Here is a 57,671-nt window from a genome sequence, read left to right on the forward strand (position 1 = left end):
CACCCCAGAGGAACTGATCAGCGTCGCCCGGCTCGGTGATTTTCACCTTGCGCAGCATCTGACGGATGATGACCTCGATGTGCTTGTCGTTAATTTCCACGCCTTGGACGCGGTAAACCGACTGCACCTCGTTGACCAAGTGCTCTTGAAGTTCCTGAGCACCGCAAGCTTCCAGAAGATCTTCCGGAGAAACAGGGCCCTCGGTGATTTGGTCACCACGCTTCACTTGGTCACCTTCAGTGACGACCACGTGTTTACCCATCGGCACAAGGTGATCGACTTCTTCGCCGGTCGCCTTGTCGGTAACGATGACCTTCTTCTTGCCGCGGACATTGCCACCGAAGGAAATTTCACCATCGATTTTCGCGATGACGCAGGAATCCTTTGGCTTACGAGCTTCGAAAAGCTCGGCAACCCGCGGAAGACCACCGGTGATGTCCTTGGTGCGAGCCACTTTCCGCGGAGTCTTTGCAAGCTGAGTTCCCCCAGTGACGACTTGGCCTTCCTTCACGGAAAGGTGAGCGCCGACCGGAATGGAGTAGCTGGCTTTTACTTCCTTGGTCTTCTCATCGATGATGACGACTTGTGGGTGGAGGTCTTCCTTGTGCTCGGTGACGACCATCCCCTTCTTGCCGGTTTCCTTATCGGTTTCGTTGGCAACGGTGATTCCGGAAATCATGTCGCGGAATTCAACCTTACCGCCTTTTTCCGTAAGAATCGGCACGTTGTAAGGATCCCATGTGACCACGGTATCGCCCTTCTTCACGTCCTCGCCATCCTTGATGGAGATCACGGATCCGATGACGATGTTGTGGCTTTCGAGCTCAAGACCACCTTTATCGCGGATGGAAATGGTGCCGTTCTTGTTCAGCACGACCCAATCGCCTTCTGCCGATTGCACGGTGCGAAGGTCCTTGTAAACCAAGCGACCGGAATTCTTCGCCTTGATGATCGGCTGCTTGAAGGTCGCTGCCGCCACACCACCGACGTGGAACGTCCGCATGGTCAGCTGGGTTCCAGGCTCACCGATCGATTGCGCTGCAATGATACCGACAGCCTCACCGATTTTCACTGGCAAGCCAGTCGCAAGGTTCAAGCCGTAGCAATTCGCACAGCAACCACGTTCTGCCTCACAGGTGAGAACCGAACGGATCTTCAGCTTCAGCACACCGATGCGCTCGATCGCATTCGCTTGGGTTTCCGTGATGACATCATCGACGTCCACCAGCACATCGCCAGTGACCGGGTCTTTGATTTGCTCACAGGAAACGCGGCCGTAAACGCGGGTCGCTAGGGATGCAGCTTCCTCGTCACCGTCATAAATCGCAGCCACGGAAATTCCGTTCACGGTGCCGCAATCCTGTTGGGTGATGATCACGTCTTGCGCGACGTCGACCAACTTACGAGTCATGTATCCGGAGTCCGCCGTCTTCAGCGCGGTATCGGAAAGTCCCTTACGCGCACCGTGGGTGGAAATGAAGTATTCGAGCACCGAAAGTCCTTCACGGAAGTTCGAAATAATCGGGCGTTCGATAATTTCACCGGATGGCTTGGCCATCAGACCGCGCATACCGCCGAGCTGCTTGATCTGCGATTTGTTACCCCGAGCACCGGAATCGACCATCATGAAGAGTGGTGATGCCTTAGCCTTACCATCGTTGTGCTCGATCTTGCGATAAAGCGCGTTCGCGATGGTGTCGGTGGCTTGGGTCCAAACGTCGACAACCTTCTGGTAGCGCTCGCCGTCGGTGATGACACCGTTGCGATACTGTTTGGTGACCTTTTCAACTTCGGCGTAGGCGTTGGCGATGATTTCCTTTTTCTCTTCAGGAATCACCATGTCAACGATACCGATCGAGGTTCCGGAGCGAGTTGCTTCGCGGAAGCCGAGGGCTTTCAGAGCATCCAGCGTTTCCACGGTGCGCTTCTTGCCGGCCACCTGATAGCAGCGCCAGATGATGTCACCGATTTGCTTCTTGCCGACGTTGCGGTTGATGAAGCCCACGCCTTCCGGCCAGATTTCGTTGAAACGAACACGGCCTGGAGTGGTCTCGATGATCTTCAGATCGGAATCACCGTAAACCGTCTTCTTGCCGTAGTCCTGATTGCGGATGCGGATCCAGGAATGGTATTCGATCTTGCGGGAAGCGATGGCGAACTCGACTTCGGAAGAGTTCTCGAACAGCGGGAGATGCTCCTGCTTTTCGCGATCCTTCTGGGTGCGAACACCTGCCCAAGTGAGGTAGTAAGTTCCAAGAATGATGTCCTGGGAAGGAACTGTGATCGGACGGCCGGATGCAGGCGAGAAGATGTTGTTCGGAGCCAACATCAACTGACGTGCTTCCATCTGTGCTTCCACGGAAAGTGGAACGTGCACCGCCATTTGGTCACCGTCGAAGTCCGCGTTGTAAGCGGTACAAACGAGCGGGTGAACGCGGATCGCCTCACCTTCGATCAACTTCGGCTCGAAAGCCTGGATCGACAAACGGTGAAGGGTCGGGGCGCGGTTCAGAAGGATCGGGTGACCTTTGGTGACCTCAGCGAGAATATCCCAAACCTCGGTGGTCTTGCGATCGATCATCTTCTTGGCCGAACGAACGGTGTGGCAGTAGCCAAGTTCTTTCAGGCGGCGGATGATGAAGGGTTCGAACAAGGTAAGCGCCATCTTCTTCGGAAGACCGCACTGGCCGAGCTTGAGATCGGGACCGACGACGATGACGGAACGACCGGAGTAGTCGACCCGCTTGCCGAGAAGGTTTTGACGGAAACGACCACCCTTACCCTTGAGCATGTCGCTGAGGGACTTGAGCGGACGGTTGCCTGCACCGGTAACGGCACGGCCGTGGCGACCGTTGTCGAACAAGGCGTCCACAGCTTCCTGCAGCATCCGCTTTTCGTTGCGGATGATGACTTCCGGAGTCTTGAGAAGAAGCAGGTTCTTCAGACGGTTGTTCCGGTTGATCACACGACGATAGAGGTCGTTCAGGTCGGAGGTCGCAAAGCGTCCACCTTCCAATGGAACCAGCGGACGCAGGTCCGGAGGAATCACGGGAAGCACGGTCTGGATCATCCACTCAGGACGCGACTTCGAAATCGCGAAACCTTGCGTGATTTTCAGTCGCTTCGAGAGCTTCTTCTTGTTTTGCTTCGAGCGCGTCGTTTCGAGTTCCGCTTCGAGTTCCTTGGTCAGCTCAGCGAGGTCAGCCTGGCGGAGCAAATCTTGGATTGCCTCGGCACCCATGGAAGCGCGGAACGATCCGTCGCCGTAGGTGTCTTCCGCTTCACGCAGCTCGGTTTCGGTCAGCAATTGACCACGCTCAAGCGCGGTGTTGCCTGGCTCGGTCACCACGTAGTCTTCGTAGTAAATCACGCGCTCCAGCTGGCGAGCACTCATGTCGAGCATGAGGCCGATGCGGGATGGCATGCACTTGTAGAACCAAATGTGGGAAACCGGCACCGCCAGTTCGATGTGGCCCATGCGCTCACGACGCACACGGCTCAGAGTCACCTCAACACCGCAGCGATCGCAAACGACGCCTTTGTGCTTGATGCGCTTGTATTTACCGCAGGCGCACTCCCAGTCGCGGGTTGGTCCGAAAATGCGCTCGCAGAAGAGACCGCCTTTTTCAGGTTTAAAGGTCCGATAGTTGATGGTTTCGGGGTTTTTCACTTCGCCCTTGGACCAAGAGCGGATGACTTCCGGAGAAGCCACCGTGATCGAGACTTGATCGAAAGCCTCGGGGCGTTCGTCCACGCCAAAAAGTTCGCGAAGGTTGTTGTCGACACTCATGTTAAATCAGGAATTTTGGGTCAGGTATAGGTTCGCGGGCTGTTAGAGGGTGAGGTCATCAAGTGAGAAATCGTCCACACCGCCGGTGACGCCTGGCAGTCCGTCGGCAGAGCGGCGGCCTGGTTTGACGTCGAGTCCGAGGGACTGCATCTCCTTGATAAGCACGTTGAAGGATTCTGGCGTGCCGGCTTCGAGGTTGTTGTCGCCTTTGACAATCGCCTCGTAAATCCGGGTCCGGCCCTGAACATCGTCCGATTTGACGGTGAGCAGTTCCTGAAGGGTGTAGGCGGCGCCGTAAGCTTCGAGCGCCCAGACCTCCATTTCCCCGAAACGCTGACCACCGTATTGCGCCTTACCACCAAGCGGTTGCTGGGTAACAAGCGAGTATGGACCAACCGCACGGGCGTGGATCTTGTCGGCGACCAAGTGACCGAGCTTGAGGATGTAGATGTAGCCGACCACAACCGGGTTGTGGAAAGCTTCACCGGTGCGACCATCATAGAGGGTCGATTTACCACCCGTGGTGCCATCGCGACCGTCACCGATCCAGGTGTAGCCGCGACCTTCTTTTTCATCGGCACGACGCTCACGGAGTTCTCCGCTGTCGCCAACGAATTTGACACCGTCGACTTTCTTCGCCTTGGACATGAAGTCCCAGATGACGTCTTCCTTGATGCCGTCGAAAATCGGAGTCGCAACCTTGAAACCGAGTGCCTTGGCAGCAACGCCGAGGTGAGTTTCAAGAACCTGACCCACGTTCATCCGTGAAGGCACGCCGAGCGGGTTGAGGCAGATGTCAACCGGGGTTCCGTCGGAAAGATACGGCATATCTTCTTCAGGAACGATGTTGGCGACAACACCCTTGTTTCCGTGACGACCGGCCATCTTGTCACCCACGGAAAGTTTCCGTTTGGCGGCAATGAAGACCTTCACTTCCTTGATGACGCCTGGATCGACTTCATCACCGGACTCGAGCGAGTCGAGCTTGCGCTCACGCTCAGTGTCGAGCTCCTGGAAGCGACCTTCGAACGAGCCGATGATCTCCAGGATCTTGTTCCGGATCGGGGAAGGATCGATTTCGATGTGATCGTGAACCGAAGCCAGCTTGCGCAGCAGAGTCTTGGTGATCTTGCGGTTCGCAGGGATGATGATTTCGCCGGTTTGGGCGTTCACCACATCGAGCGGGATTTTCTCACCCAGCAAGATGTCCGAAAGACGCTCGGTGAGGTCGTCGGTCAACTTGTCGGCTTTCTTCTTGTGCTCGTCGTTGATTTTCTTGAGCTGCTCCTTGAGTTCGACCGGATCGATCTTCTCCGCACGCTTCTTGGCGAAGCCGTGGGAAGAAACCCGGACGTCCTGAACGATACCCACGCAACCGGATGGCACGCGCAGGGAAGTATCTTTCACGTCCGCAGCTTTTTCACCGAAGATCGCGCGCAGCAGGCGCTCTTCCGGAGCAAGCTCGGTTTCGGACTTCGGAGTGATCTTACCGACGAGAATGTCGCCAGGCTTCACTTCCGCACCGATGCGGATGATGCCGTCGTGGTCGAGGTTGCGCAGCGCTTCCTCACCGACGTTTGGAATGTCGCGGGTGATTTCTTCAGGTCCAAGCTTGGTGTCGCGAGCAGCAACGTCGAACTCGGAAATGTGGATCGAGGTGTAAACGTCGTCCTTCACCACACGCTCGGAGATGACGATCGCATCCTCGAAGTTGTAGCCGTTCCAAGGCATGAACGCGACCAGCACGTTGCGACCGATGGCGAGTTCGCCATCCTCGGTGTTCGGGCCGTCGGCAAGAACTTGGCCTTTCTTGATCTTGTCGCCTTTGTAAACGATCGGCTTCTGGTTGATGCAGGTGCCGGCGTTCGAGCGCATGAACTTGCGCAGCGGATAAGCGAAGATCCCCTTCTCGACGTTCGTTTTCACCGATTCAGCATCGGAAAGGAACTTTTCGTCGGAAACAGGGAGCTTGCCGTCTGGAGTGGTGACGATGATTTCGGCAGTCGCTGCGGCGATGATGCCGTCAGCTTCAGAAACCACCACCGCGCGGGAATCGCGGGCAGCTTTTCCTTCAAGTCCGGTGCCCACGAATGGAGCTTCGGAAACAAGGAGCGGCACGCCTTGGCGTTGCATGTTCGAACCCATCAGCGCGCGGTTCGCGTCGTCGTGCTCAAGGAATGGAATCAGACCTGCAGCCACCGAAACCAACTGCTTCGGCGAAACGTCCATGTAGTGAACGTCGGTTGGCAGGGACTCGATGAACTCGCCGCCTTTTTCACGGGCAGTGATGCGTTCGGTTTGGAAATTGCCGTCCTTGTCGATCGGGTTGTTCGCCTGGGCGATGAGGAAGTTCTCCTCTTGGTCAGCGGTGAGATACTCGATCTCGTTGGTCACGCGACCGTCGTTGACGCGGCGGTATGGAGTTTCGATGAAACCGAACTCGTTGATGCGTGCGTAGGTACACATCGAGTTGATCAGACCGATGTTCGGACCTTCAGGGGTCTCAATCGGGCAAATCCGACCGTAGTGGGAAGGATGAACGTCGCGGACTTCGAAGCCTGCGCGATCACGGTTCAGACCACCCGGTCCAAGTGCCGAAAGGCGGCGCTTGTGGGTCAACTCGGCAAGCGGGTTGGTTTGGTCCATGAACTGGGAAAGCTGGGAACGACCGAAGAAGTCGCGAACCACGGCCGAGAGGGCTTTCGGGTTGATCAACTTCTGCGGGGTCATGCCTTCGATGTTCACATCGAACAAAGTCATGCGCTCTTTGACCAAACGCTCGGTGCGGGCAAGGCCGACACGGCATTGGTTGGCGAGCAACTCACCCACGGCACGCACGCGGCGTGAACCAAGGTGGTCGATGTCGTCGATCACACCGTCACCTTTTTTCAGGCGCAGGATGTAACGAACGGCAGCGAGGAAGTCTTCAGGAACCATGATCCGCTGATCCGAATCAACGGTGATGCCGAGCTTTTGGTTGATTTTGTAACGACCGACGCGGGTGAGGTCGTATTTTTTCGGGTCGAAGAACAAGCGCTTCAGCAAAGCGCGTGCGTTCGCAGCTGTTGGTGGATCACCAGGGCGAAGCTTGCGGTAGATGTCTTTCAGCGCGGATTCCTCGTCCTTCGCTGGGTCCTTGCGGAGCGATTTGAGCAGGATTTCGTCTTCGCGACCGTCGATGACTTCGAGCGATTTGTGGCCGAGTGCCAGCAATTGGCGCACGATGCCGATGGTAAGTGGCTCGTAGGCCTTGGCGACCACGAGCTCGCCGTCGAGAACGTCTTCGAATGGAACTTTGTGACCCAATTCAGCCTCATCCATCGAATCCGTGAGCGGAAGTGCTTCAGGAGAATAGAAATGGCTTACGATATCGCGGTCACTTGGGTAGCCGAGTACACGCAAGAAAGTCGTCGCCAGGAACTTACGGCGGCGACGGCGACGGTCGAGATAAACGTAAAGCAGGTCGTTGGTGTCGAACTGAACTTCCAACCAAGATCCGCGATCGGGAATGATGCGGAACGAGTGGAGCATCTTGCCATTCAAGTGCTGGGAAGTTTCGAAGCAGATACCTGGAGAACGGTGCAGCTGGGAAACGATGACACGCTCGGCACCGTTGATGATGAACGTACCACGGCGGGTCATCATCGGCAGCTCGCCCATGTAAACGCGTTCCTTCTTGGTCCCGGTTTCGTCCTTCAATTTGAAGGTCACGTAGAGGGCAGCGCTGAAGCTTTCGCTGTTGCGCAGGGAATCAAGTGAAGTGATTTTTGGGTCTTCGATGTCATAGGCGACGAAGTCGAGTTCGATTGCTTCGTCGTAGCTCTTGATCGGGAATACCTCACGAAATACCGCCTGCAGGCCGGTATCGCTCCGCTCGCTTGGCGGCACTTCTTTTTGCAGGAACTCATCGTATGAGCGGCTCTGAACCTCAATGAGGTTTGGCGGCTCGATGACTTCCTCGAATTTCCCGAAATAGAGACGTTCAGCCATGGCGTTTAGTGGTATTCTTCTAATGACAAGTTAAGCCCGAGCCGCATGCGGTCTCAGGCAGGATGGAATCAGGCGTATAAAGTAGGGTCGGAATCGGCGGGAAAGCCCAAGGGTTTCGTGGAATCTCCCGCCAATTTCGGCAGGTCGCAAGGAAAATACCCCAGGACAGTTCACACTATCCTGGGGAGAAATCCAATGATTTTTACTTGAGCTCGATTTTAGCGCCAGCTTCTTCGAGTTTCTTTTTCGCAGCTTCAGCTGCATCCTTGGCAACGCCTTCGAGGATTTTCGCAGGTGCGCTTTCAACCAATTTCTTCGCATCAGCGAGTCCAAGGCCAGGAGCAACTTCGCGAACTGCCTTAATGACAGCGATCTTGTTGCCGCCAGCTTCGGCGATGACGACGTCGAATTCAGTCTTCTCTTCGACTGCTTCGGCAGGACCAGCAGCAGGACCGGCAGCAGCAACAGCGGCTGCAGCGGAAACGCCCCAGGTTTCTTCAAGTTTTTTGACGAGGTCGACAGCTTCCAGAACGGTGAGCTTGCCGAGTTCTTCTACGAGTGTATCGATATTAGCCATTTTATGTTCTCCTGTTCGGTATCGTCGCTTCCAGAGCCCCTGGAAATTTCAGTGTGACAGCTGTCACCCCGACGAGGAACCATTGTGGGTTCAGATGCCAGCGCGGAGACGCCGACACCATCATTTCAGATTCTTTATTCAGCTTCAGCTTCACCCTCTGAAGCTTCGTTAGCTTCCGGGTTATACTTGGCATTGAGGACGCGGGCGATGCGAGTTGCAGGCTCGTTGATGAGGCCAAGCAATTGCGAAAGGACCGCTTCGCGGGAAGGAATGTCGGCGATCGACTTGAGTTTATCAGCCGTAAGGATGGCTCCGTCCAGGATACCAACTTTGAATTCAGGCTTCTTGAACTCTTTCTCGAAGTTTTTCACCACCTTGGCGGCAGCAAACACTTCACTGTCTCCGGTGATGAAAGCGGTCTGACCGACCAATTCCTCGGCGATGTCAGGAAGACCCGCTTCAGCGAGTGCTTTTTTGACGTAGCTATTTTTAGCGACAACAGCTTTGGCACCAGCGGCATCGAGACGGCTGCGGAGTTCACCGAACTGAGGAACGGTGAGACCGGTGTAGTCGATGACAATCAGGAAAGGAGACGAATTGACGCGCTCCAGCAGGCTGTCGATGATGATTTTCTTATCAGGATTGCTCATGTTCTTTGGCGTGCTGGGTTAAGCGGATGCTTTGGTGTAAAGAGCGGCTTCCAATGGAAGACCTGGCAGCATGGTTGCTGCAAGAGTTACGCTCTGGATGTAGTTACCTTTCGCGGAAGCCGGCTTGGCACGAACCACGCTATCAACGAAAGCGCGGGCGTTTTCTTCCAATTGAGCAGGCTCGAAGGAAGATTTGCCGATTGAGGCGGAAACGTTGCCGTTCTTGTCGAGCTTGTAGTCAACACGGCCAGCCTTCACTTCTTTCACTGCTTTGGCGGTGTCGTCCGTAACCGTTCCGGTCTTCGGGTTCGGCATCAAGCCGCGAGGTCCGAGAACCCGGGCGATTTTACGAACTTCAGCCATCGCGTCAGGAGTGGCGATTGCGGAGTCGAAGTCGGTGAATCCATCCTGGATCTTTTTGATCAGATCTTCGTAACCGACGTGCTCTGCACCTGCAGCGATTGCAGCTTCTGCGGCAGCACCTTGGGCGAAGACAGCAACACGGACGTTACGACCGGTGCCGTGAGGAAGAGAAACAGAACCGCGGACCATTTGGTCACTCTTCCGAGGATCCACGCCGAGGTGGAAGGAAAGCGTTACGGTTGGGGTGAATTTTGGCGCCGGGAATTGCTTCACGGTGCTGATTGCGTCGGCAAGTGAGTAGCTTTTGCCGGTTTCGACAAGAGCGGCTGCCTTTTTGTAGCGTTTGCTGCGGTATTTAGCCATTTTGGTATCAGTTAGCAGTTCATTCGGAAATGCTTGAGTAGCCTTTCCTCCTGCGGGAGCCGACCAGCGTTAAAACCAGTCGGCGGAAAATCTTAGAAGCCTTCGACTTCAAGACCCATCTGACGTGCGGTGCCAGCGAGAATGCGAGCTGCAGCTTCAGGATCTTTGGTGTTCAAGTCAGGCATCTTGATGTTGACGACTTCCATCAACTTTTCTTTCGAAATCTTGCCAACCTTGATCTTGTTCGGCTCCTTGGAACCGGAAGCAAGACCTGCTGCCTTCTTGAGAAGGTTACCAGCTGGTGGACGCTTGGTGACGAAAGAGAAAGACTTGTCCTTGTAAACAGAAATCACCACCGGAAGCACGTCGCCTGCTTGACCTTGGGTCGCAGCGTTGAACTCCTTACAGAAGGCCATGATGTTCACGCCAGCCTGACCGAGTGCAGGACCAACGGGTGGTGATGGGTTAGCAGCTCCCGCATTGATCTGGAGCTTGATGATTTTGACGACTTCCTTGGCCATGGTGGTGCGGTGTTACGTAACGTTTGAGAGAGGGAGATGTGAAAATGAGCGCGATCAGGCGCGCTCGACCTGCCAGTATTCGAGTTCCACGGGTGTGCTGCGACCGAAGATCGTAACAGAAACACGGAGCTTGCCGCGTTCCGGGTCGATCTCCTCGACAATACCGTTCTGGCTTTGGAAGGGACCATCGGCAACCTTGACGGTATCGCCGACTTCAAAACTGATGGCTGGACGAACGCTCTCCTCGCGCTCCTTGATTTGGGAAAGCATGGCTTCCACCTCACGTGGACGCATCGGCACTGGCTTGTCCTTGGTTCCAGCGAAACCAATCACGCCTTCCATTTCCTTGATGAAAAACCAGGTCTGCTCGACAAGCTGGTTATCCTCTGTGAGGAGGTTCATGTTGACGATGATGTAGCCAGGGAAGAACTTGCGCTTGGTCTCCGTTTTTTTACCGCGACGGATTTCCGATACCATTTCGGTAGGAACCAGCACCTCGCGGATGTATTCAGTCATCCCCTCTGACTCGGCTTGGCGATTGATACGATCGCGCACGCGCTGCTCTTGTCCGGAGAGGACTTGAACAACGTACCACTGGTCTCGGGCTGGGGAAGCTTCTGGCATAACAGGCAGGCAGGGAAAAGGAGATAGCAGGAAAGGAATCAGTGACCCAAGCCATTCAGGAAGTTCACGACTAGAACGAGAAGGAAGTCCCAGAATTGGACAAATCCAGCAAGGAGGATCACCGCGATGAGAACTACGACGGTTGAATCGATCAACTCCTTGTATTTACGAAATCCTTTCACTTTTGGATCGGACTCCCAAGGCCATTTCGCCTTTCGGAGTTCGCCTTTTACCTCACCAAGGAAGTTTGTGAATTTCGCGAACATATTGTATTGATAGGACTGATTCTGAAAGTGGCACGGCAGGAGGGACTCGAACCCCCAACACTCGGTTTTGGAGACCGATGCTCTACCAATTGAACTACTGCCGTTTTGAGGCGACTCAGGGGCACCCCACTTTTTGAGAGGGATGCCCCGGGGTCCGGCACTCCGGCGACTAGCACCGGATGCCTCATTGCTTAAAATTACTTGATGATTTCACCAACCCGGCCAGCGCCGACGGTGCGGCCACCTTCACGGATAGCGAAGCGCATGGTAGGCTCCATGGCAACTGGTGTGATCAGCTCGACTTCGAGACCGATGTTATCACCAGGCATCACCATTTCCACACCTTCTGGAAGGCGGATGCTACCAGTCACGTCGGTGGTGCGGAAGTAGAATTGTGGACGATAGTTCGAGAAGAACGGGGTGTGACGACCACCTTCTTCTTTCGAAAGAACGTAGATCTCGGACTTGAAGGTGGTGTGACCTTTCACCGTGCCTGGCTTAGCAATCACTTGGCCACGCTCAACTTGGTCTTTCTTGAGACCACGAATAAGAAGACCAACGTTGTCACCTGCACGACCTTCGTCGAGAAGCTTACGGAACATTTCAATGTCGGTAACGGTGGTCTTTTGAGTGTCGCGGATACCAACGATCTCAACTTCTTCCATCTTCTTGATGATACCACGCTCGACACGGCCGGTGCAAACGGTTCCACGACCTTCGATCGAGAACACGTCTTCGATTGGCATAAGGAAAGTTTTGTCGATTGGACGCTCAGGCTCAGGAATGTAGGAATCAACCGCATCCATCAGCTTGATGATATTCTCCATTTGAGCAGCATCACCATCCAAGGCTGCCTTAGCAGAACCTTTGACAATCGGAATATCGTCACCTGGGAACTCATAGGAAGACAGCAAGTCACGAACTTCCATCTCAACCAGCTCGAGAAGCTCTTCATCATCCACAAGGTCAACCTTGTTCATGAAAACAACCAACGCAGGAACACCCACTTGGCGAGCAAGCAAGATGTGCTCACGAGTTTGCGGCATTGGACCGTCAGCAGCGGAAACCACGAGAATCGCACCATCCATCTGAGCAGCACCCGTGATCATGTTCTTCACGTAGTCGGCGTGACCAGGGCAATCCACGTGAGCGTAGTGACGCTTTTCGGTTTCATACTCAACGTGGGCAGTGTTGATGGTAATACCGCGCTCACGCTCTTCCGGCGCAGCATCGATGTCCGCGTAGCTCTTCTTTTGAGCAAATCCCTTTTCGGAAAGGGTATTGGTGATCGCTGCAGTGAGCGTAGTTTTGCCGTGGTCAACGTGACCGATGGTGCCAATGTTAACGTGCGGCTTATTGCGCTGGAATGCTTCTTTTGCCATGGTGGTTGTTCTTTCGCGTGAGCTTCTTTTCTGAGAGTGATTGACGTGACACTGGAGCTCGTGGGGGGAATTGAACCCCCGACCTCATCCTTACCAAGGATGCGCTCTACCCCTGAGCTACACGAGCAATCTGTCTTTGTCTTGCACTTCCCACCTTCCGACAAAAGAACCGCGACCTGCCTCGAATTCCGGGACTGGGCGCGGCACCCCTGACTTGTTGTGGGGAAGAGCGGGCGGGACAGTAACAAAGCCGACCTCTCTGTCAAAAAAAATATGACTCAAATCTAAGTTTGTCGAAATTGCCTGATTTTCAGCGCAATACGGAACCGATTTCATTCAGCCACATCTTCATTACTCAATAATAATGAGAGTCTTCTGATTTCCAGGCAGTTTCCGGTCTCGACATCGATATCCGCAATAACCCCACACAACCGCACAGCTCCTTTCGCCACCGGGAAGCGTGTAGGCATCGCCGTCTTGAATCTCCAGACCACGGATTCGATGCTTCTACCCAATATCGACTCGTCCGGTCCACACATGCCAGCATCTGTCAAATAGCCTGTCCCTCCGGGGAAAATCCGCTCATCACCAGTTTGCACATGCGTATGAGTTCCAACAACTAACGATACTTTCCCATCCACCATGCGGCCCATCGCGATCTTTTCGCTGGTGGTTTCCGCATGGATCTCAAGCACGATCACCCGCACTCCATCTGCGCGCAATCGCTCGATTTCCTCTTCTGCTGCAAGAAATGGATTTTCCAGAGGCGGCTGCATGAATGAGCGGCCTTGCACTTGAATGACAGCGACCCGGCCCTTGGAGGTTTCCAAGATCACACTGCCATTTCCCGGCGTTCCTTCCGGATAATTGATGGGACGGAGCAATCGCGGTTCGGTCGGAAAATAGGAAACAATCTCCTGCTGATCCCAAACATGATCGCCGGTTGTGACCACCGCTGCTCCCGCGCGCAGCAGATCAATCGAAATTTTTGGCGTAATCCCCCGCCCTCCTGCGGAGTTTTCACCATTTACGATGACAAAATCGATCCCCTCCTCCTGTTTCAAGATGGGGATTTGCTGGATCACCGCTTTGCGTCCTGGCTCTCCCACCACATCTCCTAAAAATAAAACACGAATCGCTGACATAGTTGAGTCGACCCTCTATTTGATCGGCCCGCATTGTCTACTGCCGGAACCCGTGCCACAATCCTTTTCAAAATGCCACCCCGCTTCCGTCGCTATCTTCCCCTTTACCTCGCTGGTGTCATTGCCACGGTGATTCTGATTTGGATCATCTTTCGTCCCAGCACCAGCCCTCTTCCGCCAAAACCCCCGCAACTTCCTCCAATCCAGGAATTGCCACCTCCCGAGCTCTCGATTCTAGCCAAGCCACCAGATTGGTCTCAGCTCAACCAATTCCGCGACTGCATCTCTCGCAATGACTTCGAAACTCTCCTCAGTGAGGTTTTTACCACGAGCGACTCCTGGAAAAAATTCATCCAACTTGAGGAAAACTCCGTCGAAATTGCTGTGGATGATTTCCAACCTCACGGAAAAATCACCATCCCATTCGCCGATCCAGCCGCAGTGGAAAAACCTACGCGGTTCTGGAGAGCAGCCACTGACTTGGCTCCGTATCCCGACGGCAAACCGCTCGATGGCCTGAAGATCGCCATCGATCCCGGGCACATTGGCGGCGATTGGGCAAAAATGGAGGAGAGGTGGTTCGTTCTCGGCACTGGCACTCCGGTGATGGAAGGCAACATGACCCTCACAGTCGCGAAATTGGCCAAGCCGTTACTCGAACAACTCGGCGCCAAAGTCACCTTGGTTCGCGATAAAACCGAACCGGTAACCTCGCTGCGACCCGAGGCGCTGATGGAGCTGGCCAGAAAATCCTCCCCCGATGCTGGCCCTGAAGAGATTCGCAAGATCGCGGAACGGCTCTTTTACCGGACCGCGGAGATTCGCGCCCGCGCAGATCTCGTCAACGACACCATCAAGCCGGATCTCGTTCTTTGCCTGCATTTCAATGCAGATGCCTGGGGCAATCCCAACCAACCCACACTGACCGACCACTCCCATTTTCATGTGCTCGTCAATGGCGCTTATAATTCCGACGAAGTGGCGCTCGCCGACCAGCGCTACGCCATGCTGCACAAAATTTTTCAAGGCATCCACCGCGAAGAAACGCTCGTAGGCACTACCGTCGCCAGCGTTTTCGCCGAACGCACCGGTTTACCCGCCTACCACTATTCGGCTGATTCTCCCAACGTCAGACAAGTTGGACAAAATCCGTATCTTTGGGCGCGAAATCTCCTGGCGAACCGGCTTTACGATTGTCCGGTCATTTTCCTGGAGCCGTATGTCATGAATTCCATCCACGACTATGCACGGATTCAGGCAGGCGATTACGAAGGAATGCGGGAAGTCGACGGCAAGCAGCAGGCATCGATTTTTCACGAATACGCCACGGCGCTGGTCGAAGGGCTATCGAAGCATTATGCAGCAACCCGCACGCCCCAATGAAGCCAACCGTCACTCTCGCCTCCACTCAAACTCCAGACGGAGCAACGCTCACGCTCCACGAACACGACGGTGAGTTTTTCCTCAAAGTCGCGGGACTGCAATTGATGAGCACCACCGCCTTTTCCTCTGAGCAGCAGATGGCAGAGCTTTCCTGCGTTGGGCTGCCGACAAAGCCACGCATCCTCATCGGCGGACTCGGCTTCGGCTTCACCCTGCGCCGGGTTCTCGAACTAACTGGTCCGAATGCTCACGTCGATGTCGCCGAGCTCCTTCCAGAAATTGTCGATTGGAACCGGGAATTTCTCAAATCCATCAATGGCACCTTGGTCGATGATTCCCGGGTAAAAATTGAGATTCGCGACGTTTACGAAATCATCGACCGCTGCGGCCCCGCGAAATATCATACGATCCTGCTGGATGTGGACAACGGGCCGGATCCCTTTGTCCAGCTCGGCAATGAACGGCTTTACAAAAAAAGCGGGCTGGAACGGATCAAAGGCGCGCTGCACCCGAAAGGGCGCGTTGTTTTTTGGTCGGCTCACCAGGACAAAAGCTTTGCCCGGCTGCTGGAAAAATACTTCACCAACGTGCAATGCATTGGCGCCAAGGCCTATCCCAAGGCGAAACGATTCACGCACACTTTGTTCGTGGCCGAACGCGCATAAGGCGTGGCCAAAAAAATGCCCTGCCGCGCGGATTTTGCGCAACAGGGCGTCATTGAAAAATTCAACTTAGGCGCGGCGCTTGCGCCCAAAGGCCAGGAAGCTGATCGCCAGGCCGCTCAGCAAGGAAACCGTCGGCTCAGGAACCACGGCAACTCCCGGGCTGCCGACATCGCCATTGGCAGAAGTCCAGCTGATGCCATCGGTCTCGGAAGACAAATACCAGCTAGCGACATCATTGGTGCCGTAATTCGAAGGATCCGTGACACCGCTGACACCTTGGGTCCGGATCGAGCCTGCGAAATCTTCATCTCCGAAGGTCAGTTGATCGACCAAGGTGGTTCCATCATACAAATTGATTTCATCATTTCGCCCGAGGCTGTTGGTGTAGCCGCCAAGCACCAAAACCGATGAATCCAGGGACCACGCGGCAATAAAGTCCGCCGCGTCTGCTTCCGTGATGATCACCGATTGACCAGGTTGCACCACGCCAAATGCAGACAGATCAAAGCCGCCTGGTGTCTCGCTATCATCATCGTAACTCCAACCCGTCAAATCAATGGCGGTGTCACCCGTGTTGGTAAATTCAATATATTCACCGTCGTCACCGCTGTACATCCATTCAGTGATGACCATGGCCGCCTGTGAAGCGGGAATAAAGGCAGCAAATGCTGCAAGAGACAATAGTTTGAGTTTCATAGTTTCAGAGATATTTAAACCCGTGCAATCGGTCAAAAGTTTCACCCTGTGGCTTCCAAGTCATCCGCCAAATTGGTGACGTTAGTGTCACAAAGAGCAAAAAGCCGGACGCGAATCTCGCGACCGGCTTGGAAGTGCCATGAATTGACAACAGGATCAAGCCCTCTTCCGGCGTGCCAGGAGCACCAAACCACCAACCAAACCAAGCAATGCTGTCGTTGGCTCAGGAATCATACTTCCCGCGTATCCCGGAAGATGGATCTCGGAATTGGCCGTGAGTTCAGCGGCAAAGATCGATCCATCAATCGGATTGGCTGTCGTCACGCTTGCATTCGGAGCCAGCACTTGGCCCATCATGTTCTTCGAACCAAAATCAATGGTTTCGGCTTCGTAGAAGTTCCATACGATTCTGGATTGCCAATATTCGTCCGTGAATAGCCCGACCAAGTTGCCATATTGCCAATTGATGGTGCTACCACTGACATTGATGATGATATCCGTCGCTCCATTCGCGATCAGCTCAATCTGCTGAACGTAGGAATTGCTGAAAAGGTCACTTCCATCGACATAGAAAACTGCGAGCCCATTTTCGTCGGGCACAGCATCAAACTTGAAAGCCGATGGCTGCTCGGCAGGAATGATGACATTGCTGTTTGCGCCATAGGTGCTGAGAATCTCGCTTGCGAGAGTTAGTTCGTCGATGATGGCGCTGTAATTTGCGGAAGGATTCGAAATCTGGGAACCTCCACCATTGTAGTTGATGATACGACCATTGGTCGAGCCGCCAATTTCCAAGCTTCCGGCATTCAACTGAATCGGGTTTCCGCTGGAAATATTCCCACCAACACGGAGGGTTAAATCGGTAGTATCAACCGTGCCACCGAGTTGAGTCGCGAAATTCGCGCTATTGGTTCCGGTGAGATTGCCTCCGACCAATGTTCTGCCTTCAACATCAGAATTCGTCGAAAAATTACCACTAACAACTACCGAGTAAGTACTCAGCGAGGAGAGATTTTGGGCATGAGCTTTCATGGAAACACCGAGCATGAGCCCGATAAGTGCAACCAAGCCCAAACCGCGAGAAGCGGATGCTTGCATATGGGGGGAATTGGGGGATAAGGGGGAACATTCCCCGCAACAGCGGAGAACCCCGCAAACCTAACACAACTTAGCTCACCACAAATTACGCAATCGCGTAGGTTAGTTATTGAATAGATTTTGGAACACTGTTTACATCCTGCGCTCCATTAATCTAAATCGCTCATGATAGTTGCCTTTATTATATTTCTTACAGCAACTATAGCATGCAACGGCGCGCTGGATTGGCCGGACACGATGAAGAGTCACCAAGCAATTCGGGCAAATGTAAGCGTGATTGCGCTTCATTCTTCGCCGTTTGAAGGGAAGGTTGTGGAACGGCTGCTCCCCGGCGATGCCTAAATCGGCACACGCCTGCTGCCATTCTCCGCCATGCGGATCAATCCGCCGACGGCCGGCTCTTTCATAAGCGACCAAGTGGGCCAGCTCATGCTTCAGAGTTCGCCAAAGCTCTTCCGGCGGGCAGTCTTTAAGCTTTGGATTCAGCTCAATGTAACGATCCGGCCACCACGCGCGGCCGGCGGTGGTTTGCATGCGACCATTCCAAGCAACCACCACCCGTTCTCCAAGATCTCTTAGTCCCAGTGATTTGGCAGCTTCATCGCACCACGCTGTCAGCGCATGATCTTGCGCATTCGGGCGAATTACCGGCCGATTGCGCCGCCGCTTTTTGAAAATCGAGGGCCAAGTGAGGATTGAGGGTTCCTTTTTCCGGCCCATGTCGGATGAAATAGCAGCTTTTCCAGTCCGTGGCAATCGAAGTTGCCTCAGAAACTTGCCAGTCGCTGTTCCAAGCCGCTGTCCCAGATTTCCAAGACAATCTTCTCCTGAGCTGCTTCCATCCGCTCACGCTCCTCAGGCTCTGCATCCTCGTGATCGGCCAGGTGCAATAATCCATGCACCAAGTAGCGGAGTAATTCCCGCGCCAACGGCTCGGCATACTCAGCCGCCTGTCTCTGCGCCACTTCCGCGCCGATCACGATTTCACCATGATGGAAGGTAATCACATCGGTCGCACCTTCAATCTCCATGAACTCGCGATGGACCTGATCACTCGTGACATCATCCACGATCGCGATTTCAACTGTGGCGAGATGGCGCAAGGGGCAATCTTCAGTCACTGCATGTGCAAGCGCGGACGCTGCTGCGACGGGACCGATTTCTTCCAGCGCGGTAAGCCAGTATTCCGGAATGACGACGGCTTGCTGATGATTGCCAATGATGACTTCGAGTGACATGAGGGAAAAATCCTGAACTCAATAGCCTTCTGTCGCCCTTGCCGAGCGATAATCGCTTTTCCAGGCAGTGGTGGCAGGTTGTTTGGGAGCCATTTTGGCTGCTGCACTCTGTTTGCCGCCGGCAGTTCCAGAGTTAGGGCTTTGCTGAGCAGCAGCTTCGAGCCGTTTGGTGCCGGTCGGCGATTTATCTTCGTCTTTCGGATAATCGATCCGGCTGTGCAACATGCTTCGCAGCGTGGTGGAGAAACTATCTTTGAGCAACGCCAACTCACGAATCGTTAACGGACATTCGTCCAATTGACCATCGTTGACTTTGGCACGCACCAAATCATCAACCAATGCGCGGATTTTCGCCGGGTTCGGTTTGCGCAGCGTTCTTGAAGCACTTTCGATCGTATCCGCCAGGGCGATGATGCCGCTCTCGCGAGTGCTTGGTCGCGGGCCGGGATAACGGAAATTTTTCTCCTCCACCTGTGGCAAGTCCTCTGGATTTTCCAGTCCTTTGCCGACTTTTTCCAGCTCCGCTTTTTTCTGCTCCTGCGCTTTGCGGTAAAAATAATAAACCATCGAATCTCCATGATGTTCCTGGATCACATCGATGATTCTCGGGTTGAGCTTGTGCTTCACCGCAAAGTCCACGCCATCTTTAACGTGGGCGATGATAATCAGCGCGCTCATCGTCGGCGTGAGCGAATCATGTGGATTTTCGCCGCCGTCCTGCTGGTTTTCGATGAAATACGCCGGTTTTTTCAATTTCCCAATGTCGTGGAAATACGCGCAGACCCGGCATAGTGGGGCGTTGGCACCGATTTTTTCAGCTGCCGCTTCTGCCAAAGACGCCACCACCAAACTGTGATGAAAAGTCCCGGGCGCTTCCAACTGCATCCTGCGTAGAAGCTTGTGATTCAAATCACTCAGTTCCAACCAACTGATATCCGTGGTGATATGGAAAGCCCCCTCAAATACCGGCAACAATCCGGAAATCAAAAGAGCCGTAAAAATTCCCGTTCCCATGGCGGCCGCACCGCCTTTTCCGAGCAGTTGCAAGTGATCCACCGCACCAGGGCCGAAACAGGAGGCGATATCGAGTCTCCCCAACGCCGTCGCCACCAGCAAGCTCACGGCTCCCACATAAAGTCCGGCACGCAGCAGTTGGACGCGCTTGCGGACTTGATTCGACAACAAAACGCCGGTCATCCCACTCACTAGGCTCAAAATCAAAAAACCCAGCCGGTCATCCGGTCTGGGCACTAAGAAACAGCCAAGCATGCTGACATAAATCGCGGAAAACGCTCCGACGGTGCGGCCTAGGAGCACTGCGTGAAGAATCGGAGCAAGCGCAAAGGGGATGAACAAAAAGCGGAAAGCTTCCGAGATCGTCCCAGCGTCGCCAAGACTCATCAGAAGCTGAACGATCATCAAATGAACCACCCAGCCTCCGAAAACCAAAACCGCGCGACTATTTCGTCGGCAGGAGGTTTGATTGTTGATGTGGAACATCGCCATCGCCGTCACCGCGAGAATCATGCCTGAAATGGCACGACTAAACGGGTTCTCTTGCCCGGATTCAACCGATGAGATCGAAATCTGAATTCCAATCGCGACTATAAACGAAGCATAGAGCGAAAGTCTGACGAGAAAACTGTCTTCCAGCTCTTGAACAACAGGATTTTCACAATGAACCCTGCGTTTTTTTCCTGACGATAGACCCTGTCGGGCCAACCGCCAACGTTTGATGGCATCCACAAATCCCACGGCGGTTTTTGAGTTGTTTCTCTAGTTTCGAAAGCGGCGGATGCCGATTCGGTTGGCCACCATACGGCTACCTCCAGGGTTTAGCAATCCACAAATGCGAACCCACTTAACTCACCTAGTGGCAGTCAGATAAAAAAACCTTCCCGTAAAAATCGGGAAGGTTTTTTTGATGAATTCGTCCAGAATCAGGCTTATTCGCCGTCGTCCATTTCATCTTCCTGATCTCGCAATTTATCCGCCTGATCTTCGATCTGATCGGCTTTTTTCTCTCCGGCCTTACGGATTTCATCGGCAGTTTGATCCGTCCGATCTGCCGCTTGTTCAGCGGCTTTTCCGCCCATGTCACGGAGCTTATCGGCTTTGTCTTCAGCTGCATCTGCAGTTTTATCAGCTTGGTCGCGGATCATGTCAGCCTTGGCTTCCATGGCATCCGCTTTGGATTCTACCGCCTCTTCACGCGCTTGTTCCTGCTTGGAATCGCAAGAGGTGAAAGCGAGAGCGAGGGCGGAAATTCCGATCAGGGTGGCAAATGGTTTTGTTTTCATGATGGTAAGGCTTCCCGGTTCATTCGGGTTAAACCATCCCATCGCAGAAGGCGTGCCATACTGATTTTACGTGAGTTACACACCATTCAACCCTCTTTTAACCATGCATTACCGGCGATTTGGCGTGCGATTCGCACGAAGCTGGCTCATGATTTCCATCGGTGGGTTTGTTCTTGCGCCCGTGATCGCCACGGAAAGAATCCGCCCCCCGCATCGCGGTCCGACCCCATGAGCGAACTTTCCCCAACATCAGCTGAACCGATCGCGGAAATAGCCGCCGCGATTGAAAACCATTCCTCATTTGTCCTCATCAGCCACGTCCGGCCTGATGGTGATGCCATTGGCTCACAGATTGCCTTGGGATTTGCCCTGATGGCTGCAGGAAAATCGGTTCGATTGATCAACGAGGATGGATTGCCGGATAATCTTTCTTTTCTACCCGGTTCAGAGAAAATCGAAACACCTCCGGCCGAACCCATCGAAGTTGAAGTCGCCATCGCACTGGATACCGCCACGAAACCCCGCCTTGGAGAAAACGCGCTTGCGGCAGCTTCACGTGCAAAGCTGTGGATCAACATTGATCACCACATTTCCAATCCAAGCTACGGCGACATCAATCTGATCGACTCCACCGCTCCGGCAACCGGCCAGATTCTTTACAAACTCATTCAGTCACTGGGACTCCCCTTGCCTGCCGAATCTCGCGATTCGATCTACACCGCTGTCTCAACGGATACCGGCTCATTTCAATACCCCTCGACCCAAGCTGAGACTTATGAAATGGCCGCTGATTTGATCCGCCAGGGCCTGGATGTCGGAACGATCAATTCCTTGATTTACGACAATCACCCATTTCGCCGGGTCGAGCTGATGCGCGCCCTGCTGAATACACTGGAAATCTCCAAAGACGGCATCGTTGCGCATTGGGAATTACTCGATCAAACGCGGCAAAAACTGCAGCTGCAGCCGGAAGACAGTGAGGGACTGATCGACATCATCCGCGGCATCCAAGGAGTGCTTTTGGCGGTGTTTTTCGAAGAACTGCCCGACGGCAAAATCCGGATTTCCATGCGATCGAAAGATCCGCGCCTCAATGTCTGCAACATCGCCACCGAATTTGGCGGCGGTGGCCATGCCCTGGCGGCCGGTATTCGGATGGCTGGCCCGATCGAATCCGCAAAATCTCGATTGCTATCCGCCATCGACCGCGCTGCCCACACTGCAGGATTGCGCTAAATGCAGCTTCCTCTTCGACACTCTTTTTTCTGTCAGATTCAATATGCGAAACCATTCAATGGCTGAGAACGGCCCTACTGGAGTACTCCTCATCGATAAAGCACCGGACATGACGTCCCACGACGTCGTCGCCATCGCCCGGCGCGCCCTGAATACCAAAAAGATCGGCCATTGCGGCACTCTTGATCCGATGGCCACCGGCCTGCTCATGCTGGTCATCGGCAGAGCTACCAAAATCCAGGATCTGCTCATGAGCGAAGACAAGCAATACTCCGGCACGATGACTCTTGGATCGACGACCTCCACCCAAGATCGCCAAGGTGAGGTGTTGGAAGAATTCCCGGTGCCCGATTTTTCAGAATCCGAAATACGCGCCGCTTTTGATGCATTTACGGGACCGTTCGAGCAAATTCCGCCCATGGTTTCTGCGATCAAAAAAGACGGAGTTCCTCTCTACAAACTCGCCCGCAAGGGTGAGGTCGTGGAACGCCAACCCAGACCGGTGCATGTCAACTCATACGACATTTCCCGCATTGCCTTGCCGGAAATTGATTTCACGGTCGATTGCTCCAAGGGTTTTTACGTTCGCACCTACGCGCACGACATCGGTGCAAAACTCGGTTGCGGCGCTCACCTCAGCGCGCTGCGCCGGACCAGATCCGGCAAATTTACTCTGGATCGCGCGGTCACCGTCGATGCCTTGAAAAATGCGCCACGAGAAGATCTCATCAATTCTCTGATTACACTTGCTGAAATCTCCCTGATGCGCGGCGCTTGAGCATTCCCGCCATGATCACCTGCCACCATCTTCACGAGCTTCCCGGGCTGAATACCCCGCTGCATTTGGCGCTCGGAGTCTTCGATGGCGTCCACATCGGACACCAGGCAGTGATTCAACGTGCCGTCGATGCCGCAAAACGGATCGGCGGGCTAGCTGGCGTGCTGACTTTCGATCCCCATCCGATCCGGGTCATTGCGCCCGCCAAAGCACCATCGGCTTTGCTCGCCACACTCGACCACAAAGCAGACATCGTCGCGGGACTCGGCGCACAACTCTTCATTCCACTGCATTTTGATGCGCAATTCGCCAAAATGGGAGCCGCGGAGTTTCTGGAAGAACTAACCCGTGCTCCCATTCACACCATTGCTGTCGGCGAAGATTGGCGCTTTGGCAAAGGACGCCTGGGTGATGTTTCCGTGCTCGCGGGCGCGGCCAAGGTCCATGGTTTTCAACTGGAAGCGGTCCCCCCGGTGATGACGGATGGGGACCGAGTCAGCAGCACCCGAATCCGCCAAGCCATACGCGATGGAAACCTTGCGGACGCCGCGCGCATGCTGGGACGCCCGCACTCAGTGATCGGAAAAGTCATCGAAGGCCGGAAACTCGGTCGGCAACTGGGATTTCCGACTGCAAACCTTGCGACCGGAGAATTGCAAACACCACCCGACGGCGTTTGGAGCGTGCGGGTCACCCTGCCCGACTCATCGACGGTTCGCGGCATTGCCAATCTCGGCTATCGACCCACGGTGGATGGCACCCATCGCTTGCTGGAAGTCCATCTTTTCGACTTTTCAGGCAACCTCTACGGCGCCGAATTGGAGGTGCAGTTTACCGAGTTCATCCGTCCTGAGATGAAATTTGATTCCGTGGAATCCCTTCGATTTCAAATTGCTAAGGACATCGAAAATGCCAGACTTGACACCTGATGCGTGTTCATAATACCACATGGTTTATGAACAGTATCTCCTTGTTCGTCAAAAACCTGCTCCAGTCCTGCCAACAACTCTCGCTCATCCGCACCGGACGACCCCGGCGCAAACCCACACCGGTGGCGATTCAGCTGAAATTCCCCGGCTGGTAAAAAAAGGTGAGATTTCCCGGATTTTGCGCTTACCCTGTGGCTTTCGGCTCTCTATAGCTTCGTAAAACCTGCGCATGGAGAATCTGAAACGCCTCAAACCGACCCGTGGCCGCGCCGCCCTCATGGCCGCTACCATTTGCATGATCGTGCCTGCACACGCAGAGCCAACGACCGATGGTGCCGGCACTGCAAACCTCGAACTTTCAAAGCGCTACGAATCCATTGAAGAAGCACGCGTGCTTCTTCACAAAGGAGATGAAGCCTACAATTCCGGTGATTTCTCCACCGCAGTTGAGACTTATGCAGGCGCCCGGGATTTGACTCCACAAGCACCAGCGACCAGCGAGTTTCGCGCCTTCCTTACCGAGCGCTATGTGCAGTCTTCAGTCGAACTAGCCAAAAAACTGTCCCGCGAAGGCGATATCAAGGGAGCAAAGGCGGCGATCGAAAAAGTTCTGATCCCGGCTGTGGCTCCGAATGATCCTGCTGCATTAAAGGTTCAAGCCGAACTCAACGACCCGATTCGCACCAACCCTGCCCTTACCAAGGAACACGCAGAAGCGGTCGACCAGGTTCGCAAATTACTCTACAAAGCCGACGGATTCTACGAACTCGGAGATTTCGATAAGTCTAAAAAAACTTACGAAGATGTGCTGCGGGTCGATCCGACCAATAGCGCCGCACGCCGCGGCATGGAAAAAGTTGCCGCCGCAAAAACAAATTACCAGCAATCGGCTTACGATCACACTCGTGCTGAATTGCTTGGAGAAACAGACAAGGCTTGGGAGTTGAATCTCAATCCTCTTCCGATTGATCCAAATCTGCTCGCCGGAGAAGAAGCAACGACCTCCAACGCTTTCATTCCCGTTCAGAACAAGATCGAACGGATTATTTTCCCTTCAGTAGATCTCGATCAGGCATCTCTCGATGAAACGATTGAATACCTCCGAGCTCGCGCCACTGAACTCGACACAACGGAGCTCGATCCGGCCCGCAAAGGAGTCAATTTCAACCTCAATTTGGGCGATTCCTCCTCACCCGAAGTGCAGGCTATCAATGCCAAGCGGATCAATCTTCATCTCAAGAATACCCCGCTGAGCACCATCCTGGACTATGTAACCCAGAGCTCGGGAACGATTTATTCGACCGATGATTTCGGGGTCGTGATCAACTCACCAGGGACCTTCACCTCACGTCTGATCACCCGAACCTACAAGGTTCCCGCAGATTTCCTCTCAAATATCAGCGCTAACGTTAGCAGCCCGGCCGCCACTGAAGCCACTGATCCATTTTCCACAGCTCCATCGACAGGCATGCTTCCGAAGCGAATGACCGTCGAAGAAGTCTTCAAATTATCCGGCATCGGTTTCCCTGAGGGAGCTTCCGCATCTCTCAATCCTTCCAACGGGACACTGCGCGTTGTCAACTCGTTGGCAAACCTGAACATTATTGATCAAATTGTTGCCTCAGCTGCGCAAACTCAGCCGGTCTTGGTCAAAGTCAGCGTGACCATCATCAAAACAGAACAAACCAACCTGGACGAACTCGGCTTTGACTGGACTCTCGATAACTTCGGTTTCGGTAGCGCTGTAATGGAGAATAACCAGCTTAACCTCTCAGGGGGCACCCAAGGCAATGGCTATAGCTTGAGCGACATGCTTAACAATTATGGCGCGCCATCGGGAAATCCTGTCACTGCGGGGAACCGCAGTGGTGACTCTGCCGTTAGCGGTGATGCCATGTCTTCGTTGATCGCTGCTGGAAATGACCGGACAGCGGTAGGCGCTGGGACAGCAAGAGCTCCTGGAGTTTTGTCCGTTTTCGGCACGATTGATACAGCGCAAGTCAACATGCTGATGCGCGGTCTAGCACAGAAGAAAAATGTCGATGTGATGACGAAGCCATCGACCATCACCCGCAGTGATCAGGCCGCTAAAATCGAGGTCATCCGTGAATTCCCTTACCCTACCGAATACGAACCCCCAGAACTTCCTAATACCATTGAATCCAATGATGTTTATGATGGTGGAGTTCTGACCGGCACCGATACGCCTTCGTTCATTCCTGTCACGCCGGCTCACCCGACTTCTTTCGAAAGAAAAAATGTCGGCGTCACCTTGGAGGTACTCCCTACGGTGGATGCTCACAAACGTAACATCAGCGTAACTCTGAATCCCGATGTCAGTGAGTTCGAAGGATTTGTAAACTACGGGAGCCCAATCAACACTCCTAACCCCATTTCTTCGATCAATCCTCTTGCTTCGGCAACGATTCCATTGACACAAAACAACATCCTGATGCCTGTTTTCTCCCATATCAGGCTCAGCGACAGCGTGACCGTTGCTGACGGACATACGATTGTCCTAGGCGGCATGTTGAAGGAAGACATCCAGAACGTGAATGATCACACTCCTATCTTGGGAGATATTCCGTTGCTTGGTCGCTTGTTCCAGTCCAACTCCAAGCAATCAGTTTCTACAGCCATCATGGTTCTCGTGAATGTAGAGCTTACGGATGCCACTGGTCATCCATTTAACAATCGCTGAATTTGACATTCGTCAAATCACTGATAGCACAGCGGGACTAAATTCTATATCCCAACGACATGGCAGACTCGCATAGCGAACCCGAGAAGTACTCTCTCGATGAAATGATGGAGCGTTTGGGCAAATCCTCCACATCGAACGAAACTGAGGGTGAGCTTGTTACGCGTGCCGATGGCACACAGGCACTGAAAGTTCGCAAGCGCAAACGCCGTACGGAACAGCCCATTAAAGCTAAAGCTGCCAAAACCCGTAAAATCCGCATCATCCAAGTCACGATCTTGTTGATCTTGATGATGATTTTGGGACTCGGCGCCGCTGGCCTGTTTGTTTATTCGAACAGTGCTCCATTCCGTACCCGCTTACTTACGAAAATCTCGCAAGGGACAGGTGCATCGGCAGATGTCGCACAATTCAGGGTAACGCCGTTAGGAGTCAATTCCACCCGTATCAATTTGCAATGGCCTGAAAACCAGCTTTTACAAGATCTAGCCCTTACCCGCGTCAAAGCAGATCTCAGCCCATCTAGTTATTTTGGGAAATCTTGGAGCGGAAATGAAGCTGAAGCCGTCCAAGCCACTCTCGTGATGAAGTTGCCTCCGGCTGGCCTGAGCACATCAGAAAATGCTGCTGATTTCTCAGCAATGCACTTCAATCGTTTGAGTGCCAACCAGCTAAACATCACCTTGAATCAAGGTGACTCCAGAATGTTGCAGCTCAACGATACCGAAGGCTCATTTTACCAAAACTTGGACGCTGGAAATCCTGAATTACGCCTCAATAAGGGCTCTCTCAGTATCGCGAATTGGCCGACTCTAAATCTTGATCGGGCTTCGATCACTTTTCAGGGAAATGATATCAATATCGGCTTTTTGCGCTTGGCCACCAGTCCTAATGACAGAGGCACCCTCGCACTATCGGGTAAAATCTCGCCTTACTCCCCCGACACTCGAAATACATTGGATATCACCCTTAGTGAATTCAAAATCAGTGAGTTAATGGGATCCATGAGCTTCCTGTTACCAGGAAAAGTCGATACCAGAGAAGTGGAAGGCAGCAACACGCTTACCTTTGGATTAGGGGCCAATCCAGATGCCGACCTGAAAGTATCATTTGCAAGCTCCCTCAGCTCCACCCTAGGAATCGAACGCTTCCCGTTTCTTTATCAGTTATCACGACGATTTGATGATCAGTGGTTTTTGCATCCGATTTTTGAATCCAAAGCGATTGGACAGCTGGAACGTAAAGGCAAAAACGTGATGCTTACGAACTTGGAGTTAGAGCACCGTGGAAAAATCGCGATCGTCGGTAACCTGAGCGCAAACCAAGACGAAGTGTTGTCAGGAAATCTCGATCTTGGGGTTTCACCCACCCTGATCACCAATTCTGGTGACGCACGATTGGATGCCATTTTCAGTCCAGTCCGGGATGGATTTCGCTGGATCAGCCTGAAAGCATCAGGCATTGCCTCTGACCCGAATGATAATTTCGAGTCCATCTATCTGAATGCCGATCCAAGCACGGCAAATCTTCACAACAACAGCCAGGCACCTGCGGACAAGAGTAAGGAAGATACCGAAACAGCACCGGAGCTGAACAGCGATGAAATGTGGAAGTATTTGAGCAATTCTCCACGCTGAGTTGCTCGCCTGTTAGCGCCTCCCAGACATTTACGCTTCGATTTTCGCAAGAAGTGACATGTTTTCGAAAGATCTGAATGGCTTTCTTTTCAGATCTGGTTCATGGTGACAAATGGATAGGGCGGATAAAACCGCCGTCCATTTATCAAAAACAAAACCATTAGAACCATGCAAACTGCCAATGTAAATCTGCCGATCACCATCACGGTACGCCATGAGCAAGTGACGGATGCCCTGCGTGAGCACGTCTTTAAGAAAATTGAAGGCCTCCACCTTGATTACCCGCGAATCATTGAAGCTAAGGCAATTCTAGATGTACAGAAAAACCGGCAGATTGCAGAAATCATCCTCTTCTGCGCGAATCATATCACCATTGAGGCTGATACCGAAGGGAAAGACATGTACGCGGCGATTGATGAAACCATCGAAAAAATCGCCCGTCGCATGCGCAAGCACAAGACCCGCTTGCTGAAGAAAAATCGCCCTCACCGGAACGAATCAATCCGCTACATCGAGGAGCGCTACTTCAACGAAGATGCCCTGGATCACCCAACCGAATCTGAACAAGATCCGGAGCCGTTCATTGTCCATCCGGAAAACTATTCCGTGAAAACAATGTTCAAGGAAGATGCGATCATGCAGCTGGAGCTCTCCGATCGCCCTTTTGTGCTCTACAAGAGTGCTCGTCGGGATGTGTTTACCATCGTCTATCGCCGAAAGGACGGAGAGTATGCAGCTCTTGATGTCCCGAATGGCTAAGTAATGCAATTTAACTCGGCCGGACGGGAAACCGTCCGGCTTTTTCATGTACTCGGAATATGAATTCAGGAGAGCCGACGACGACGCAATACCAAGCCCACTCCGGCAATCCCGCACAGAAGGAAGGACGATGCTTCGGGTATCGCTTGTGTGTAGAATTGCGTGAATTGCACCTGATCCCCGCCAGAAGTCAGTGGGAGAGAAGTGGAAAGTTCTACCCCAGTTGTAGGATTCACCATCGCGATGCTTGAAATCGGGGTGGTTGAAGTAAATCCCGCAAATCCAGATGAACTCTGAATCACGTCATAAACGTTGAACAAAGTTCCATCGACTAAGAAGACCCAGCTGGATGTTCCTGCCGTGCTGAGCCCTTTGATATCGAAGCCAAAGCCAGTCACTGGAGTGTCAAAGCTAAAGATGACCCCTGTGGTTTGATTCGCACCGCTGACATCCGTGGTAAAATTCAACTGTGCATTGTCGAACTCAATGTGATCATTCACACGATCCACCTCACCTACCGTATCGTAGTAAACATTGACCAAGCCAGTGACCTTTGTGGTCTCGCCATGAGGAATTTGTTGGTCCGGATCTGAACTGGTTACGAAGCCGAAGCTTTCAGTGGCAGCAGGATTGGCACTTTCCCAAGTGGCATAGTCAGAATAGAAAGTAACGGTGGCCAGGGATTCACTGGCGGTAAAAAGGGCCAAGGCCGCTATGGTGGAAGCAAGGTGCGTCGAGATCGTTTGCATGTGTGTCTTTCAACAATGAGCGAACTACTCCCTTGTCCGAGAGAGCTTTGGTGACGGAAAAGACAAGCTCGCTTCCTGCCCCTATCCAGCTCTCCATCACCCAAATGAAAAAAACCGGGGGGAGATTTCCTCCACCCGGTTTTTGATAGGCAATCCACGATCGAATCGTGGATTGGTGTTAGAATTAGTCTTCTTGACCTGGGCTCCACTCTTCGGAAGCGGCAGCAGCAAGGTTGAAGGCTTGCTCGAGTCCAACCATCTCGGAGGATGGGCGGAGGCTCTCGAAGCTTGCGCTTTCTTTCTTGAGTTGCTCTTCGGAGTAGTTGACGGCCTTGATCGAGAGACCGATGCGGCGCTCGACTTTGTCGACCTTGATGACGCGGGCTTCGATTTCGTCGCCGACTTTGATGATGTCTTTGACCTTCTCCACGTGGTCTTCGCTGAGTTGCGAGATGTGGATGAGGCCGTCGATGTCACCGTCCAAGCTGACGAATGCGCCGAAGGATGCGATCTTCGCAACAGTGCCCTTGACCAGATCGCCAACCTTGAAGCGGCTGTCGATGAGGCTCCATGGATCGTCTTCGGTTTGCTTGATACCGAGGGAAACGCGTTGGTTTGCCTTGTCGATCGCAAGCACCACTGCTTCCACTTCGTCGCTCTTCTTGAGGACTTCGGATGGGTGGTTGATCTTGCGGGTCCAGGACATGTCCGAAACGTGGATCATACCGTCGATGCCTTCTTCCAGTTCCACGAACGCACCGTAAGCGGTGAGGTTGCGAACTGGGCCCTTGATGGTAGCACCAACTGGGTAGCGGAGTTCGATTTCGTCCCATGGGTTCGAGTCGAGCTGGCGCACGCCGAGCGAGATCTTCTGCTCTTCGATGCTGATGCCGAGAACGACGGCTTCGATTTCCTGACCGATTTCGAGAACGTCGGAAGGACGGGTGATGCGCTTGACCCAGCTGAGTTCGGAAACGTGAACCAAACCTTCGACACCGCGCTCGATTTCGACGAACGCACCGTATGGAAGAAGCTTGGTGACCTTGCCTTTGACGTTTTGGCCGATTGGGTACTTGCGCTCGATGTCTTCCCAAGGGTTGTCGGACATTTGCTTGAGGCCGAGCGAAACGCGCTCTTTCTCACGGTCGACATCGAGGATGATAACCTCGACGGATTGACCGATGTGGAGCAATTCGGAAGGATGGTTGATGCGGCCCCACGACATGTCGGTGATGTGGAGCAGGCCGTCCATGCCTTGGAGATCGACGAACGCACCGAAGTCGGTGATGTTCTTGATCGCGCCGACGACTTTGTCGCCAACCTTGACGGTTTGAAGGAATTGCTGGCGGAGTTCGGAGCGCTCGGCTTCGATAACTTCGCGGCGGGAGAGAACGATGTTCTTCCGCTCGTCGTTGACCTTAACGATTTTGAATTCGTAGACGTTGCCGACGTATTCGTTGAGATCTTTTGGTGGAATGATGTCCACTTGGGAACCAGGAAGGAAGGCTTCGACGCCGACGTTGACGGTGAGGCCACCTTTGACAACGGACTTGACCTTGCCGCGGACCAGGCCGCCATCTTGGTAAACCTTGACGATTTTCTCCCAGTTTTGCTTGTGAGCGGCCTTTTCCTTGGAAAGGACGACCATGCCTTCGTCGTTTTCGAGCTTCTCGAGAAGAACTTCGATCTCGTCACCGACTTCGATTTCTTCGTCTTCGAATTCGCCGATCGCGATGGCGCCTTCAGACTTGTAGCCGATGTCGACGAGAACGACTTGTGGGCGGATTTCAAGAATCGTGCCCTTGACGATCGACCCTTCGCGGAATTCGCGGAATTTTGAGTCGATCAGCTCGCTCAGCTCTTGGTTAACAGTTTCCAGTACGGCGTAGGCCATGTTGGTATTGGTTTGTGGTTTGGTTGTATGGTTCGTTTTCCTCTGACATTGCCCCGAAAATTACTTCTGGCAGGCACCGGGGCTCCAACCGCCAGCCAGAAAAAGAAAAACGGACGACGAGACTAGGTCCAAAATCCAACTTGGCAAGGCCAAACGAACGATCATTCCGCTGCGAATCAAGGTTGTATGCAGGAGAAAGCCTGCTAGCTTGCGATTCTATGCTCCACCGCTCCACCATCACCGCCGCTGCACTTTTCCTAGCTGCAACATATTGCAACGCTGAAATTGCTACTCGACAGGTCACCACAGGATTTGAACGTCCGGTTTGGGCGGGAGTTCCCACGGGAGTCAAAGGCAAATTGTGGATCATGGAACAAGCTGGCACTGTTTGGATCGTCGATACGAAAACCGGTGAAAAAGCTGCGGAACCGTTCCTGGATATCAAGGATCAGGTGAGCCGCAAAGGGAACGAAGAAGGCTTGCTTAGCCTGGCCTTCGACAAAGATTTCACCAACAACGGCCGGTTTTACGTCAATTTTACCGATAAAAACCAGCACACTCGCATTGTCCGATTCGTCTCCAAGGACAAAACCACGACCGATCCGGAATCGGGTGAAGTGATCTTGCGCTACAAGCAGGATTTCTCGAATCACAACGGCGGATGGATTTCGTTCGGTCCAGATGGATACCTCTACATTGCCAATGGCGATGGCGGCTCCCACGACGACCCGAACAATCATGCCCAGGACCTGAAATCTCTGCTCGGCAAAATGCTTCGGATCGATGTTTCGCCTGAAAAGGGTTACGAAATTCCAAAAGATAATCCGTTCGTGGATCAGGCAGACGCCCGCAAGGAAATCTGGGCCTACGGCCTGCGCAATCCATGGAGAAACTCCTTCGACCGTGAAACGGGCGATCTGTGGATTGGCGATGTTGGCCAAAACATCTGGGAAGAAATTGATGTTGTTTCAGCAGAAACCGGCAAAGGCGCGAACTTCGGTTGGCGCTTACGTGAAGCCGACACCAAAAACCCCTACGAAGATGTCGGCGGCGATGCTCCAAAAGGTGCCATTGAACCTGTGTATGTTTACAAACACGGCGGTGGTGAGAATGAAGGATACTCAGTGACTGGGGGCTATGTGTATCGCGGTTCCAAAATTCCTGAACTGAAGGGACGCTACATTTTTGCCGATTACCAGAATCCTCGCATCTGGTCTTTTGAGTTGAAAGGCGGCAAAGCAAGTGACGTCAAAGATCACACTGCAAGCCTGCAACCCAAGGACGGCCGGATCAACCTGATCTCATCGTTCGCCGAAGACAATGACGGCGAACTTTATCTAATCGATCACACCGGGCCGGTCTATCAAATCATCGAGAAATAAAATGGGTTGGATCTACCTAATTGAACTGAATTCATGATTTTATACCGCCCAGTCGGCATAGAGGAACTCGCACTTATCTTCGAAAGTGGAATGCGCGAGTTCCCTCCCCGTTTGCCAGAGCAGCCGATTTTTTACCCAGTCACGAACTTTGGCTATGCGCGACAAATCGCGGAGGGTTGGAATACCAAATCCGGTTCGAATGCAGGCTATGTTACTACATTTACCGTAGATGACGAATATGCATCCCGATTCGAGCGGCAGATTGTTGGCGGGCGGGAACATGAAGAACTCTGGGTTCCCGCTGAACAATTGCATGAATTCAATCAGCACATCCAGGGGTTCATAGAGGTCGATTCCTCTTACTTTGGAAACGGCTTCAAAGGGCTAATTTCGAATGACCCGAGTGTGTCTTGGAATGATGCGGACGATCAATTTATCTCAATCAACCTGCTATCGGATTTAAGTCGATTTTTCCAAACACCTGGTTTGCGTACATCCATTTATTGTCACTACCCGTATTGGCGGAATCGCGAATATTCTGATGTCGGCTTATCTCCCAGCGATCACGCCGATCGACTTGAGGCGGTCCAATCCCACTGGAACATGACGAATCCCACCTTTCCTCTACCGCGATTGGCCCGGCAACTTGAGTAGAAGACCATAAAGCTCCAGGTCGTATCCAAGACACGACCGACATCAAATCGCCACGGAGCCAGGTTCACCTCCGTCGATCACGAGTTTCTGCAGATCGCGATGCCGCCCTTCGAGTGTTGGATCTTCATCCAGCATTCGAGCGGCAATCGATCTCGCTTCTAACAAGAGGTGTGTATCTCCTAAAAAGTCCGCAAATCGCAAATCACTGAGGCCACTTTGCTCCGTGCCTAAAACATCGCCTGGTCCACGCAATTTCAAATCCGCTTCCGCGATCGCAAATCCATCAGCGGTTGACTCCAGGATTTTGAGTTTCTCCAAGCCTTCGGGATTCTTTCCATCCGTGAGCAGAATGCAGTAACCTTTGTGGCCACCTCGGCCAATTCGCCCCCTTAATTGGTGGATTTGCGCAAGCCCGAACCGATCCGCATGGTGAATCATCATCACTGTCGCATTTGGAACATCCACTCCCACTTCGATGACCGTGGTAGACACCAATACATGGATCAACCCATCCCGAAAGCGGGTCATGGTCGATTCCTTCTCTTCAGGTGAAAGTTTTCCGTGTATCAATCCAACTTCAAATCCAGAGAGCCGCTTCGTCCATTTGCCCAATGCCTCGACCGCGGACTCGACTTTCAGTGATTCACTTTCTTCGACCAATGGATAGACCAGATAAGCCTGCCGACCTGCATGGAGTTGATCTTTCAAGAATTGAGTCACATCTGTCTGCTTCGGCTTCACACGCATCGCAGTGATCACCTTCCCCCTGCCAGCTGGCTTTTCATCTAACAACGAAACATCCAGATCACCATAAACGGTCATAGTCAGAGTCCGTGGGATCGGAGTAGCTGACATCACCAGCACATCCGGAGCTACTCCTCGGTTGATGAGTGCACTGCGCTGTGCAACGCCAAATTTATGTTGCTCATCAATGACCACAAACCCGAGATCATCCATGCCCGCATCCCCAAAAAATAAAGCGTGGGTGCCAATGAGAATCTGTGCCTTTCCTTCGAGTGGCATGAAGGTTTGCTCGGATCGGCTGCTGGTGTTCAGAGATATTCTCACGCCCAGCGGTTCAAGCCATTTCTTGAACGTCAGATAATGCTGCTCTGCGAGAATCTGAGTTGGGGCCATCAACGCTGCCTGGCAGCCGGATTCAATGGCCAACAGCATCGCAGCCATCGCTACGAAAGTCTTGCCAGCGCCGACATCTCCTTGGAGCAGGCGATTCATTGGCCGAGGCTCCCGCATGTCCGCTGCAATTTCCTTAATCGATCTCTTCTGCGCAGCTGTTAGATCAAACGGAAGATTCGCGTGAAATTGCTTTAGCAAAGTCGTCTTGCGTCCCATCACACGACCTTGCACCTGGGAGTGATGCCGCTTTCTCCACAAAACTTTCAGCTGCAACTCGACAAACTCTTCCAGCGCCAGTCGCCGCCTGGCTTCAGTTGCTAGTGCTTCATTTTCAGGAAAATGGACACGCTGCACCGCACGGGAACGCTGCAAGCCGACGCCTAGTTCCGCACCTTGATCGAGCTCATCAAGTGACACCCTGCGGATGCATCCATAGATCACTTCTCTCAACCGACGCTGGGATATACCTGAAACATTGCGATAGATCGGCACAATCCTCTCCAGGTGAATGGAATCCTCATCCTCGTCTTCTCGAATAATTTCAAACTCAGGATGCTCCACGATCAAGCGACCACCACTTTCCTTGATCTTACCATACAAGATGACGTCGTGACCTACAGCAACGAGCTTCTGAATGAATGGCATGTTAAACCAACGACATGTGACCTTTCCAGAGCCGAATACACCGCCGAGATCATTCATGACAACGGCCTCATAGAAACGCTTCCCTGCCCCGAATCGTCTCAATGAGGAATCGACCACCTTCCCGCGCAAACAAACGGGCTTAGCAGTAGCCTGATTTGGAAAGGCGTCGAAACTACGACGATCTTCGTACCTCTTGGGAATATGGAATAGTAGATTCGATACCTGCTTGAACCCTGAATCCGCCAATGCGAGCGCCTCCTTTGGCAGGATGAAGTCAAGCGTCGCAAGATGGTCACTGGCGGAGATCACGGTGAATTCAATCACTCGTCACCAAGCCCAGCAAGTCGGAGAAGGTACTCATAACTGTAGATGCCGGAAGAATGCCCATCTTTCCAAAAAGGCTGGATGGCATAACCCCCAATCACTTGGTAATGACTCATCTCAAAAGCGCCAGGGCCATGCTCAACAAGCGGCCTGACCACGCGCCCCAAAGCATCCGGCTCGCCCTGGCATTTTGCACACGGACAAGCACGTCGAAGCATTGCCAAAGGGAGATAAACTTCCGTGGCATCGGAAAATGAAAGGGCGAATTCCTCACCAATAACGACCGCTTGTTCCAATTGCATTTATCAAATCAGGTTGCTGACTACCTCGCTCCAAGTTCTCCATCCACATGGTAGCTTCTACCGCCAAATATCGCAGAACCCACTCGAACATGTGTCGCCCCTTCTTCAATGGCGACCTCATAATCACTGCTCATGCCCATGCTCAAATAAGGCAAAGTCACGGCAAATTTGGCTTCCAAACCATCTCTGATGTCACGCAATTGCGAAAACCATTTCCGGCTTTGCTCCTTTTGCTCCGATGCGGGTGGCACTGTCATCAAGCCGCAAATTTGAATCCCTTCAATGGCAAAAACCGATTCTGCCTCACGATCCAGTTCATCGGGTTCGAAGCCGCCTTTTGATTCTTCACCGCCTACATTCACCTGCAGAAAGACATTTGGCACCACTCCGAGATCCTTTGATACCGAACTGGTGAAGTCGGCCAACTTCAATGAGTCGATGGCATGAATGGTTGAAAAAGACGAAAGTATCTTTCGAACCTTATTTCGCTGAACCCGCCCGATGAAATGCCAGTCAATCTCTTCAGGCAGGCTATCGATCTTGGGTTGTGCTTCCTGCTGTCGACTTTCGCCGAAAGTGAGCTGACCTGCATCATAAGCTTCCCGAATCAATTCAGACGGGAACGTTTTTGAGACAGCGACTAGCTGAACGGAATCGGCGGCTCTGCCTGCGATGCGGCAAGCAGCCGAAATCCGTTGTTTCACTTCATTCAATCGCGCAGGTAGACCGTCGCTCATTTCTTGATGACGCCAGCTACATCCCCCGATTGAGTCAAATCCACCAAGTCTTCAAGGATATTCAAAGACTCCCGCTTCACAGGATCCAAGCCAGAAGGCCAATCTGGAGTGTCGTCGAGCTCTGCTGCTTCATCCTTAGAGCGGCGCATGTAATCCACTTGCGCTGCAGATGGATCATACTCCGGTAATGCAGCTCCACTTTCAGCATCATCCAAAGAGAGTTTGAAGAAACGGAAAGTCTTTTTGTCATTCGCAGCAATTTCCGAGAAACGCTTGCGGCGTTCGCTGTTCCGGGTCCGTTGCTGGGTTTCAGATTCGGTCAGCTCTTTTTCTCGATCTGCCAGATTCAAGGAAACCTTGTTTGCCTCGATTCGCTCCTTCGCTTTGAGGACGTCTTCGATTACATAACTGAAGTCTTGGTTTTCCTTAACCCGTGCTTGGCTCAGTTCCTTCAATTTCGGAACGAATAGAGCTTCCGCAGGAAGCGGCTTAAAATCACTTGCTGGGCGGATTCGATCATGTGGAAGCACGTTGTCCAGATAGGCCTCACCGACATCCAAAGCATCCATCAAACTTGGCAACACCAAATCGGACGCAACACCATCCAATTGAGTGGATGATCCAGACGGGCGATAAAATTTCTGAATCGTCACTTTCAATGCACCGGCTTTGTTGCGCACTGAGAATAGCGGCAACATGCGGCTGATATCCATTGGCTGCTGCACGGTTCCTTTACCGAAAGTTGATGACTCGCCAACAATGACCGCACGGTTAAAGTCTTGAAGAGCACCTGCAAGGATCTCGCTCGCAGAGGCACTGCTCTTGTCGGTCATGACCACCATTGGTCCATCGTAGATCGGATCCGAATAGTCTGCCTCTTTCACTTGGACGACTCCCATAGTATTCTTCACCTGAACAACCGGGCCACCGCGTGGAATGAAAAAGCCGGTCATACGACGGACTTCTTCGAGTGATCCACCGCCATTACCCCGCAAATCGAGCACAAGGCCGTCAATTTTCTCGTCTTTCATGCGACGCAAGATGCGCTCTACATCGACAGAGCAACGGGTGGTGCCTTCATCAAAATCTGCATAAAACGATGGCAAGGTAAGCACACCGATACGATGCGGCTGCCCCTTCGAATTTTTCATTTCGATGACGTCACCACTCGCCTGCTCGTCTTTGATTTCGACTTTCTCACGCTTGATGACGATGATTTTGGTTTCGCCGGGAGCACCTCCAGCAGGTTCTACTTTCAATGCAACTGAGGTGCCTTCTTTACCCCGGATATATTCGACCACTTTGTCGATTTTCATGAACATGATATCAATCATGTCCTCTGGTTTTCCTGTGTTCAGGCTATCAACCGCAACCACCCGATCATTCAATTTCAGGGAGCCTTCGCGATCCGCAGGACCACCGACAACGATTCCCATGATCTTGGTCGCACCATCCTCTTCTGCTCCTAACAAAGCACCAATACCGATCAGCTCATTCTTCATGGCCGACTTGAACTGCTCCATTTCGCGATCGCTCATGTAGTCGGTATGCGGATCGTAAGTGCGGGCGACAGCACTGAGGAAATAGTTTGCCATATCCTCATCGTCCACATCGTTGACGCTGCTTTGGAAACGCTTGTAGCGAAGCGAGATTTTCTCTTTGGGATCGCGGTCGTCTTTACCTGGATCCGGCTTCCCTTGTTCCTTCGCCAGCTTCGTCAGCATTTCGCGGCGGAGCGTTTCGCTGAGTACCGCTTCTTTAATTTGCTTTCTCCAAAGCTCTTCTGCTTCTGCTTTATCTTTCGGCCAACTCGCGTCTTTTCGACTGCGTTGGACAAACTCCTCTTTGGTGAAATCGAAACTGTCATCCTTCAATAGCTTCTCAACGAATTCGACCCGTTCATTCACTCGAGTCTGGAACAGTTTGTAAATCTCGACGGCAACTGGCATACTCTCCTTTTCCAGTAGCATCGTATGAAGCCGATCGCCATATTTGGCTTTTAGGGTATCGATGTCCTCCTGCGTGAAATACAATTTCACTCCATCAAGATCTTTCAAATAGTCCTCGAGGAATTTTTCACTCAGCTTCGAATCGAAATTGAGGCGAGCAAAGTGCGTGTTCTGCAGCATAATCGCCATCTGCTTGCCGACTTCGTTGAAATCAGCCTGCTGAGCGCAAGCGGAACATGAAGCTGCAGCGATGGATGCGCAGAGCACCATTTTTCGAATTCGAGACCTGATCATGAGAGGATAACGGAATAATTTAGGAGATGTTGCAAAAACTTGCCACTCCGTAGAGCGTTGTCGATGCCGAAAACCTTTTAAGTTTCGAGCAATTCCTAGCGCTTTACTCCGCTATTTGCAATGGCGACTCAAAAAAACACGCACCCGCTTCGGGTAAAACCAGGTCATCAGCCTCGTTTCGAAGAATTCGTTCAGAAATCAACAAGCTTCAGTCACCAAAATTCGCCATTTCCATCCGCCAGTCTGTAGCGAAGACAAACGCTCTAAGTGCCGCCATTACTCATATCAATCGATTCAATCGAGAGAGCCTAATTCTCGACTTTTTCACATTTCACAGACCACACCCTCATAAAAATACCCAACTCCCGCAAGTGCAGAAGTTGGGTAAAAGTTTGGAATTAATTCGATTAACGTCCGATAAGATTCTTCTGAGGAACTTCAATCGTGTCGCCAGGCTGGAGTTTGATTTCCATATATTTGGCCTGAGTCAAATCGTATTGCTGTTGTTTCCCGTCACGGAATACTTTCACGCGATACATGCTACCGAATGTTGTCGGACCGCCTGCCGCTTGGATCGCCTGATAGAGCGTTAAACCTTGAGTGAATGGAGTCGGCCCCGGACGGCCTACAAGCCCGCCAACATGAACCACTTCCTGGTTGATTTCCTGTGCACTGCTATCAATCACCTGAATGGTAGGATTGCGGTAAATCTTTCCAGACTTATACGCAGCTTCGATTTTACGAGCGAGAGACTCAGAACTATTTCCGGCCGCCTGCACTGCCCCAATCATCGGCATTGTGACAAATCCGCTTTGAGATACCGGATACATGCCATCAATTTTTGCAGACTCTTCAACTGGAACGCCTTTGATCGTTATCTGAATAGCTTTCCCAGATTGAATCTGAGCACTGGCTGGAAGAATTGCCGAAACAATTAATCCAATGATTAGTAGTATTTTTTTAGAATTCATCATAATTTATTGGTTATTGTTTAATAGAGTTCCGAATCCGTATTCGTATTCGAGCTCACTTTTGCCTTTGAATCAGATGCTTTGCCTGAACCGGTTGGCGGTCCAACCTGCGCTTCAGCAGGTGCATAATAGGTGTAATAGCTGGTATAATACTGATATTGGCTATCGCTACGAACATCCACATTGTTCAACACAACGCCTATCACATTGCCACCAACGTTTTCAACAGCCTGTTTAACACGCATCAGCATGTTTCGTGGCAGTTTCCGATGTTGAACAACGATCATAGTGAGATCGACTTCACTTGCCAAAACCGATGCATCACTCACGCCAAGAATAGGAGGGCTATCGACCAAAACCAGATCGAACCGCTGTTTCACATCCTGAATCAGCTCAGACATGCGGCGTGAGTTGAGAATACCAGCCGCGTCGGATGGTAAGATTCCGGATGGCATGAAGTAGAGATTGTCGACCGGGGTCTGCAAAATCACATCTTCAAGTGCCAATTCCGTAGTCAGGAAATTGGTCAAACCTACGGAGTTATTGATATCAAAGAAGGTATGAAGTCGTGGACGACGAAGGTCACCGTCAATCATCAATGTGGTGTAACCTCCTTGAGCGCAAATATAGGCAAGGTTAACCAAAGTAGTTGATTTACCTTCACCTGCCCCACCGGAAACCACCGTGATCGAATTATCTTCGGGATTTTTACGATTGAATTCGATGTTGGTTCGTAGGATTCGATAAGCTTCAGCATCAGGGCTCATACCACTTTGCTTATGCAATACACCCACATCTTTCGGAATAACAGCAAGAACCGGGACTTGGAGATAACGCTCAACATCTTCCATGCTCTTAACCGAGGTATCCATGTATTCGAGGAAGAAGGCAATACCAACACCGAAGATCAGACCAACTACAGCACCTAGTGCCAAATTAAGAGTAACATTTGGACTGACAGGCGCACGAGCCAGCACTGGCTGATCGTGAATTTCAGTAAGTTCTTCTGTGAGTGAGTTACTAATAGTTTCACCAAGCAACTTCTCCTTCATGCTCTGTAAAAGCTCTTGGTCCGTATTGTAAGCACGCTTAGCATCTTCGTATGCCTGCCGATCCAAGCTCCGTTGAATAGCTTCTTCTTTCCGGTCATTTTTCAAATTTCCGACTTGTGCCAATTTCGCATTTGCCAAATCCAATTCAGCCTGGAGAGATTCTCTAAGACTAAGAACTCCTTCATCCAGTTGGAGTTTCATTTCGGACAAAACTTTTTCTTGCGAAATGATCGTAGGATGAAGATCACCCAACCCATTACTCTTCAGCCCTTCAACTTGGCGCTTTAGTTCCAAATATTGAGGGTATAGTGATTTAATAATATTATCTGGCAAATTTAGAGCCGAAGCATAATTCAACAATTGATCTTCATTGTAATTCAATAAATTCTTGATTTGGCTTTGAAGCTCAATTTTCTGCTGCTCTAATGTATCATAAGAATCATAAGCACTTCTAACAGAAGAATATTCATCAATTCCTCTTTGCGTGAAACTCATACTATCTGCCGAATCTACAATACCCTTTTGTTCAGCTATACTTGTAACAACTTTCCGCCGCTCCTCTACTTGATCCTCTTGATCACGAACCGCAGCTTTCAGCTCATGAAGTGCACGTTCAGTAACCCCTCCCTCGACTTCCATGCGGTATTCTTTGTAGGCACGTGCAACTTCGGTAGCAATATCCTTTGCATCTTCTCGATTTTGATGCGTGACACTAATAGAGATTAAGTCCGTTCCTCGGATGTTTTGAGTTTTTACTATACCTCTCAGTATCTGCAGAGCCGATTCCTTATCAACTCCCCAACGATTGCTCAGATCCAGAGAATCCACCACTTTGCTCAAGACATTACGACTTTTGATTTTTTCGAACTCAGTTTCGAAAAATCTAGGCGTCATCATGGCAGCCCCAGCTCCTTGACTGAAGGCCGGATTGATAGGAGAAATCAGCTGACCACGAGGCTTCACTTCCATGGTAGCGAAGCTTTCGTATTTTTTAGGCATCACATAAGTGATCACTGCTGCTGTCATAAAAACGAGCAGCAACGTTAAAAGAATGATTCCGTATCGATTTTTGATCACTTGCCAATAATCGACAGCATGAAGCGCAGCTTCACTTTGTTGTGGTGAGGACGGTTGCATGAAAATTCAGGTAAATTGCGACCACCAATGGTCTATTAATGAAAAGACTCCCGCAATGGAAAACATTGCGGGAGTCATAGTAGAATCAACTGTTTTTTACAGAGATTAGACCATGAGATCAGAACTCTGCATGAACACCGACTGTAACTCGGTTACGATCATAATCGCGATTATCGAAATCAGAATCGGAGTTGGTGAAGTTATAGGTAAGGCTACCGGTCAGGTAATCCGTAAATTTCATCGATACACCGACATAAGCATTGACCAGATTTTCATCACGATCACTTGTGCTGGATGGGCCTGATCCACTAACAAGACGACCATCTTCGAATGAGGTCGGGATGTAATCTACACCACCATAGAGTGAGAGACTTTCTGATAGCGCATAATTCCCAGAAACACCGATCCGAAGCGTTTTGCGCTCATCGAAGTTGTAATGGGAATTCCCAACGACTTGAACGGTGTCATAAGGCTCAACGCTATAACGAAGGAAGCCACGAACTTGGAACTGAGTATTTACCTGAGTATTAACTGCAAGTTCAACAAATGGAGTAGTATTGCTATCACCACCATCAGTTTCACTGATTTGCGCACCAGCCCGGGCAATCATAACACTGGAAGGATTGAAGCGATGCTCAATACCAACCAAGATGTAGTGACTCTCAGAATCTGGAGCTACACCATCAGCATCCGTGTGACCGTAGCGATACTCTGCAGTGAGAACATCCTGTGGTCCAAGCAAATAGCGGAATTGGTTATACAGGGTATAGGTGAAGCGATCTGCGTTCGGCACATCGTCGTAATCCAGTCCGGTAAGCTGGAAGCCAGTGTAAGTCGCCAAGCGATCTGTCCAGCGATAACCGACGGAGTTATCAGTCTGCCAGTAGAAGTATTCACCCATCTGGCGTGTGCTTGCGAAACCGTAAGAATAGTCCGGCTCAAGCTCGTAGGACAAGAAGTTACGGCTAGAAATCCGGAGACGATCACTGAAGCGGTGAGTCATGTTGATACCTGCACGTGCTTGTGCATAAGTATCATCAGCACCTGGAGCATCTGGCTGATCAAAGTAGTAGATTGCACCTAATCGAGCATATACATCCCAAGTGGTCTGTGGAGTGATCGACACAAACGAAAGGCCAACATATGGATTGATGCTTAAAGAATCTTCTTTGGAGCCATATCCTGGAGCCACGTTGTCGTCATAAGTAAGATCCGCACCAACGGTCCACTTCAGAGGCATCGACTCTTGAGCCTCAGTACCCATGTAATAAAGACCCTGAGCTCCTGCAAATCCCGAGAACAGGAGGGATGCAAAGCCAATTGCAAATTTATTTTTCATATTTCAGTAAAATTTCGATAAAGTTAAACTCTTCTAAGCAATTGCTTGATCAAGGGGAAACTTCGGGAACATTGATGATTGGAGGAACTCCGATTGGAGGACCAGGTGGCAGGAATGGAATTCCGCCAGGACCACCAGGGTTAGGCCCAACGATCACAGGTGGCTGACCAATGCTTTCGCCAGGGAAATCGAGTGGATTTCCGAGAACTGGAGCCGGAGGAGGCATTACCGCCTTGGAGTCTTTCGCATCCTTGGAGCTCATACCCTCTTCACCGCTATTCGGATCCAATTTAGCAAGAACGCTCTGAACATCAGCCAGGGCATCAGGAGCAACAGCAACCGCGCACTGGGAGATCAAACGCATTTGATCAGGAGCAGCAATGGATGCAGTTTCAACAATCGAAGCAACGGTGGAAGCATCAGCCTCAGAACCCTCGATCGCAGCCTTCACAACCTCGCAAGCGCAGCTTGGATTCGCACCAACTTGAGCCTCTACAACTTCAAGAACGCCGGCGCGGTTTGCAGCAACTTCGTTTTTAACTGTAAGCGAGAGCTGCGCGCAATCAACTTCCGCTGAGGCGGGCAGCAGGCCCAAAGCGGCGCTCATCAGAGCGAAGTAAATGGTCTTTTTCATTTGATGGGGTGGTTGTGTCGGGATTGAGATTTATGGAGCGGGCAGCGGGAATCGAACCCGCATGTCTAACTTGGAAGGATAGCGCTTTACCACTAAGCTATGCCCGCGATTTCGAGACGAATACAACTGGAAGGAGCTTCATTCGGCAAGCCCTTTTTTCGCTAGAGAAGATTTTTTCCAACATTTCCAAACGAATATCTGGGTTCATCGCCGACTTCCGAATCTTGCAGTTCCGAACGTCTACTCATGAGTTCTGACATCGAAAGGGACTGATGACAACCAGAATTTATAAAATTTCTTATCAGCATAATATCAATCGGTTACAGATCCAAACTTCTTACTCAAACTAGCAGAATTTGGATCACCGAAGCGCCACAAACGATCGATTGCTTTAGAAATGCCAATCCTGGAACCCATTGCCACTTCAGTCCCCGATTTTCTAACAAATCCACGTGTGGTTGTTTGCAGGAAATTTTGACCATGAATTTTTCCGCTCATGCCGAGCGCTTTTGTCAATTTCCCAGGTCCCGCACAGAGCTGGCGGTCCGCAATTCCAGGACGTCGGCTTCGCATTTGTTCGATTCCACTTACTGGCTCGAGCGCACGCAAAAGGACAAATCCAGAAGCATTCGGATGCTTCACCAGAACATTAAACAACCAGTGTACACCATAGTTCAAATAGACGTATGCAGTCCCCGCAGAATGAGCTTCGACAAACTCGCGCGCGCCTTTTCGATTCCAGGTATGGCAGGCCTCATCATCGACTGACGCATAGGCTTCGGTCTCGACAACTCTTGTCAAACATCCGTCCCAGCGAAACAAGCACCCAACCAACTCCCGAGCACAGACTTCAGGCGGCCGACTGAAAAAATTCGGACCAATCTCATCCATCATTCAAAGTCCCGTTGGATGATCACAAAACGTCCATGGCACTCCATAAAGTTCCGAGATTTTCGCCGCCAAAGCCTTCACTCCGAAGGTTTCTGTCGCGTAATGACCCGCATATAACACATTCATTTCCAGTTCCTCTGCTAGCGGATAACTCCAATGTGGACCCTCGCCGGTGACAAATGCATCCACCCCCTTGGCTTGCGCCACTTCGCTTCCTGCCCCCCCCGTCACCACCCCCACGGAACGAATGACATCATTTCCTCCAGGACACAGATGAACAGGCCCATTCACCGATTGAGAAACCCGCTCGACCAGCTCTTCCCGAGTTCCAGACCACTCCCCCATCATGCCCATGGCCACGCCTTTCGCTTCCATAAACGGAGCTAGATTTGAAAGGCCGATGGCCTTCGCAAGCAGTACATTATTCCCAAGCTCAGGGTGCAGATCAAGGGGTAGATGCGACGAGTAAATCGCCAATCCCGCGTTCATGGCCGATTTCAATTTCCTGTAAACCGCACCACAAATCGGCTGAACGCCTTGCCAAAACATGCCGTGGTGCACGATCAACAAGCCTGGTCCGCCCTGCGCAGCAGCTTCGATCACCGGCAGAGATGCATCCACCGCAGCGACGACACGCTCAACGCTACCAGCATTCTCCAGCTGCAAGCCATTGACCGCCCCAGCATAATCCTTGATCGACGAGGTCTTCAATTCCTCATCCAAAAACGCTACGATCTCCGACAAATTTGCCATGGAAGAACCCTAGTCGTGTCGGCTCCAGATGACAACTCCAGCAGCCTCCTTCAGGGGTCGACCTTCAATAAAATCTAGCAAATCCGGGGATAAATCCGCCTCCCAGCGTAAATATCCATCTCCCGATGGAACCTCCAGACATGAAGCATGCAAGGCTTGCCGTGGCAAGTAGAGCCGCCGCTCCAAGGCTGAAGTCCACCCTGTTTCCATCCACTCGATGTATTCCTCACCGCTGCCCGAATAGAGCTTGTCGCCAACAATGGGATGGCCCGAGTGAGCCAAATGGACCCGGATTTGATGCATCCGGCCCGTTTCCGGAAAACATCGCACGACTGAGAACTTTCCTTCAGCCCTCTCAAAACGCCGCTCAACGGTGAATCGGGTTTCGCAATCCTTCCCGCGGGCGTCCGTCACCTGGCGAACCCAGATTTCCGAGTGACCAATCTCTCCTGCCCGGATGATTCTTTCGCAACATCGCCATGCGTCCTGCTCCGGCCAACCTAAAACAACCGCCAAATACTGCTTCCGCGCTTCACGTCGCTCAAAAATCATCCCCAATTCGCGGGCAGCTGCGGTGTGCTTGGCGACCAAAACCACGCCGCTGGTTTCGCGATCCAAGCGGGTGACAATTCCCAGACAGCCACCGGTTTCCAGCTCAAACGAAAGCAAATTCTCCAAGCCCCCCAGCAATGTCGGCTCAGGCTTGCGGTTCGCCGGGTGGACAATCAATGGCGCAGGCTTGTTGACGACAATCCAATCGTCGGATTCGTCAATCACCTGAAAGTCGACAATTACCTGAAGCCCCATCTCGCCGGAATTTCATGCCCATTTGCTGTCGAGTCGATCCAAACCGCAGGTTTAAACCTGGAATCGTGACAGCAACAAGCCAGAGAACCGGAAATTACCGGATCTCTGGCTAAATTGAACAAACGTTATGCCCTAACGACTAGGACTTGTAGCGGAGACGCTTTTTGTGGCGGTTCTGCTTCATGCGCTTCTTGCGCTTGTGCTTGTTGATCTTTGTCTTACGGCGTTTCTTGATGGAGCCCATGGCTTAGTGCGTTCGGGGTTGGTTTGCGATGAAAGTTGTTCTTTAGGGAACGATTTTGTTGAGCGGATATTCGATAATCCCCTCAGCCCCGAGAAGTTTCAGCTCGGGGATGATGTCTCTGACGACCACTTCGTCAATCACCGTCTCAACGGCGACCCAATCGTCTTCCGCCAATTGGGAAACGGTCGGACGTCGGAGAGATGGAAGAGTTTTGAGCAATTCGGGAAGTCTGGCCTGCGGCAGGTTCATTTTCAGACCCACCTTGCCGCGAGCACCTAGAGCCGCCTTGAGCAACAAGGCGATGCGCTCCATTTTCTCGCGCTTCCATTCGTCCTGAGCGGACTTTTTGCTGGCGTAAAAATGCGGAAACGAGGTCAGCAGAGTATCAACGATGCGCAGCCTGTTGGCTTTGATCGAAGAACCGGTTTCGGTGACGTCCACGATCGCATCGACCAAGTCCGGCACCTTCACTTCGGTCGCACCCCAGGAAAACTCGACCTCGGCATTGATTCCCAATCGCTCAAGATAGCTTTTGGTAATCGCAACACCTTCGGTGGCGATCCGTTTTCCTTCGAGATCTTGGGGAGTCTTGATCGGAGAATCTTCCGGCACCACCAACACCCATTTGGTTGGGCGGACCGTGGCGCGCGAATAGGGCAGTTCGGCGAGATCGATCAATTCGGCCTCATGCTCGCTGGCCCAGTCATATCCGGTGATGCCGCAATCAATGAATCCCTGGCTGATGTAACCGCCTACTTCTTGGGCGCGGATCAGGTAAACATCCAGCTCTGGATCATTCGAAGGTGGTCTCAATCCACGTGAGGACGTGTACACCTCGTAGCCAGCCTTCGAGAGCAGCTCAATCGTCGGCTGCTCAAGGCTTCCTTTCGGAATGGCAATTTTGAGTGTTTTCGTTTCTTCGGGCATGAAGGGGCGCGGGTTTTAACCCGACAGACCAAGGAATCAAGCCAAGTTTCGCAAAAAGTGGCGATTCTTGCTCCATTTTCTTGATTCTTGCGTCACTGCCCGTCTCTTTTAATTTTCCGCCATGCCACGTCTTGCCCTGCTCCAGTCGAAAACTTTTGCCTCCAAAGCCGAGGCCTTCGATCACCATGAAACCCTGATCCGGAAAGCCGCAGCCGATGGCGCACAAATCGTTGCCACCCAGGAACTTTTCCTCACTCCTTATTTCTGCACGGTCGAAAATACCGATCTTTTTGACCTTGCGGACCCACTTCCTGGCCCGGTGACGGATCGGCTTGGAAAACTGGCCGCAGAACTGGGCATCGTGCTCATTTCCTCACTTTTCGAGCATCGCGGCCCAGGACTTTACCACAACACCGCAGCCATTCACGACGCGGACGGTTCACTTCTCGGCCTCTACCGAAAATCCCACATCCCGCAAGATCCGGGCTTCGAGGAAAAATTCTACTTCACTCCCGGCGACTCCGGATGGCCGGTCTGGGACACCGCATTCGGTAAAATCGGCGTCCTGATCTGCTGGGATCAATGGTATCCTGAAGCCGCTCGCCTGATGGCTCTGGGCGGCGCACAGTTGCTCATTTACCCGACAGCCATCGGCTGGCTCCCCGAGGAGAAGCCGACCCTCGGCGATGCCCAGCATTGCGCCTGGGAAACGGTGCAACGCGGGCACGCGGTGGCAAACGGCTGTTACCTCGCTGCCATCAATCGCTCAGGCACTCACGATGGCACCGAATTTTGGGGCCGCTCGTTCATTGCGAATCCATACGGCGAGATCGCCGCGAAAGCCTCGACGGAAAATGAAGAAATCCTGATGCACGAGATCAATTTCAAAAACGTCGAAGACTTCCGCCGCATTTGGCCATTTTTCCGTGATCGCCGTATCGATGCCTACGGCGACCTGACCAAACGCTGGCGTTCCTGAGCTTACTTCAAGCTGTTCAGGTATTCGATCACACCGAGAAACTCGTCTGCCGACATGGCTCCTCCGAGCCCTTCCGGCATCGAGCTTTGCTTCACCGTGTCGCGTTTGCGAATTTTGGATTTCTCGATCGTCTGCACCGTGCCATCTCCCATGCGGAAATCGAGAGCGTCGTCCCGCTCCGCATCGACAAAGCCGGTTAGCGCCGAACCGTCCGCCAGTTCAAGATTCGTCACGAGGAAACGTGGGCCGATCATTTCGTTCGGGTCGATGATCGACATGATCAAGTCCTCCCGCTTCAGGCGGCTCCCCACGCCGTCAAGGGCGGGACCAAATGCGATCCCTTTGCCCTCAATCTGATGACAAGCCATGCAAGTGCGGGAAATCACCGCTTTCCCTTGGTTTGGATCGCCGTGGCCGGTTGCCACCTTGGCTGCAAGCTCGCGTGGATGCTCGACACCACCTGCCAACAGCATCTTCAACGCTGGCACCGCTTGCCCTCCAGGACGGCGTTGCTCGGCGAGATCCATCAAATACGACAAACCTTCAGGGTTCCCTGGAGCAATTTGATCAGTGCCTAACAATGGACGCCAGACGTTCTCGAGCCCGATCAAGGTAGACTTGAGCGTGTGCTCGATCCACTTATCCCGCTCCGACTTTACTACTAGAAGCGCCGTATTCACCGACTCCAACGTCGAATAGTAGCTCAACGCTCTAACAACTTCCAAGCGAACTCGCGGATTGGAATCCACCACTCGCTGGCGGAGCAATTCCAGACCATTCGCGACACGACCTTCTGAGTCCGCTAGCACGTGAACAGCTGCCGCGCGGGCCTCCCCGCTCTTGGCATTCAGGCACATCTGCAACAAATCGGGATTCACCGCATGGAAGGATTCTTCCAGCCAGAGTGCTTCGCACAAAAGCCGATCGCCCTCCGGATCTTCATCCGAAATCGAGTCCACCCATTGGCGCGTCGCCGCCAGCACTTCAGCCTCCGGCCTTGAGCGTAATTCACGCCGGGCGCGGTAACGGGCCCGCCATTCCGGTTCGCGCAACTGCTCCAGGATTTCGCGCACCGATTTTCCAAACTGGGTCACGGGCTTCAGCAGCGGCTTGTTTTTGTAAACGATTCGATAAATCCGCGCATGACGCTTATCTCGATTCGGATCGCGCTGCGAGTACTGCATGTGCCCGAGCAAAGCCGTGTGCCAATCCGCGAAGTAGAGCGCACCATCAGGACCGATGTGCGGATCTGCGGGACGGAAATTCATATCACCCCCTGTCAGCAAATCCATCGGCGCGCGTTCACCGTGGAAACCCGCGCCGTCGTCGCCCAAACTGAATGTGGTCAGACCGCGCATGTTGTTCACACAGGCATAAACAAACCGGCCTTGCCATTCATCCGGGAATTGGCGGGTGATGATGAATTCATTTCCCACATTCGGCCGCATTCCCTGACCATCGAAAATAGTATCGATCCCCGCATAGGCTCCTTTCGCTCCGCTCAATGGGCTGTCCCAGTGCTGCTGAGGCGTGGTTCCATCACCGACAAATCCGTTCCCCCATTGATCAAAAACATAACACCAGGGATTGCCATATCCCGGCGTCGAATAATGACGCAACTTCCATGACCGTGGGTCCAAAATATGGATTCCACTGGCTCCGACGGCGCGATGTGGACCCCACGGAGTCTCCACCGCCGTATGCATCGCAAGACCTTCTCCCATGTGCAACAACCCGTCGTTCGACCATTCGAAGGCACCGATGGTATGGTGAGAGTCATCCGTTGCCCAGCCATCTAACACTTCAGTGACGGAGTCCGCGTGATCATCACCATCTTCATCCTTCAAGAAGACCATGCTACCGCCATTCGAGACCAACACGCCGCCGTTCCAGAACTCAAATCCCATCGGCGTGGTCAAGCCGTCGTAAAACGTCGTGCATTTCCGGGCACGGCCGTTCTCGTCGAGATCATCAAAAATCAACAATCGATCGGAAGGCTTAGGATCTCCCGGTTTCCATTGTGGATAGGACGGCGAACACAAAACCCAGAGCCGCCCTTTGTTATCGAAGTTGATTTGAAATGCCTTTGCCAGCTGCGGATACTCGCGCTCGCTCGCAACCAGTTGCACCTCGAAACCTTCAGGCAGCTTCATCGTCGCCATGCTTTCTTCAGGTGTTAGATATTTCAGCTCCTTCGGTTCGGAATAAGTTACATTGCCAAAATTCGTCGGCGGCACAAACAAACTGCCGGTCGCCGAATCATCGGGCACAGCCTCATGCCCCAGTCCTAATTCCCAACAGACCCGATCACGCTCCGCGACCATCGCGCGAATCTTGTGATACTCACGCGGATAGGTTTCCTTGTCGTAAGTATTACGTCCACCGTAGACATACCAACCATTCAGCATCCGATGATCCTGGCGATGGATCCAGGCCTTCTCCACCACCATCTCCTTGAGCTTCGCAAACTTTTGAGGAGATAGAGGAACATCCCCTTTTCCGAACAGCGCCGCATCTAACATTTTTGCCAGTTCCACATAGCCGGCATCGTTCAAATGCGCGCCATTGATGGTGTATTGCATGCCCGGCTCACGTGAAAAAATTTCCAGAGTGGGCGTGAACACATCCACAAACGGAATGCCGCGCTCCTCCGCGACTCGTCGCGTCGCATCGACATAAAGTTTGATGCGTTGGTTTTCCGAATCGGCATCAGGCAAGTACTTGCTCCCGGTCGCCTCGAACGCGGTCGGCGAGATCAAAACAAATTTCGGCCTCCTGCCATTCACCAGATGCCGATCGCCGGTTTCATCGAGAAACTTGTGATATCCCTTCACATATTCCTCAACTCCATCAGCCCCGGCGAACGATTCGTTGTAGCCATGGAAACATAAAAACCATTCCGGTCCGAATACCGAAAGCGGATCATCCAAAGCGGTGTAATCGGATGGTCGCAGCCGCTTCTCCACTTCATCCGCCGGCCTTGCGAAATTCCGGATCACATATTTCCGATCTGGAAATTTCGCGTGGATGCGCGATTCGAATTCTCCGAACAAATCCATCCGCCCGGCCAGACTTCCACCCACCATCGCAATCCGAGCTCCCGGTTTCGGATCAAACTTCCCGGTCGATTCCGACTCGAAATCCTGCGCCATCACCCCGCGACGGAACTGATCAAAGCCATAGTTGCTTGGATGATACGGACCGACGGGTTCGACATTCGCCTTCTCAGGCACTGGTATGCCCAACCCCCAATAAACCCCATTCACCACCAAGCGGCGGAGCCCTTCGTTTTGCAAATCCACCGCAGCGCCCATCGTGGTGCACAACACCCGATTCGTCGTGCCTGCATCGTTCTTCACCTCGCGCGACCAAGCCACCGGCATCATCGGCGAGTTCACCTCTTGCTTGCCGCCATTGGCCCGCTGTTTCTCGTAACTTGCCTTCGGCGAATCCGGTTTCATTCCAGCCAGCACTTCCCCGCGCAGCAGGATGGTTGCGTCCTCGGGAGGATAAGCTTCGTAGACATCGGTAAGGCCGAAAACCTGCGCCACTCCATGCAGCAGCGGATTGCTTTCCGCTCCTGGCTCGATCACGCCGCGGGTCGCTTCTTCGCCGTGGCGACCCCAATGGTTCACCCAGGTTTCACCGAGAACATTTTTGCCGAATCCATTGAAATTGGAAAACCCGCTCTCTCCCGGAAGCTGGAACGCATGGGTCGACGTCCGGAGACCAATGATCGGGACACCGCGCTTCACCGCGGCATCGAATTTTCCCATCGCCTCATCCGGCCATTTGCGGAATCGCAGCAACATCACGATGGCATCCGCTGAATCCAATGCTTCCGGGTTACCAATGCTCGCACCGGCATTCGGATTGATCACCCCATCGTCATCCGTGGAAAAAAGCACGGTGCAATGAAAGCCATGCCGCTCGCTGAGCATCCGGGCCAGCATCGGCAATGCCTCCTCCGATCGGTATTCCTCATCGCCAGCGAGAAACACGATGTTTTTACCCATTCCCGGGCCGTCCTTGCCCTGAAAATCCACCCATCCATGACCCGATCCGGCCAGCGCCGAACCCGCCAAGCCGAGAAAAGCCGCTAATTTAAAAACCTTTTTCATTAGCCAAATCCCTACCCGGACAGCGAAAGTTTTCTTTCACCATTCGATGTGTCATTCCTGTGTCTTTTCTTGCGAACTGCCAAGGATATCCCATGGTGGCGGTATGTTTCGATTGGCAGCCTTCCTGTGTCTTCTTGCCCTGACCCCGTCGCTTTCCGCACAGTCCTACGTTCCTGTCAAAAATCGCCCGCCACAGATCGCCCGCGAGTTCCGCGCTGCCTGGGTGGCCACCATTTATAACATCGACTGGCCGAGTTCACCCGGCCTACCTGCCGCCACCCAGCAGGCACAGCTGCGTGCGATCCTCGATAAGCTCGTGGCGCTGAAAATGAATGCCATCATTTTCCAGGTCCGTCCGCAGTGCGATGCGGTCTATCAATCCCGACTTGAGCCATGGTCCTCAACACTCACCGGCACCATGGGCCGCTCCCCCGGCTACGATCCACTGGCTTACTGCGTTGAACAGGCACACGCGCGGGGCATCGAAGTCCACGCCTGGTTCAATCCATTCCGCGCCCTTGCCAGCAGTTCCTCCCAGGTTTCCAAAAACCACGTCACCCGCATCGCTCCCCAGATCACCAAAAAATATGGCACCCAGGTCTGGTGCGATCCCGCCTTGCCGGAAACCCGGGCTCGCGCGCTCAACGTCATTCTGGATGTGGTGAAGCGCTACGACATCGACGGCGTCCACCTCGATGACTACTTTTACCCTTACCCAGCAGAAGGTGCCCATTTCAACGACGGCAAGTCGCCCGCGCAACGTCGTGGCTATGTCGATGATTTCGTCAGCAACCTCTACTCTGCGGTGAAGCGTCAAAAACCCTGGGTCCGCGTGGGCATCAGCCCGTTTGGCATTTGGCGGCCGGGAGTGCCGTCTGGGATCGAAGCCGGTCTGGACGCCTACGAACAACTCGCCGGAGATTCCAGAAAATGGCTCAAAGAAGGTTGGGTCGATTACCTGGCACCGCAGCTGTATTGGCGCATTTCGCCCGCCAAACAATCCTTCCCGGCACTTCTCTCCTGGTGGCGGCAACAAGGGTCCCGCCCCGTTTGGCCTGGCATCGCCACCGAACGGATCGGCTCCAGCGATGGCCGTGGCGCATCGGAAATCACCAACCAGATCGATCTCAGCCGGAAGATTGGCAAAAACTGGGCCGGACACATTCACTGGAGCATGAAGTCCTTGATGAACAACAAGGGCGGCATTTCGTCGCGGCTTGCCAACTCATACACTCAAGTTGCGGCAGTTCCCCCCATGCCGTGGATCAACCGCAGCGCACCGCCATCTCCTGGAGTTGCCGCTTCGGTGCAGGATAAAGGAACTTTCGTGCGCTGGGTGCCTGGAAACGGCACCTCGAAAGTCGCAGTCCAAGCCGTGATCAACGGGGAATGGCACATGATCACCATCCTGCCTGCTTCGCACAAAGGCATCACCATTCCAAAAGCACAAATCGTCGCCGTCACCGCGCTCGACCGATACGGTAACGCCAGTGCGCCGAAGGTTCTGGGGCTTCGGTAACTGAGCGATCCCATGGAGTGGAATCAGCAATCGATTTGCTGACGGCATAGCCAACCCTATCGAACACCGTTTTCACGAGAGTTTTATCATTTCTTCATCGCAGAGAACCGCTTGCTTCGCTAGCTGATTGGAAACCGGCATTCCATGATTTCCACGCAAGCCCACGAACGAGACAGCCCGAGCCGTTGGCAGGCGCTCGCTTTTCAACTCAAAACCCGCCTTTTCCAGATCAGGAGGGCCATGGTTGAAATCTCGTCGCGGCCGCCACTGCATCCCCAAGTCACTTTGTCCGACCTGGCTCCCATCGTCGTGGAAAAGCGCAGCCCACTTTGGAAAAACATCACTCCTGCCGAGTTTCCGCTAACCGCCGGCAAGGTCGAAAACCTCCGCGCCGCCGCACGCATCCTGAATCGTACTTCCGTCCCCGCCAACCAAACGTTCAGTTTTTGGCGCCAGCTCGGCCGCACCAAGCGCTCGCGAGGTTTTACCACTGGCCGTGAGCTCCGGGAAGGCTGCCTCGTTCCCGCGCTTGGCGGTGGTCTTTGCCAGCTCAGCGGCCTGCTCTATCAAGCCGCTCTCGACTCCGGCCTCCACATCGTTGAAAGGCACGCCCACTCACGCGTCGTGCCCGGCTCATCTGCCGAGAAAAACCTCGATGCCACGGTTTTTTGGAACTACGTCGATCTGCGCTTCGCCGCTCCGTTTCCTTGGCTGCTCGAAGTCGAACTCACGCCAACCGATCTCGTCGTGCGCATCCGCGCTGACACTTCAGAGGCAGCTCTCAAATCACTCTCGCGGGAAATTGCCGAGCCACCCGCCCCGCGCGCGGCTCCCTCCGGCGACTGCCTGACCTGCGGCATGGTCTCGTGTTTCCGCCACCCTTCGGCAATCGCCGCGCATGCTCCAAGCCTCGGCCACTCCACTTTTCTGTTAGATGCCGTTTGGCCGGAATTCGACAAGTGGTGCGGCGAGCATTCACGCGGCGGCGACCACTGGTTCATCCCACTCGATGGCCAACGTTGGAAAAAGCCCAACTACCTCTGGCATCCGCCATCCAGCACCACGACTCGATTTGCTACATCCACCGCGCTCGTCGCATCATTCCGCCACCGTCGCCTTCCGGCGCAAGGCCCGGTGCGCCAGCGATCCCTACTCGATCGCCAACGCGCCATTGCCCGTCACTATCGGAAGCAACTCTCCCCGGAATGCCGCCACCTTGTGATTTCCCAAGGACTGCTTCCTTTCCTTTGGCTTGAAGGAGCATGTGCCGGACGCACCTTCGACGTTCTGATGGAACGCTGGCCGATCGCCGAGCTGCAGAAAATTCTCGATGCAGCCAAGTCCGCTCATCCTCAATCTTCCACCCTGGCGGATTTCCGGGCCGATCCTGCCCTGGTCGCCGCTGAATCCGCTGCACTTGCTGCAGCCGCGCGCCTCATCACGCCTCACACTGGCATCGCCGAACGATTTCACGATCGCTCCTGGAAAATCGCGTGGACCTTTCCCGCTCCAATCACCCGCAACCCGTCTGCAGCTCCCAGTGTCTTTTTCCCGGCCTCCCGGCTTGCGCGAAAAGGAGCCATCGAATTGGCAAATGCCTTTCGCTCCATCCAAGACATCCATCTTCTCGTCCTAGGTCGTGCCACAGAAGGTCACCCCGATCCATTCGAGGGAATTCCGTGGTCTGCCGCAACCGTGGCGGATCTCGCATCCGCCCATTTGCTGGTCATCCCGGCGTGGGTTGAACACTCGCCGCGTCTCGCCCTGCTCGCACTTGCCAGCGGCATCCCAGTCATCGCCACCCGCGCCTGTGGTCTGCCGGAGCATCCGCTTTTGACCCGGATTGATCATCCTGCCGAGCTTCCAGCGGCGCTTCATGACCAACTCGCACCTGTTCCTTCCACATGAGCCGCCTCCTTGTTCCGCTCATTCTGCTTTGCGCTTGCCCGATGCTCCCCGCATCTGGGCAGACTCCATTTGTGGCTGAAACCTGTCCAATCGAAGCTCCACTCCCAGGGCCCGAGCGCGCACGTGCCGCCGCGGATCGGGTCCGCCCGGAGCTAAGTTCCGCGCTGGAAGCCAAGGGCCTGCATTTTGGCGATCCGATTTTCCTCCGGGCATTCAAAGACGAACGCATTCTCGAAGCCTGGATTCGCAACCGAACCACGCGGAAATATGAGCTTTTCCGAACCTGGAACATCGCCGCACTTTCCGGGACTCTCGGCCCGAAGAACGCGGAAGGTGATTTCCAAGTCCCTGAAGGTTTCTACTTCGTGCCGCCCTCCGGGATGAAACCGGACAGCACATTTCACCTCGCCTTCAACATCGGTTTCCCCAACGCCTACGATCGGGCGCACAACCGCACCGGCACCTTCATCATGATTCACGGCAACCAAGTCTCCACCGGCTGCCTCGCCATGACGGATGATGGCATCGAGGAGATTTACACCCTGTGCGAAGCCGCTCTGACCAAGGGCCAGAAATTTTTCCGCGTTCACCTTTTTCCATTTCGGATGACTGAAGCACGGATGGCTGCGGAATCCGCGAACCCCAATCTCGATTTCTGGAAGGAGCTTGAGCCCGGCTATCGATTTTTTGAAAAATCCAAGATCCCTCCCGACGTTACAGTGGAAGACGGCCACTACCGTTTCCAAAGCTCGGTTCGCTGAGCTGCGAATGCACTGGCTGGGGAAAAATCGTGTATTCCCGACCCCGCCCAGCTCCTTTTGTCACAGGTTGTCGTTTAGCACATTATTTTAGGCATCAGGTGGAACGATCTTGACGCTGATTTCTGACAGCTTATGAAACGAAGCATGCTCAATTTTATTTCCCGGTTCCTCTTTTATGCCGGGATGATTGTCACCAGTCAGTCCGCGATTGCCGGGAATGAACAAGTCTGGATCTTCGCCGGGCTTCCGGGAGATCCTGAGCATCATACGGTTTTCGAGAAAACACTGGGTGAGATCAAAACCAGCCTGGTGAACCGATTCGACGTGAAACCGGAAAACTGCCGGGTTTACTACGGCCCGAAAAGCGCGGGCTACGAAGGAGAAGCCAGCCGGGAAAACATCCTCGCTGCGATCGCGGAAATCACGGCTACGACCAAATCCAGCCCGGACGTTCCGCAATGGATCATTTT

The 57,671-nt window shown here is 52.9% G+C and carries 48 protein-coding genes and 3 tRNA genes (2 of these 51 running past the window's edge); 16 read left to right on the plus strand and 35 right to left on the minus strand.

Annotation, left to right across the window (positions count from 1 at the left end):
- The 12 genes from rpoC to JIN85_RS04030 form a co-directional block, all read right to left on the minus strand.
- Nucleotides 1-3,790: the 5' portion of a DNA-directed RNA polymerase subunit beta' gene (rpoC, locus tag JIN85_RS03975; RefSeq protein ID WP_200267879.1), read on the minus strand. The gene continues 362 nt to the left of window position 1, outside the view; only the first 3,790 of its 4,152 coding nucleotides appear in the window; it begins with the start codon at nt 3,788-3,790; its stop codon lies beyond the left edge, outside the window.
- A 42-nt stretch (nt 3,791-3,832) separates the two neighbouring features.
- Nucleotides 3,833-7,780, minus strand: coding sequence for a DNA-directed RNA polymerase subunit beta (gene rpoB, locus JIN85_RS03980; protein ID WP_200267881.1), 3,948 nt, complete (start codon nt 7,778-7,780; stop codon nt 3,833-3,835).
- Nucleotides 7,781-7,982: 202 nt separating this feature from the next.
- Nucleotides 7,983-8,357 (minus strand): 50S ribosomal protein L7/L12, encoded by a 375-nt coding sequence (gene rplL / locus JIN85_RS03985; RefSeq protein ID WP_200267883.1) that lies wholly within the window; start codon nt 8,355-8,357, stop codon nt 7,983-7,985.
- Between the two features lie 134 nt (nt 8,358-8,491).
- On the minus strand, nt 8,492-9,007 hold the full coding sequence (gene rplJ, locus JIN85_RS03990; RefSeq protein WP_200267885.1) for a 50S ribosomal protein L10: 516 nt from the start codon (nt 9,005-9,007) through the stop codon (nt 8,492-8,494).
- A gap of 18 nt (nt 9,008-9,025) precedes the next feature.
- Entirely contained in the window at nt 9,026-9,733 is a 708-nt protein-coding gene (gene rplA / locus JIN85_RS03995) for a 50S ribosomal protein L1 (RefSeq protein ID WP_200267887.1), read from the minus strand.
- Nucleotides 9,734-9,825: 92 nt separating this feature from the next.
- Nucleotides 9,826-10,254 carry a 50S ribosomal protein L11 gene (gene rplK / locus JIN85_RS04000; RefSeq protein ID WP_200267889.1) on the minus strand — a complete coding sequence of 143 codons (429 nt, stop codon included), beginning with the start codon at nt 10,252-10,254 and terminating at the stop codon, nt 9,826-9,828.
- A 54-nt stretch (nt 10,255-10,308) separates the two neighbouring features.
- Complete coding sequence (gene nusG, locus JIN85_RS04005) at nt 10,309-10,878, minus strand: transcription termination/antitermination protein NusG (protein ID WP_200267891.1); 570 nt, start codon at nt 10,876-10,878, stop codon at nt 10,309-10,311.
- A gap of 38 nt (nt 10,879-10,916) precedes the next feature.
- Nucleotides 10,917-11,144: a preprotein translocase subunit SecE gene (locus JIN85_RS04010; RefSeq protein WP_200267893.1), complete on the minus strand. Its 228-nt coding sequence runs from the start codon at nt 11,142-11,144 to the stop codon at nt 10,917-10,919.
- 28 nt (nt 11,145-11,172) lie between these two features.
- Nucleotides 11,173-11,248: transfer RNA gene (locus JIN85_RS04015), tRNA-Trp, on the minus strand.
- Nucleotides 11,249-11,341: 93 nt separating this feature from the next.
- Entirely contained in the window at nt 11,342-12,526 is a 1,185-nt protein-coding gene (gene tuf, locus JIN85_RS04020; RefSeq protein ID WP_200267895.1) for an elongation factor Tu, read from the minus strand.
- A 52-nt stretch (nt 12,527-12,578) separates the two neighbouring features.
- Nucleotides 12,579-12,653: transfer RNA gene (locus tag JIN85_RS04025), tRNA-Thr, on the minus strand.
- A 205-nt stretch (nt 12,654-12,858) separates the two neighbouring features.
- Complete coding sequence (locus JIN85_RS04030; RefSeq protein WP_200267897.1) at nt 12,859-13,671, minus strand: TIGR00282 family metallophosphoesterase; 813 nt, start codon at nt 13,669-13,671, stop codon at nt 12,859-12,861.
- Between the two features lie 72 nt (nt 13,672-13,743).
- Here JIN85_RS04030 and JIN85_RS04035 point away from each other — a divergent pair, with 72 nt between their 5' ends.
- Nucleotides 13,744-15,054, plus strand: a complete 1,311-nt coding sequence (locus tag JIN85_RS04035; protein WP_200267898.1) for an N-acetylmuramoyl-L-alanine amidase — start codon at nt 13,744-13,746, stop codon at nt 15,052-15,054.
- Nucleotides 15,051-15,719, plus strand: a complete 669-nt coding sequence (locus tag JIN85_RS04040; RefSeq protein ID WP_200267900.1) for a spermine/spermidine synthase domain-containing protein — start codon at nt 15,051-15,053, stop codon at nt 15,717-15,719. The genes JIN85_RS04035 and JIN85_RS04040 overlap by 4 nt, the downstream gene beginning before the upstream one ends.
- Before the next feature lie 66 nt (nt 15,720-15,785).
- Here the strand turns inward: JIN85_RS04040 and JIN85_RS04045 are convergent, their stop codons facing one another.
- The 6 genes from JIN85_RS04045 to JIN85_RS04070 form a co-directional block, all read right to left on the minus strand.
- Nucleotides 15,786-16,415 carry a lamin tail domain-containing protein gene (locus JIN85_RS04045; protein ID WP_200267902.1) on the minus strand — a complete coding sequence of 210 codons (630 nt, stop codon included), beginning with the start codon at nt 16,413-16,415 and terminating at the stop codon, nt 15,786-15,788.
- A 156-nt stretch (nt 16,416-16,571) separates the two neighbouring features.
- Complete coding sequence (locus JIN85_RS04050; protein WP_200267904.1) at nt 16,572-17,447, minus strand: choice-of-anchor A family protein; 876 nt, start codon at nt 17,445-17,447, stop codon at nt 16,572-16,574.
- Nucleotides 17,448-17,645: 198 nt separating this feature from the next.
- The gene (locus JIN85_RS04055; RefSeq protein WP_200267906.1) at nt 17,646-18,269 is read right to left on the minus strand and encodes a SprT family zinc-dependent metalloprotease; all 624 of its coding nucleotides are present in this window, start codon (nt 18,267-18,269) and stop codon (nt 17,646-17,648) included.
- 11 nt (nt 18,270-18,280) lie between these two features.
- Entirely contained in the window at nt 18,281-18,751 is a 471-nt protein-coding gene (gene ybeY, locus JIN85_RS04060) for an rRNA maturation RNase YbeY (RefSeq protein WP_200267908.1), read from the minus strand.
- An 18-nt stretch (nt 18,752-18,769) separates the two neighbouring features.
- Nucleotides 18,770-20,278: an HD family phosphohydrolase gene (locus JIN85_RS04065; RefSeq protein WP_200267910.1), complete on the minus strand. Its 1,509-nt coding sequence runs from the start codon at nt 20,276-20,278 to the stop codon at nt 18,770-18,772.
- A 419-nt stretch (nt 20,279-20,697) separates the two neighbouring features.
- Entirely contained in the window at nt 20,698-21,051 is a 354-nt protein-coding gene (locus JIN85_RS04070; protein WP_200267912.1) for a hypothetical protein, read from the minus strand.
- A 228-nt stretch (nt 21,052-21,279) separates the two neighbouring features.
- Here JIN85_RS04070 and JIN85_RS04075 point away from each other — a divergent pair, with 228 nt between their 5' ends.
- From JIN85_RS04075 to hpf, 7 genes are all read left to right on the plus strand, one after another.
- Nucleotides 21,280-22,287 carry a DHH family phosphoesterase gene (locus JIN85_RS04075; RefSeq protein WP_200267913.1) on the plus strand — a complete coding sequence of 336 codons (1,008 nt, stop codon included), beginning with the start codon at nt 21,280-21,282 and terminating at the stop codon, nt 22,285-22,287.
- Between the two features lie 43 nt (nt 22,288-22,330).
- Entirely contained in the window at nt 22,331-23,065 is a 735-nt protein-coding gene (truB, locus tag JIN85_RS04080) for a tRNA pseudouridine(55) synthase TruB (protein ID WP_234047219.1), read from the plus strand.
- Nucleotides 23,066-23,076: 11 nt separating this feature from the next.
- Nucleotides 23,077-23,994 (plus strand): bifunctional riboflavin kinase/FAD synthetase, encoded by a 918-nt coding sequence (locus JIN85_RS04085; RefSeq protein WP_200267915.1) that lies wholly within the window; start codon nt 23,077-23,079, stop codon nt 23,992-23,994.
- Nucleotides 23,995-24,020: 26 nt separating this feature from the next.
- A complete protein-coding gene (locus JIN85_RS21620) occupies nt 24,021-24,149 on the plus strand; it encodes a hypothetical protein (RefSeq protein ID WP_267906607.1) in 129 nt (42 codons plus the stop codon).
- 74 nt (nt 24,150-24,223) lie between these two features.
- A complete protein-coding gene (locus tag JIN85_RS04090) occupies nt 24,224-26,695 on the plus strand; it encodes an Amuc_1098 family type IV pilus outer membrane protein (RefSeq protein ID WP_200267917.1) in 2,472 nt (823 codons plus the stop codon).
- Between the two features lie 59 nt (nt 26,696-26,754).
- Complete coding sequence (locus JIN85_RS04095) at nt 26,755-28,332, plus strand: hypothetical protein (protein WP_200267919.1); 1,578 nt, start codon at nt 26,755-26,757, stop codon at nt 28,330-28,332.
- A gap of 168 nt (nt 28,333-28,500) precedes the next feature.
- A complete protein-coding gene (gene hpf, locus JIN85_RS04100) occupies nt 28,501-29,091 on the plus strand; it encodes a ribosome hibernation-promoting factor, HPF/YfiA family (protein WP_200267921.1) in 591 nt (196 codons plus the stop codon).
- 65 nt (nt 29,092-29,156) lie between these two features.
- Here the strand turns inward: hpf and JIN85_RS04105 are convergent, their stop codons facing one another.
- Both JIN85_RS04105 and rpsA read right to left on the minus strand, forming a co-directional pair.
- Nucleotides 29,157-29,840, minus strand: coding sequence for a PEP-CTERM sorting domain-containing protein (locus JIN85_RS04105; RefSeq protein WP_200267923.1), 684 nt, complete (start codon nt 29,838-29,840; stop codon nt 29,157-29,159).
- A gap of 184 nt (nt 29,841-30,024) precedes the next feature.
- Nucleotides 30,025-31,734: a 30S ribosomal protein S1 gene (rpsA, locus tag JIN85_RS04110; RefSeq protein WP_200267925.1), complete on the minus strand. Its 1,710-nt coding sequence runs from the start codon at nt 31,732-31,734 to the stop codon at nt 30,025-30,027.
- 218 nt (nt 31,735-31,952) lie between these two features.
- Between rpsA and JIN85_RS04115 the strand changes: the two genes are divergently transcribed.
- A complete protein-coding gene (locus tag JIN85_RS04115; RefSeq protein WP_200267927.1) occupies nt 31,953-33,116 on the plus strand; it encodes a PQQ-dependent sugar dehydrogenase in 1,164 nt (387 codons plus the stop codon).
- Between the two features lie 33 nt (nt 33,117-33,149).
- A complete protein-coding gene (locus JIN85_RS04120) occupies nt 33,150-33,770 on the plus strand; it encodes a hypothetical protein (protein ID WP_200267929.1) in 621 nt (206 codons plus the stop codon).
- 42 nt (nt 33,771-33,812) lie between these two features.
- Here the strand turns inward: JIN85_RS04120 and recG are convergent, their stop codons facing one another.
- The 14 genes from recG to hisG form a co-directional block, all read right to left on the minus strand.
- Complete coding sequence (gene recG / locus JIN85_RS04125) at nt 33,813-35,861, minus strand: ATP-dependent DNA helicase RecG (RefSeq protein WP_200267931.1); 2,049 nt, start codon at nt 35,859-35,861, stop codon at nt 33,813-33,815.
- A gap of 11 nt (nt 35,862-35,872) precedes the next feature.
- Nucleotides 35,873-36,178: a gamma-butyrobetaine hydroxylase-like domain-containing protein gene (locus tag JIN85_RS04130; RefSeq protein WP_200267933.1), complete on the minus strand. Its 306-nt coding sequence runs from the start codon at nt 36,176-36,178 to the stop codon at nt 35,873-35,875.
- Nucleotides 36,179-36,198: 20 nt separating this feature from the next.
- The gene (locus JIN85_RS04135) at nt 36,199-36,915 is read right to left on the minus strand and encodes a YggS family pyridoxal phosphate-dependent enzyme (RefSeq protein ID WP_200267935.1); all 717 of its coding nucleotides are present in this window, start codon (nt 36,913-36,915) and stop codon (nt 36,199-36,201) included.
- Nucleotides 36,912-39,134 (minus strand): carboxy terminal-processing peptidase, encoded by a 2,223-nt coding sequence (locus JIN85_RS04140; RefSeq protein ID WP_200267938.1) that lies wholly within the window; start codon nt 39,132-39,134, stop codon nt 36,912-36,914. The genes JIN85_RS04135 and JIN85_RS04140 overlap by 4 nt, the downstream gene beginning before the upstream one ends.
- Before the next feature lie 431 nt (nt 39,135-39,565).
- Nucleotides 39,566-40,132, minus strand: coding sequence for a polysaccharide biosynthesis/export family protein (locus JIN85_RS04145; protein WP_200267940.1), 567 nt, complete (start codon nt 40,130-40,132; stop codon nt 39,566-39,568).
- Between the two features lie 17 nt (nt 40,133-40,149).
- Complete coding sequence (locus tag JIN85_RS04150; RefSeq protein ID WP_200267942.1) at nt 40,150-42,318, minus strand: GumC family protein; 2,169 nt, start codon at nt 42,316-42,318, stop codon at nt 40,150-40,152.
- Nucleotides 42,319-42,436: 118 nt separating this feature from the next.
- The gene (locus JIN85_RS04155) at nt 42,437-43,657 is read right to left on the minus strand and encodes a porin family protein (RefSeq protein ID WP_200267944.1); all 1,221 of its coding nucleotides are present in this window, start codon (nt 43,655-43,657) and stop codon (nt 42,437-42,439) included.
- A 49-nt stretch (nt 43,658-43,706) separates the two neighbouring features.
- On the minus strand, nt 43,707-44,291 hold the full coding sequence (locus JIN85_RS04160) for a hypothetical protein (protein WP_200267946.1): 585 nt from the start codon (nt 44,289-44,291) through the stop codon (nt 43,707-43,709).
- Between the two features lie 33 nt (nt 44,292-44,324).
- Nucleotides 44,325-44,398: transfer RNA gene (locus tag JIN85_RS04165), tRNA-Gly, on the minus strand.
- Between the two features lie 205 nt (nt 44,399-44,603).
- Nucleotides 44,604-45,185: a DNA-3-methyladenine glycosylase gene (locus JIN85_RS04170; RefSeq protein WP_200267949.1), complete on the minus strand. Its 582-nt coding sequence runs from the start codon at nt 45,183-45,185 to the stop codon at nt 44,604-44,606.
- Entirely contained in the window at nt 45,186-45,935 is a 750-nt protein-coding gene (locus tag JIN85_RS04175; protein ID WP_200267951.1) for a Nif3-like dinuclear metal center hexameric protein, read from the minus strand.
- 9 nt (nt 45,936-45,944) lie between these two features.
- Nucleotides 45,945-46,742: an RluA family pseudouridine synthase gene (locus JIN85_RS04180; protein WP_200267954.1), complete on the minus strand. Its 798-nt coding sequence runs from the start codon at nt 46,740-46,742 to the stop codon at nt 45,945-45,947.
- Between the two features lie 139 nt (nt 46,743-46,881).
- Entirely contained in the window at nt 46,882-46,986 is a 105-nt protein-coding gene (locus JIN85_RS22105) for an AURKAIP1/COX24 domain-containing protein (protein WP_200267957.1), read from the minus strand.
- 42 nt (nt 46,987-47,028) lie between these two features.
- Nucleotides 47,029-47,913: an ATP phosphoribosyltransferase gene (gene hisG, locus JIN85_RS04190; protein WP_200267959.1), complete on the minus strand. Its 885-nt coding sequence runs from the start codon at nt 47,911-47,913 to the stop codon at nt 47,029-47,031.
- A gap of 121 nt (nt 47,914-48,034) precedes the next feature.
- On the opposite strand from hisG, the gene JIN85_RS04195 reads away from it, so the two are divergent.
- Complete coding sequence (locus JIN85_RS04195; protein WP_200267961.1) at nt 48,035-48,892, plus strand: carbon-nitrogen hydrolase; 858 nt, start codon at nt 48,035-48,037, stop codon at nt 48,890-48,892.
- 2 nt (nt 48,893-48,894) lie between these two features.
- Here JIN85_RS04195 and JIN85_RS04200 read toward each other — a convergent pair whose 3' ends face one another.
- Nucleotides 48,895-53,013 carry a DUF7133 domain-containing protein gene (locus JIN85_RS04200; protein WP_200267963.1) on the minus strand — a complete coding sequence of 1,373 codons (4,119 nt, stop codon included), beginning with the start codon at nt 53,011-53,013 and terminating at the stop codon, nt 48,895-48,897.
- Nucleotides 53,014-53,116: 103 nt separating this feature from the next.
- Between JIN85_RS04200 and JIN85_RS04205 the strand changes: the two genes are divergently transcribed.
- From JIN85_RS04205 to JIN85_RS04220, 4 genes are all read left to right on the plus strand, one after another.
- Nucleotides 53,117-54,532, plus strand: a complete 1,416-nt coding sequence (locus JIN85_RS04205; RefSeq protein ID WP_200267965.1) for a glycoside hydrolase family 10-like protein — start codon at nt 53,117-53,119, stop codon at nt 54,530-54,532.
- Between the two features lie 144 nt (nt 54,533-54,676).
- A complete protein-coding gene (locus JIN85_RS04210; protein WP_200267967.1) occupies nt 54,677-56,440 on the plus strand; it encodes a VanW family protein in 1,764 nt (587 codons plus the stop codon).
- Nucleotides 56,437-57,201 (plus strand): L,D-transpeptidase family protein, encoded by a 765-nt coding sequence (locus tag JIN85_RS04215; RefSeq protein WP_234047220.1) that lies wholly within the window; start codon nt 56,437-56,439, stop codon nt 57,199-57,201. The genes JIN85_RS04210 and JIN85_RS04215 overlap by 4 nt, the downstream gene beginning before the upstream one ends.
- A gap of 132 nt (nt 57,202-57,333) precedes the next feature.
- Nucleotides 57,334-57,671 carry the beginning of a hypothetical protein gene (locus JIN85_RS04220; RefSeq protein WP_200267969.1) on the plus strand. The gene runs 490 nt beyond the window's last position, so only the first 338 of its 828 coding nucleotides appear in the window; it begins with the start codon at nt 57,334-57,336; its stop codon lies off the right edge, out of view.

This window comes from Luteolibacter pohnpeiensis, from assembly GCF_016595435.1.
GTDB classification, from domain to species: Bacteria; Verrucomicrobiota; Verrucomicrobiia; order Verrucomicrobiales; family Akkermansiaceae; genus Luteolibacter; species Luteolibacter pohnpeiensis.

Coding starts and splice junctions, on each gene's coding strand:
- rpoB (WP_200267881.1), bottom strand. CDS start 7,780: ATGGCTGAACGTCTCTATTTCGGGAAATTCGAGGAAGTCATCGAGCCG.
- rplL (WP_200267883.1), bottom strand. CDS start 8,357: ATGGCTAATATCGATACACTCGTAGAAGAACTCGGCAAGCTCACCGTT.
- rplJ (WP_200267885.1), bottom strand. CDS start 9,007: ATGAGCAATCCTGATAAGAAAATCATCATCGACAGCCTGCTGGAGCGC.
- rplA (WP_200267887.1), bottom strand. CDS start 9,733: ATGGCTAAATACCGCAGCAAACGCTACAAAAAGGCAGCCGCTCTTGTC.
- rplK (WP_200267889.1), bottom strand. CDS start 10,254: ATGGCCAAGGAAGTCGTCAAAATCATCAAGCTCCAGATCAATGCGGGA.
- nusG (WP_200267891.1), bottom strand. CDS start 10,878: ATGCCAGAAGCTTCCCCAGCCCGAGACCAGTGGTACGTTGTTCAAGTC.
- JIN85_RS04010 (WP_200267893.1), bottom strand. CDS start 11,144: ATGTTCGCGAAATTCACAAACTTCCTTGGTGAGGTAAAAGGCGAACTC.
- tuf (WP_200267895.1), bottom strand. CDS start 12,526: ATGGCAAAAGAAGCATTCCAGCGCAATAAGCCGCACGTTAACATTGGC.
- JIN85_RS04030 (WP_200267897.1), bottom strand. CDS start 13,671: ATGTCAGCGATTCGTGTTTTATTTTTAGGAGATGTGGTGGGAGAGCCA.
- JIN85_RS04035 (WP_200267898.1), top strand. CDS start 13,744: ATGCCACCCCGCTTCCGTCGCTATCTTCCCCTTTACCTCGCTGGTGTC.
- JIN85_RS04040 (WP_200267900.1), top strand. CDS start 15,051: ATGAAGCCAACCGTCACTCTCGCCTCCACTCAAACTCCAGACGGAGCA.
- JIN85_RS04045 (WP_200267902.1), bottom strand. CDS start 16,415: ATGAAACTCAAACTATTGTCTCTTGCAGCATTTGCTGCCTTTATTCCC.
- JIN85_RS04050 (WP_200267904.1), bottom strand. CDS start 17,447: ATGAAAGCTCATGCCCAAAATCTCTCCTCGCTGAGTACTTACTCGGTA.
- ybeY (WP_200267908.1), bottom strand. CDS start 18,751: ATGTCACTCGAAGTCATCATTGGCAATCATCAGCAAGCCGTCGTCATT.
- JIN85_RS04065 (WP_200267910.1), bottom strand. CDS start 20,278: ATGATTCTCGCGGTGACGGCGATGGCGATGTTCCACATCAACAATCAA.
- JIN85_RS04070 (WP_200267912.1), bottom strand. CDS start 21,051: ATGAAAACAAAACCATTTGCCACCCTGATCGGAATTTCCGCCCTCGCT.
- JIN85_RS04075 (WP_200267913.1), top strand. CDS start 21,280: ATGAGCGAACTTTCCCCAACATCAGCTGAACCGATCGCGGAAATAGCC.
- truB (WP_234047219.1), top strand. CDS start 22,331: ATGCGAAACCATTCAATGGCTGAGAACGGCCCTACTGGAGTACTCCTC.
- JIN85_RS04085 (WP_200267915.1), top strand. CDS start 23,077: ATGATCACCTGCCACCATCTTCACGAGCTTCCCGGGCTGAATACCCCG.
- JIN85_RS21620 (WP_267906607.1), top strand. CDS start 24,021: ATGAACAGTATCTCCTTGTTCGTCAAAAACCTGCTCCAGTCCTGCCAA.
- JIN85_RS04090 (WP_200267917.1), top strand. CDS start 24,224: ATGGAGAATCTGAAACGCCTCAAACCGACCCGTGGCCGCGCCGCCCTC.
- JIN85_RS04095 (WP_200267919.1), top strand. CDS start 26,755: ATGGCAGACTCGCATAGCGAACCCGAGAAGTACTCTCTCGATGAAATG.
- hpf (WP_200267921.1), top strand. CDS start 28,501: ATGCAAACTGCCAATGTAAATCTGCCGATCACCATCACGGTACGCCAT.
- JIN85_RS04105 (WP_200267923.1), bottom strand. CDS start 29,840: ATGCAAACGATCTCGACGCACCTTGCTTCCACCATAGCGGCCTTGGCC.
- rpsA (WP_200267925.1), bottom strand. CDS start 31,734: ATGGCCTACGCCGTACTGGAAACTGTTAACCAAGAGCTGAGCGAGCTG.
- JIN85_RS04115 (WP_200267927.1), top strand. CDS start 31,953: ATGCTCCACCGCTCCACCATCACCGCCGCTGCACTTTTCCTAGCTGCA.
- JIN85_RS04120 (WP_200267929.1), top strand. CDS start 33,150: ATGATTTTATACCGCCCAGTCGGCATAGAGGAACTCGCACTTATCTTC.
- JIN85_RS04130 (WP_200267933.1), bottom strand. CDS start 36,178: ATGCAATTGGAACAAGCGGTCGTTATTGGTGAGGAATTCGCCCTTTCA.
- JIN85_RS04135 (WP_200267935.1), bottom strand. CDS start 36,915: ATGAGCGACGGTCTACCTGCGCGATTGAATGAAGTGAAACAACGGATT.
- JIN85_RS04140 (WP_200267938.1), bottom strand. CDS start 39,134: ATGGTGCTCTGCGCATCCATCGCTGCAGCTTCATGTTCCGCTTGCGCT.
- JIN85_RS04145 (WP_200267940.1), bottom strand. CDS start 40,132: ATGATGAATTCTAAAAAAATACTACTAATCATTGGATTAATTGTTTCG.
- JIN85_RS04150 (WP_200267942.1), bottom strand. CDS start 42,318: ATGCAACCGTCCTCACCACAACAAAGTGAAGCTGCGCTTCATGCTGTC.
- JIN85_RS04155 (WP_200267944.1), bottom strand. CDS start 43,657: ATGAAAAATAAATTTGCAATTGGCTTTGCATCCCTCCTGTTCTCGGGA.
- JIN85_RS04160 (WP_200267946.1), bottom strand. CDS start 44,291: ATGAAAAAGACCATTTACTTCGCTCTGATGAGCGCCGCTTTGGGCCTG.
- JIN85_RS04170 (WP_200267949.1), bottom strand. CDS start 45,185: ATGATGGATGAGATTGGTCCGAATTTTTTCAGTCGGCCGCCTGAAGTC.
- JIN85_RS04175 (WP_200267951.1), bottom strand. CDS start 45,935: ATGGCAAATTTGTCGGAGATCGTAGCGTTTTTGGATGAGGAATTGAAG.
- JIN85_RS04180 (WP_200267954.1), bottom strand. CDS start 46,742: ATGGGGCTTCAGGTAATTGTCGACTTTCAGGTGATTGACGAATCCGAC.
- JIN85_RS22105 (WP_200267957.1), bottom strand. CDS start 46,986: ATGGGCTCCATCAAGAAACGCCGTAAGACAAAGATCAACAAGCACAAG.
- hisG (WP_200267959.1), bottom strand. CDS start 47,913: ATGCCCGAAGAAACGAAAACACTCAAAATTGCCATTCCGAAAGGAAGC.
- JIN85_RS04195 (WP_200267961.1), top strand. CDS start 48,035: ATGCCACGTCTTGCCCTGCTCCAGTCGAAAACTTTTGCCTCCAAAGCC.
- JIN85_RS04200 (WP_200267963.1), bottom strand. CDS start 53,013: ATGAAAAAGGTTTTTAAATTAGCGGCTTTTCTCGGCTTGGCGGGTTCG.
- JIN85_RS04205 (WP_200267965.1), top strand. CDS start 53,117: ATGTTTCGATTGGCAGCCTTCCTGTGTCTTCTTGCCCTGACCCCGTCG.
- JIN85_RS04210 (WP_200267967.1), top strand. CDS start 54,677: ATGATTTCCACGCAAGCCCACGAACGAGACAGCCCGAGCCGTTGGCAG.
- JIN85_RS04215 (WP_234047220.1), top strand. CDS start 56,437: ATGAGCCGCCTCCTTGTTCCGCTCATTCTGCTTTGCGCTTGCCCGATG.